Below are 57671 nucleotides of genomic sequence, written 5' to 3' on the forward strand. Positions count from 1 at the left end.
TATTATAAGCTCCTTGTAACTCTACAGGTACTTCGAAACGATACATACCTACGCTAGGTGCTGTATCTACAGATTGATCCCGTTCCATAACAAGAGCTGCAAAAGATGTGTTTACACCTAATATTGCTATAGCAGATGTTACTAGAATGCGTTTTAATAGTTTTCTATTCATACATGCTCCGATTCTACTAAATTACAATGTAATATATTCTACTATTGTACCATGCTCTTCAATTAATTTAACTAAATCTTTTCCCTGAAGCCATACAGTTGCATTATTTTCATTCGGATGAATGCCTATGAGATTATCCTTATAATCCGCATCAATATAGTAATGAACTTTCCGCTCTTCATCGTGAAGTAAGCAGAATGGAGATACATGACCTGGTTTAATCTTCAATATATTCCATAGCTCTTCTTCGGAACCAAAAGAAATCTTTTTTAGCTTGTGATCCTTACGGAATTGTTTTAAATCTACACGTTTAGAACCACGAACGGTAATTAAATAGTAATGCTCTCGTTTATGATCTCGTATAAATAAATTCTTCGCATCCCACTCAGGATAGGGCAACTGCACATTTGGCTTATCGTCCATACTAAATAATGGTGCGTGATCTGTAATTTCAAAATCGATATGATGGTCACGTAAATAATCATATACGCCTTGTTTATCTAACATGTAATACCTCTAATATATCGTTTCTACTTGGTGAAAGTTACTACATAATAAAATCGATTAACATAGTGAAAGTACCAGTTGTACCAGTTGTACCGGTTACATCGATTATATCTTGTTAAATATCCCAAGCTTATTCTGGAATCGTATAGGTACCATCAAATACAAATAATTCAGGATGTTCATGTACAAATGTATCTTCATAAATTCCATCATATTCATACACTACATCATCTTTTTTATCGAGAAAATCGAACAATTCCTCTTCATTTTCCCAGTCTTGTAAAATTGTCCATCGTTCAGCTCTATCAAATGGAACTGAACCACCAAAGTAATCGATAACTGATTGTAAATTATCTGCTAGCTCATCCATCTTGAAGAGGCGTAAGCCAGCAAGAGCATCTTCCCATACAATGCCTGTTGAGTTATATAAAAACTGATGATGACCACCATTATTGACCTCGGCAAAATACCAACATATTGCATTAAGGTATCGTTGCTCTAAAGTGAAAGGTTTTGCAGATTCCAAATAGTCATCGTATGAACCATAAATATTGATTGACCAATAAGCCGGTTCATTTATAGTCCACATATCATCTGTAGCTTGGATTTCTTCAATAGTAATGGTCCGATGACGAGGTACACCTTCTCGTTTCTTCTTTTTCTCTGCTACATAATTGCTATAAGCTTTACATAACTCAGGATACTCTGCTTCACACTGTTCAAAGTCCATCTGCATATAGCACATATCAATGACTTCAAAACAGTACGATTTTATATCATCCAGATTCTTTTCCTGAGCTAAACGTACGCCCTGATCTACTAATCTTAGCATCTGTTTCATAGTATCTGATGTATACGATTCATTATTATCTAAAGCAACAGCTCCATACGCATAGGCACAGCGATAATACCACACCGCATCACGATACTCTTCATCAATAGACTCTAATACCTTAATTGCCTCTTTTTCATTGCCATTATTGTTATAAGCTCTACCGAGCTCACCTAACAGAGATATAGATAAGTTTTCTATGCCTACACTAGTTAACACATCAATAATAGTTTTTACATTTCCAGTATCATTAAGCTCTTTAACAGTTTGTAATTGCTCACTTTCAGAAAAAGATAAAAACTGTTCAATAGTTATAGACATACAATACACTTCCCCTCATATTATCAATATGTATATGAACTCATCTTAGCATAATAATAACAAACAACACAAAACAATAAATTACAGATTTTAAAATAATAGTTTATAACAAAAAAGACTATTTAACTAGCTACCAAGCCATACAACAAATACAGGAATACCTTCATCATTATCGTCAATATCTTCAATTTCATCAGCTTCAAATTCGTGATCATCATAGACTAGATTTTCAAAGAATACATGATCACCGAGCTCTTTATTGGCCATTAAGTTATGTATCTTGAAAAGAAGCTCTTCAGTAGTAAAGTACTGCCCATTATCTGCTTTAAGGCGAGCATAGATTTCAACTTGCCACATATCATCTTCTTTATCGTCTTCTAGTAATTCGTCTACCTCGTATAAATGTTCATTAGGGTGGAGCTGACTTTTGCTTTCAATCCAAGCTTCATAGCTTACAAAAATTTCAGGCTCTACTAATGGTGGTAAATTATCAGGATTAACTTTATGCTCTTCTAAGCATGTATAAAACTCCTTAACAAACTCTTCTCTAGTATAGGTAGTTTTATTGAAACCCCAAGGAATTCCCTTAAACTCATGATAGTAACCTTCATATATTTTATTACCATCTTTATCAACACCAAGATATTCAATCTTTTCCGTGTTCTCATTTTTGTTAAAAAGGTTTTTGATCATTTCAAAAATCATAGAATAATCCTCCTTGTAATCTTTTAAACAATGCTTTGATTTCATTATTCCTAATGTATTCCTCGACAGTTTACACGAATCCCCTATAAAATATCGTAGCCCAAAGCACAAAAGTATATAATTTCTATGTGTATAGTAAAAGCCCCTCGCATAAGCAAAGGGCTAATCTATTATCGTCTTATAATGTTCTATACTAACTAGCTACCACAAACAATAAAGAATACAGGTATACCATCTTCATTATCTATAAGTCCGTACCCTTCACATTCATGACCTTCGTATTCAATACCTTCAAAGAATACGTGATCACCTAATTCTTTATTGGCCATCAAATTGTGCAATTTAAAGAGCAATTCTTCTCTAGTAAAATAGGTACCATTATCCGCTACAAGATGAGCCATAATTTCTACCTGCCACATGCCATCTTCTTTATCTTCTTCCAGCAATTCTTCGTCGGTAACACGTTCATTATCAAAAAGTTGGTCTTCACTTTCAATCCAAGCTTCATAGGTTACTAGAATTTCCGGTTCTTCTAATCTATCGTTGTCATCTGTTTGATCATCATCTACATATTTCTCTACTTCTTTATTGTATTCTTTGGAAAACTCTTCTCTACTATATGTATGTTTGTTAAATACCCAATGCACTACATCATATGTAGGATAGTTATCTTCATCGCAATCAGTAACGTCTTCAGTATCTGTACCTTCTTTAGTATCTTTAGTATCTTTACTATTTTTCTTATCAAAGACATTCTTAATGGTTTCAAATATCAAAGGATAATCCTCCTTGTACTCTTTTGGCTTGATTTTAAATAGTTGATATTTTACTACTTCACAGCACCAACCAAGTTGTTTATCTAAATGGGCTTCTTTCGTCATTTTCATGGCTGTTTCTATTAAGTGTAATGCCTTCTGTACATGTTCAGATTCATAGCTTTTACCATACCCTAGCATGCCATGAGCATAGCCACAACGATAGTACCAAGACCAATCGCAATGTGTTTCATCAATACGATTAAATAAATCGATAGCCTCTGCTGCGCGGCCAGTATTATTATACATACGTCCTAAGGCGCTTAACAATATAGGCGACAAATTATCAATGCCTATGTTAGTTAATAACTCCATCGCACGCTTGAAATCGATGCCCTCTTGTTCATTAAGGAGCTTAACCTTTTCCGCATCACTTAACGATTGAAACTCTTCATCCGTAATTTCTTCTATATTGAAATATAAGCTCTTAATAAAGTCACCAAAGTTATCTGCTAAGGGAGTCATGGAGTAATCACATTCTTGATCTACCCGTACAACCTTAGGTTCACCGCTTGGACCACACTCACGATAATCGAGGAAAATCATGTCGTGACCACCGGAAATCGTATCGGCTACAACGACACCGATAGGGGGATATTTTACTTTCGAAATCCAAAATTCATTCCCCATCTCACCTAAAAGAGAGTATTTCTTATCTCTATCGATGCCATATATACCTGTTACGTATACACAATCGTCATCATCATTAATGAAACAATTTTTCTTTACTACACCACCATTATGGTTTTTAAGTAGCTCAATATATGCTGCAGGCAATGTATACCCTAGATTTGCTTCAGCTACTTTAATATCCTCATCAGTAACAGGTTTCCCTATATAGGATTCAAATGCATAGTCAACATCGTTCCAAAATCCGGTCCAATTAAAATCTTTCAGATTACTCATAATACCCTCTCCTAGTTTAAACCGATATAATCTAAATTTTTAATTACTCATTCATAGAATAAGTTTTGATTAAAGCTTTTACCTCACGTCGTATCAATATGGTATCTACAATATAGGAAAAAATGATATAAGGAGATGCATTTATAATCGCTATAGGCGCTAATATAATTGCTACCCATAATAGATCTAGAGAATATGCATACCACTTAAAATCAATAGTATTTAAAATGGGTATCACATAGTCTATCACTCTTAATTCCCATTGCATTAATGGATTTAACTCCTCACTTGTTCCTACTAGCCAAGCGAAAATAACCCCAAAAAGCAAAAAATATAATATACCAACTGGAATTAATATCTTCGCTCTCTTTTTTAATAGATTACGACAAATCTCATCTTCTTCCTCTGGTTCTATTTCATATAACATATTGCACTGAATCTGAATCCGTCTAAATCGATAGCGAATATACTTATACAAAATGTTATTGGTTGTATATAACATAATAGACTCCACATATAAGTCATACTAGCAAAATCATGGAAAATATATCATCCATCTATGGCAAAATAATGTAAATCTTTGAATTCATCATCCCAGCAAAACTGTATTCCTTCGTAGGATATGGTATATTGCCCTAATTGTTCATCATATATTACCGGATTAGTCATCGTTTGTACCCTTTACATAGCTTTCCATCTTCGGTCTTAAATCTAGTACGACTTCCCAATCATCTAATGATGGTACCTTATGATGTGCAATAAATTCTTCTATGATATGGAATGTCTCTTGAGGGCCTAGCTCATTTTTACCGTATATTATCGCACCCTGCTCACCATCATTAGTTACACTAAGCTCTATATGTAATAAATCAGTATCTTGATCACTACAAACTTGTACAAAGTTATACATTTTATTATCTATCGGAATTGCATTTGATGGTGAGATAACTACAAAATCCTGCTCTTGATCCTCAATAGCGTAGAGATTTTGCTCAACTTCATTCAATGTAATTCCTTCATACTTATAGTCACCTACATCAATTGACCAGTCTGTATAGGCTTTCTCAACTGCATCTACCATATGTATCTCCTCAACTTTACAATATACATTAGAATAAGGTTTCTAATTGACCTGACATATCTGCCATAAACTCATCAAACTTGCAAAGTTCTCGTAACTCTTGATGCTCTATATCATAACAACCAATCTTTTTAGACCTAGGATCCCATACAATTTGCCAATCATTATACTCGCCTAGCTCTTTAGATAAACGCAATAGGTTACGGCGGCCTACTTTAAATGGAATTGTATCAATTAGAGGGAAAAATTCTATGGATATAAAATCAGAATATGGCAATTCAAAATAAAGATTATCCGACTCTAAAAATGCAACTAATGCTTTTGGTAGTTTAAACGATTTCAATTGATCCATTTTATTCTGTAAATCATGATACCCTGCTGGTTCTAGATTTTTAAAATACTCAGCCATTTCCATATCGTCCTTTTCAACAGCAATACTATAGGGACGCATGCCATCCTTTTCCGTGATGATCACATCGGCACCATGTTCTACTAGATATTTGCACATCTGTAAATCAACATACCGAGCCGCTACACATAGTGGTGTTGGTTTAAAAGGATATACCGAATCTGGTTCATTGTAATTAATATCTACACCATGATTGATAAAGAAATCTAGGACCTCATAATTTCTATCTGTAATAGCATTTCTAAAAGCTGGACTACCATATTTCTGAACTGTATGGCCTAAGTCATGAATTATCTGTAAGTGCTTATATTGCTTACCATATAAGGCAGCCTGAAAAGCATCTACTTTCACACAATTTAAAGCATGTATATTGGCCCCATGTGCCACAACGTATTCGATAATCTCTTTTGTTCCATATCGCACGACTAATAAGAAACTTGGATTTTCTTCTTCATTTAGATCTGCACCATGTTCAACTAACCATTGAACACTTGGTAAACAATTCATTACTAACGCCAATTCTAGAGGGGAATACTCACTACAATTATCCAATTGTATAGGTTTATGAATATGCCAACCATCTACTAATGCGTTTTCTAAAGCTATAATATTTCCTTTTACGATATCTATTACTATTTCAGGCACAGCTTCAAATGTACCTAAATCTTTTATCTGTATCATAGCTCTCTCCGTAAAATAATATTTTTAAAATGATTATTACTAATTACATTATATTACATTTATAAGTATGAGTGTATAGTAAAAGCCCTTCGCATAAGCGAAGGGCTTAACTATTATTTCTCTTGTAGATAACTTATAAACTAAGTTCGTATAGCTCATAATCTGTTAAGCCTGTATCCTCATAATACATGGGTAATGTACAAAGATACTTGAACCCCATACTAGAATATAGCTTCTCAGCAGGAACATTGCCTTTAAGGACATCAAGGCGTATTGCTTTTTGGTTATTTTCTTTAGCATATTTAATGGCAAATCCAACTAATTCTTTAGCATAACCATATCCAGAGTATTGAGGATGAACTCCAAGAGCATGAATGCCCATAACTTCATCTACATTGGCTTTTGTGGGCCAGTCAATATTCTGATATCCTTCATTTGATTCATGGTTAATAATCATAGCTGCCATAATATTATTATCAGTTAAGCCTATAAATAATTCGCCTTTAATAATTGAAGACATTAAATATTCAGGCTCAGGATAAATATCCTTTTTCCAACCTATATCGTAAATAGAGTCTTGTAATCCATCTATAAGGAAATGATAAAACGATCTAACATCTTCATATTGTTCTATTGTTGCTTTTTCTATAATCATAAATGTATATTACTTTCTATTTCTTATCTTTAGTTACTGTATTAACAAGATACATAAAAGTACCACTATTAGTATCATCAACTTTAGAGTATTCTTTCCAATTTATAGGATACATACCCGTTAATACTATAGGTGCTTCCATTCCACGCATTGTTCCTTTTCCTGTATTGGTAGACCAATTCATACATCCAGTTTTAATAGAACCATCGTCAATAGAAAATTCAGCGTATGTACAATTTACTTTTATTGGAGGTCTTAAATAAGACATCTCACCAGTTATCTTAATAGTATAACCTTCAATAAATTTATCAGCTTTATCCCTAAACTCTTCTATACGCATTATATCTTTTAAATAGTTATAACACCCTTGATCCTTAGCACCTTGCTCCTTCAATACATATACCTCATCATTTATAGTTTTAATACATTTTTTTGTCGTATATTTAAGCTCAATAGGAATCCATTTACCCTCAAATATAACAAGAATATCGAGATGTAAATGTGGATTAAACTCAGGTACAAACTCTAGTCTGATATCACAATTTGGATATTGTTCTTTAATTAGCAATGCTAAGCTAAATTGAAAGTCTGCTTCTGAATGAAATATTGGTCTCCACCTACTCAACTGGTACATTATTTTATCAACATCTAAGATTAATCCCATAACACATGCCTCATTAAACACAATAAATTATTTATACTAATTATATTACATTTATATGTATCGTTGTATAGTAAAGGCCCCTCGCATAAGCGAAGGGCCTTCACTATATATGACAATAGTGTCATTATTATATTATTCTAGTATCCACGATATTTATGTAATAAATCCAATAATATATCATTTAACTTAATAAATTCCACCAAATATTCCTCGCCTATATCAAACTGTTTATTAGTAAGTCTATCTTTTGTAGCTAAAATTTGTTCATTTTTAGACGAAGTACATCTGAAACTATGAATAATACGATTACGCTTATAGAGAATTTCAGAAAATAAATCGGATATTTCCGAACCAACTTTTTCAGTGATTGTTTTAGCAATAAATGGCCGAAGTTTTCCTGATTCTTTATCAATCAAGTCCTGCCAAGAATAAGATTTATCTGTATTAATAATATTCTCTATAATAAAACTATTATTAGAGATAAATACTGAAATAACCATCCCCAACAAATAAACGTATTCATCCTTAGGTAATGAAATTCTAGTTAGTGAACGAAGCTCCATTTTCTTACTCCTATAAAGGATACGCTTTATATTATTTATCCATAAGAAGAAATAATCTCATAATAGTTTATAATGTATCAATTTAAAATAGATATTTGTTTATCACTATATATTATTGTTTCAAAATAATAATAACCTAAATTTGATGACTTCCAATCTCCAGCAACTATTATTAGTTTATCATTATTTTCAAATACCATATTCCTTATTTTTCTATAAAGATTTATATCAGGAATAGATAATATAAAATTATAATTGGGATTTGCTATCGGAGCTACTAAATAAATCTTATTTTTATCATTATCATAAAGCCGCCCTTTTACACAAGCCTCAATTATTTTAAAGCCATAAACACCTTTAGAATACCAGTAAGCAGTTCTATCATCTAGAATCATTCTTCCAATTTTCTCATTACCGTACGTGTAATCTGGAGGAAATTGTTTACATATAGAATATATCTGCTTTATTGTACTTATTGTATGATTAGCCTGTTCACCGTGAATAGAACTTTTATAGTCACTTGGTGCAGATTTAGAATTATTCTTAACGAATAGATCTTGCATTGCATTTACAAAAGAAAAATTTAACTGATTAAATTTATTGCTATCATAAATGACTGAACTATTTGCATAAGGACAATTAGCAATATGTTTATACGCGGATTTAGTTGCTCTAAAGTATGCTTTCCGAGAGCCATCTACAGCACATAAAAATAATTTACTATTACATAGTGGATATGGACAATAAAAAGATTTGTCTCGATCTTCTTCAAGAGCCTCACTTGCTAGTACTATATGTCGTCTTTCTTTATCTCTATATGCATAATTAGCCAAAGAATCATCTCCATTTATAATTAACAAACTTACTAACTACCATTATTATATTCCCTATATAATATAAGTTTAATTTACTTAGTTACAATATTAAGTAGTGATTTATAACTATCAACTACATCATAAACAACATCCCCTTTACTGATGGCTTTAAAGTGATCTCGTGCACAATATGGTTTGAATTCTTCAATCAATCGAATTTGCATTGAATTCATAGATCCCTTTGTTTCACCAACAAAATAAATATTTTTTACAGTACCTTCATAAAAAGCTATTGCCTAATACAGATTATATCTACCAACAGGTGTTGATATATAGAATCCATCAGACAATTTAACATAGACATTTTCGCTAAATCTACATTATCTGTAAGAATACAACCATTATATCGTTATAAATTGTTTATAATGGCAAGTACTGCATCTCGTTGAAAGTCATATAAATTTAAAAGATGCAACCGTTGCAATTAACAGTCGCACCTTTTAGATTCATATATAACAAATTTTTTAAGTATATATGTATATATCTTTTAAAACATTGCGTGAGCAATAAAGTAACCCACCACACAGCTTGTGAATACACCAATACAACCAGGTAGTATAAAGCTGTGGTTGATTACGAACTTACCAATGCGCGTTGTACCAGAACGGTCAAATCCGATACATGCAAGGTCTGATGGATAAGTTGGTAAAATAAAGTAAGCATAACAAGCTGGCACAAAGGATAAAATAATGAGAGGATCTACTCCAACACTAAGGCCCATTGGCACTACAATAGCAAGTGCTGCCGCTTGCGAGTTTACCAGTTTAGAAATCAAGAATAGCACAAAAGCATATGTCCATGGATACGCTACAACAATGCCAGACAATGTAGTTTTAAATTGTGGAATGTAAGCACCGAAATATGTTTCTGCCATCCAAGCTACACCATAAACAGAGATAACTGCAATCATACCAGATTTAAATACAGAACCATTCGTTACATCACTAACTTTTACCTTGCACACAAGAAGAATAATCGCAGCAATTACAAGCATAGAAATTTGAATAGTTGGTGTCATGGATAATGGTTTCCATACGCCTTTAGCATTTGGAACAAGTGGTAACAATTGTTCAGGGAAACTACCAAAGAGAGCAATAATAAGAATACCTAGTAGAAAAATTGTTGTTGCCCAATATGCAGTACGTGGAAGTTCAGTTTTAACACTTGCTTCTTTATTTTCTTCATAAATGTACGCACGTTGCTCAGGATTTTTAATACGTTCTTGAAAGTCTGGATCATTTGCAAGATCTTTGCCACGACGCATGCTCCAAATACCAGCAACAATAACACCACAGAAAGTAGCTGGAATTGTAATTGCCAAGATTGTTACTACACTAGCTGGGAAGTTAGCCGCTACTAACATAGCAACAACGGATACGACTGCAACGGATGCCGGTGAAGCACATACCCCCATTTGAGAAGCAATAGATGATACAGCCATAGGTCGTTCTGGACGAATACCTTCTTTGATTGCAATATCATATATAATTGGGAACATTGTATATACAACGTGACCCGTACCGCAAAGAACAGTCAAAAACCAAGTTGTTATAGGTGCCAAAATTGTAATCTGCTTCGGATTTTTACGTAGAAGTTTTTCAGCATAAACTAGCATTACATCTAAACCTTTAGAAGCTTGTAAAAAACCAGAGCATGTAACAACCGCCATAATAGTCAACATTACGTCAATAGGTGGTTTTCCTGGAACCAAACCAATTACAAATACAAAAAAGGCAAGACCTAAACCTGATATAGCAGCAAGTCCTAGGCCACCATATCTAACACCTACAATTAAGCAGGCTAATAAAACAATAAAACCTAATAAAATAATCATGAAACTTATCAATCCTTTCAAAACCATACATAATAATACAAATCAACTATATTATATGTTACTATTAAGAAAAATAATAGATACAGTAGTCCAAATTAATAAGTTATAATAATGATATTTTTTTATTTTTACTAAAAATAATATTATTTCTAGTATATATGGTTATATTTATTTAGTGCGCTCTAAATAAAACTAGCTTTTTTTACAATTTAGTTTCACTTTTAAATCCTTAAAATATATTCTTTGTTGTCGTTTCAAATATAAACTTATAAATGGTTTAAATATTATTTTTTTAGAGACAACATTTTCAGTAAAATCCAGAATCGTTTTATCACCCTTTGAGTAGAATTTTCCAATCCAAGTCCCCTTAATATTTTTATTGTCTATCTCAAATATCCATGACTGGTATTTAATACATTCTGTAATCCTAAAATAAGTTTCGATTCCATTCTTGGCAATCTCTATAAAGTTATGCTCATCTATAATTTTTACAGCCTTTAAATCGCTTCTCCAGGAAAAATCGTTTAGATTCGTCACTGTATCCCACACAATTTCTATAGGGCATAAAATAGTAACCTTCATATTAGAAGTTGCCATAGTGATTACCTCATATATAATACTTATGCGTACTACGTCTCTTCGATCCTAGTGAGCAAAGCCACTGCTTCGACATGCGCTGTCATTGGGAACATATCTACTGGTTGTACTTCTTGTAGTTCATACCCATAGTGTGTGAGGATTTCAATGTCTCGTGCCATGGTTGCAGGATTACAGGATACATAAACAATGCGTTTAGGTTCCATACCAGCCGCAGAAGTTAATACTTCTTCTTTACAGCCCGCCCGGATTGGATCGAATACGATAACATCTGGTCGTACACCTGCTTTATAGAGTTTTGGCATTTCCACGGCCGCATCGGCGACGATAAACTCTGTATTATCATAGCCATTACGACGTGCATTTTCACGAGCGTTGATAATGGCTGGCTCTACGATTTCTATGCCGATAACATGTTTTGCTTCATGAGCTAAGAACAGTGAAATAGTACCAGTACCACAGTACGCATCGATAACGGTTTCGTTTCCTTTTAGGTCTGCATACTCTAATGCTTGATCATAAAGCACCGTAGTTTGTTCAGGATTAACTTGGAAAAAGGAGTGTGGAGATAAGGTAAATTGTAAGTCCTTAATATGGTCTATAATCGTACCTTCCCCATAGAGGATATGATTCTTAGGTCCTAATATAACATTAGTACGCTTCCCATTTACATTATGAACAATGGTCTCCACTTGGGGAGCTCGTTCAGTTAATTTTTCAACCCACTTCTCTTGATGTGGCAAGTGTTCTGTCGCGGTTACAAGGATAATCATCCATCCAGATTGTCCAATGCGACCAATTACATGACGTAGCACACCTTTACCAGTATGTTCATCATAAGGCTCAATATCAAATTCTTTAGCAATTTGGTAGCAAGCTTGAGCAATGATATTATTACCTTCATCTTGAATGGGACAATTCGTACCTTGTACGATATCATGTGATCCCATCGCATAGAATCCCATTTGAATATTCCCTTTAATCCCACCCACAGGCATTTGCATCTTATTACGATACGCCCATGGCTCTTTAGGTCCCAATGCTGGTTTTACAAGTTCTGGATTTTGATGACCAATGCGTTCGATAACGTCCTTCACCTTTTGTGTTTTTAGTGAAAGCTGGCCTTCATAGGTAATGTGTTGCAACTGACATCCACCACAAAAGCCATAGAGATCACAGCGCGGATCGATACGATTAGGAGCAATGGAAACAATTTCTAATAGTCGTCCTGTAGCATAAGTCTTTTTCACCATACTGATGGATACTTTCACGATCTCTCCAGGCAAGGCAAAGGGAACAAAGACTGTAAAATCCTCTACACGACCTACACCTTCACCACTGCTACCGATACCATGAATAGTAACTAATACTTCATCACCTAACTTAACTGGAGCATTGAGTATGGCCTGTTGCTTCTTAGATAATGTACTAATAACTGATTGACCTCTATTCACACAATTACCGTTTCTACTTTGTTGTTTAGATTTTTTCTTACGAGATGTACGACTTGTACCGTTCATTACGCGTCTCTTTTCTTCCAAATTTTAATCATGCCAGTTACGATAAGTACGAAGAATACAGTACCAAATTTCACGAGCAATTCTTCACCTTGTATATATGGCATAAGAAGTGGATCTTCCACAATCATTTCACCAGCAACCCAACCTAATAAAGCTCCACCAGCCCAAAGGATGACAGGGAACTTATTGATGATACGAGCAAATAGTGTAGAGCAGAACACAATGATGGGAACAGTAATCAACATACCAACAATAACGAGCTCTAAATGTCCTTTAGCGGCACCAACTACGCCAATTACATTATCGATACTCATCATCGCATCAGCCACAATGATTGTCCAAATGGCTCCCATTAAGGAATTCTTAGCTTCGATATGTGCATCTTCATCTCCACCTTTTAAGAGTTGAATGGCAATCCATACAAGTACAAGGCCACCACCTAAATGAATAAGAGGAATTAAAGTAAGTGCTTCTACTAAAAGAGTGGCAAATACAAGGCGCATTCCAATAGCCCCTACTGTACCCCAGATAACGGCTTTCTTTTGTAATTCTGGCGCCAATTTACCCGCTGCCATACCAATAACAACGGCATTATCTCCTGCCAATAAAATATCGATCAAAATAATTTTACTAATCGTTATCCACGTTGCAGCTTCTAAAAATTCCATTCTATACTTACCTCAATTCACTCTACTAATTCTATAACTATCCCTTAACTATACCACAAATTCTCTATTTTCTCATCTAAAAGAAAGCACTTAAACTACCACAGTTATTCTTAAGATTAGCCTATAAGGTTCTTTATAATGACTATACTTTTACAAAAAAATATCTCTCCGCCTATGACTAGAAGAAGAGATATATTACATTATTTTTTAAGTTTCTTTACTAACAAAGATGCCCCTACTACGAGAATAACAGCACCAATTTTAATGAGTAATGCATACGGTTCTACGGTATGTGAAATTAATTTATCTTCCACACTCATCGCTGCACCCACCCAGGCAAGAATACCGCCACCAACGTAAAGGATGATTGGAAAGCGTTCGATAACTTTTACAAATAAAGTACTACCATAAATGATAATAGGTACTGTAATAAGCATACCGATAGCAACTAATGTCATATCACCACCAGCGGCACCAACTACACCAATAACATTGTCAATACCCATAATTCCATCAGCAATGACAATGGTCATGATAGCAGCGCGCAAGTTATCTTTAGCCTCAATATTGTGCTCGTTATCATCATCAACAACAAGCTTGTAACCGATCCATAAAAGAAGGATACCACCTACTAAACGTAAAGCAGGGATATTGTTCAATGCCTCTACAAATAGGAATGCCATAACAAGACGTAAAATAATGGCGCCAGCTGTGCCCCAGAAAATCGCCTTCTTCTGTAAATGTGCGGGTAAGTTGCGAGCCGCCATACCAATAACAATGGCATTATCACCAGCTAATAAAATATCAATAACGATGATTTGCAGCATCGCTAATAAGCCTTGTACAGTTAAGATGTCCAATGTATCCTCCTTAGAATAAAACAATAGTATATATATTATAATCGATATAGTAAAGTAGTGTAAAATTCAATTATCAACATATATATACGTTTTTATCATAATTCTTTCTTATTAAATAAAATAGTTTATATAAGCTCATTTCTCCCCTTACATAATCATAATATGGGCTCTATTTTTTTATATATTTAATTCCTTTTTTTCTTAGGTTTTGGCTATTAAATTAAGCTACTTTATGGTATGGTATAATATATCGTTACTAGGGAGGTTAGTATGTATCAAACATATTCTATACTGCAAAAATTATGGTTGTTCATAAAACTATTTACTCCAATGTGCATCACTCAATTTTCCCTGATTGGGGCTACCTTCATCGCCATCTTTTTAACGGGACAATATAGTACGACTGATTTAGCTGGAGTCGCTACGGGATATAATTTATGGCTCCTTTTCTATATTTTTGCACAAGGAACGTTGATGGGTATCACGCCAATCATTTCTCAGCTATTAGGAGCTAAGAAAACAGATGATATTCCAATAATCTTTCATCAAGGCCTTTTCATCGGTACAGGACTAGCATTTTTAATTTTATTAATTGGTATATTCGGCTTACGCCCTTTATTGACATATTTAAATCTTGAACCGGCTGCCGCCGAGGTATGTATTAGTTATCTGAAAGCCTTTGCACTTGGTTTATTCCCATTACTCTGGGTAAATACCTTGCGTAATACTGTCGATTCTCACGGATTAACGCATTACTCCATGGCCATCGTCTTTACAAGCTTTGTGATTAACGTATTCTTAAATTATGCACTCATCTTTGGTCATTACGGTTTTCCTGAAATTGGTGGTGTTGGTGCTGGCTACGGTATTGCTGGTGCCTGTTGGACAAACTTCGTTCTATTTAGCTTAGTCATTCTATTGCATCCTAAGTTAAAAGGCTATCGCATCTATAAAGATTTCCATAGCCCGAATTTTCACTATATCCGTGAACAATTACAAGTTGGTATTCCCATAGGTTTTTCTATCTTTTTTGAAGCTAGTATCTTTAGCATTGCTGGGCTCTTAATGGTTCACTTTGGATCTGCTGTAGTAGCAGCTCATCAATCTGTCATTTCTTTTACTAATGTATTCTACTGCTTACCATTAAGTATCGCCATGTCCTCTACCATTGCCGTTGCTTATGAACTCGGTGCAGGACGAAAAAAGGAAGCCATCCAGTACTCTTATATTTCTCGTGTATTAGCCATCATCATAGCCGTTCTCATTTGTGCCTTTACGTTCACTCATATGGATAATATTGCGGATTTATTTACAAACGATGATGAAGTATATGAACTTATTTATCACTTTCTTGGGTATGGCATATTTTTTGCTGCCATCGATGCCATAGGTACTCCATTACAAGGTATTCTAAGAGCCTACAAGGATGTTAAAGTAGTTCTTTACATCTCACTCATTTCTTATTGGGGTGTATGTTTCCCAACGGCTTATACCCTTGCTAAAAATCCTAATTATGGACCATTTGGCGTATGGATTGGTTTGTTGGCTAGCGTAGTAGTTGCGGGTATATTATTTACACTTCGCACATACTACATACAACATTACAAACCTAGAACTATTGCAAAATTACAAACCTAAAACTATTGCAAAATAATAAAAGCACCTATTGATTACGCTTAAGTGTAAGTAATCAATAGGTGCATTTTTATTGTAAAAGATTCCAAATACATAATCTATTAGTATATGGGCCCTTTAAAATAGACTAATATTTTAATTAGGTATATGACTATGAAAGTCTTATTTTAAAGCTTCTTGTTTCTCTACTTTGGACATACGGAAAAAATTATATAGCGTTTCTGCCGTCTTATAATTCATAGATTCTACATTTGCAAGTTCATCAATAGATGCCTCTTTCATGGCCTCTAAACTATTAAAGTGAGCCCATAAGGCCTTACGGCGTTTAGGCCCGATTCCTTCAATATGGTCAAGAATAGATTCAAGATTTCGCTTACCGCGCAACTTACGGTGATAGGTAATGGCAAAGCGATGCGCTTCATCACGAATTTGTTGAAGTAATTGAAGCTCCGGCGTATGATGACTCAAAATGATACTTTCAGATTGTCCCTCTACAAAGACCTCTTCAATACGCTTAGCCAAGGAGATAACTGGCACATCTGTAACACCAACAGCACGGATTAACGGCAAAGCCGCATTGAGCTGACCTTTACCACCATCGATGATAATAAGATCTGGCATAGGCCAGTCTGTTTCATTACCGTAACGACGTTCCATAATTTCAGCCATCGATTTAAAGTCATCAGGTTTACCTTGTGTGGTTTTCAGTTTAAAGCGGCGATATTCCTTTTTTGCTGGCTTACCACCTTCAAAAACAACCATGGAAGCTACCGTTTCAGCCCCTTGTGTATGAGATATGTCAAAGCACTCCATACGTTCAGGTAAACGTGGCAAGTCGAGGATCTCGGCTAGCTTCTTAACCGCCCCGCCAGTCTTATCGATTTGGTGCTGCCACTGACGACGACGTTCTTCAAGGAAAGTTTCTGCATTTTCATGAGCCATCTTAATCATATCCATCTTATAGCCACGTTGTGGCACAGATACATCTACATGTTGGCCTTTGAGCTGTGTAAACCATTCTGTTAATAAGTCTCTATCTGTACTCTCCATAGGTAGTAACAACTCTTTAGGAATAAAGTTTGTATCTCCATAGTATTGCTTGATAAAGTCTGTCATAATGGTTTCTGAACTATCTCCATCATGTTGCACAAAGTAATTCTCACGGCCTAACAGACGACCACCGCGGATGAATAGCAACTGTACACAGGCCATCGATGTATCTACAGCCAATCCTAAGACGTCTAAGTCGCCACGTTGAGTAACCATGCGTTGCTTTTCTTGTATCTTTTCAATGCTAGACAATTGATCACGATAACGTGCAGCATCTTCAAAGCGCAAATCTTCTGCAGCAGCCTCCATCTTTGATTTAATTTCCTTTAGCAATGGTATAGGTTTACCTTCAAAAAGTTCTATGATTTCGTCAATATACTTTCGATAATCCGGTACAGATATTTTGTTAAAACACGGTGCCTCGCAGTAATGCATATGATACTGCAAGCATGGGCGTTCTACCTTCATAGACTTACAGGTACGCAATGGATAGTACTGTCGTATTAATTTCAGTACCACATGAACAGATGTGACATCTGTAAAAGGGCCAAAGTACTTGGCTCCATCACGCTCTAGGCGACGCGTCATATATACGCGTGGGTAATCCTCTTGCACTGATATTTTAACATAGGGATACGTCTTATCATCACGAAGCCTAATATTATATTTCGGTTCATGCTCCTTGATAAGTGTATTCTCCAAGATGAGCGCTTCCATCTCCGTTTTTGTTTGAATAACTTCCACATCGACGGCTCGTTTCATCATGGCCGTAACCTTTGGTGCGCGATTTGCATCGTTACGCACATAGGAACGCACACGATTTCGCAAGTTAATAGCCTTACCTACATAAATAATTCGGTTATATTGATCACGCCACAAATATACGCCTGGTGTAGTTGGCAAATGACTAACCTTTTCCAGTAATTCTTCAGACGGCATATTTCCTCCTTTCCTTGTAGATTACAAGAGAATAGATTACACACTTCTTTAAGTATTGACCTTTATAAGTTGAAGGATGTAGTCTATTCTCTTTATGATTTTTCTTTTATAGAAACTTAAATATATGTACTATTTTATTTCTTATGCTTCGCTGCTTTCATAAATTTCTTAGTCTGTTCCAATACAGGGCCTAAGAATTTCCCGGTATAGCTTTCTTTCACCTTAACAATTTCCTCAGGCGTACCAATTGCCACGATAGTGCCTCCGCGATTACCACCTTCAGGACCAAGATCAATAATGTGATCAGCCATCTTAATAACATCTAAATTATGTTCGATAACGACAACTGTATCGCCACCCTCTACGAGTTGTTGCAATACGTGTAATAACTTGCGAATATCCTCGGCGTGAAGACCTGTAGTAGGTTCATCTAGGATGTATAGCGTTTTACCTGTGCTGCGACGAGCTAATTCAGTAGCTAATTTAACGCGTTGTGCTTCACCACCAGATAATGTTGTAGCCGCCTGACCTAAACGAATATAGCCAAGACCTACCTCTTGCAAGGTAACCATTTTACGATTGATCTTCGGAATAGCGCTGAAGAACTCAACCGCATCATCTACCGTCATATCTAGTACATCTGCAATAGATTTACCTTTGTATTTAACCTCTAAGGTTTCTCGGTTATAACGGGCTCCCTTACAAACCTCACAAGGTACATACACATCTGGTAAGAAGTGCATTTCAATTTTAATGATACCGTCACCACGACAAGCTTCACAACGGCCACCTTTTACGTTAAAGCTAAAGCGCCCTTGTTTGTAACCGCGCATCTTTGCTTCCGGTGTTTGACTATATAGTTCGCGTATGGCATCAAATACACCTGTATATGTAGCTGGATTGGAACGAGGTGTACGTCCGATAGGGCTTTGATCAATATTGATGATTTTATCGATATGTTCAAGACCACGGATTTCTTTATGAGCCCCTACTTTGTGGTTAGAGCGATATAATTGATTAGCTAAACCTTTGTAGAGAATTTCATTAATCAAGGTAGACTTACCAGAACCGCTGACACCAGTAACAACATTAAACAAGCCAATAGGGAATTTTACATTTACATTTTGTAAATTGTTTTCCTTAGCACCGCGAATTTCAATGCAGTTCTTACCTGGTTTACGGCGTTCTTCCGGAAGAGCGATAAATTTACGACCACTCAAATACTGACCCGTAATAGAGTCTTTTACCTTCATAACTTCGTCAACAGAACCAGCGGCAATAATTTGACCGCCATGCTCACCTGCACCTGGACCAATGTCCACGAGATAGTCAGCCGCACGCATCGTATCTTCGTCGTGTTCTACAACGAGCAAGGTATTACCTAAGTCCCGCAATCCTTTTAAGGTATCGATGAGTCGATCATTATCTCGTTGATGTAGACCTATGGACGGTTCGTCTAGGATGTACAATACACCTACCAAACCAGAGCCGATTTGCGTAGCTAGACGAATACGCTGTGCTTCACCACCAGATAATGTGCCTGCACTACGGTTCATTGTTAGGTAATCGAGACCTACATTATTAAGGAAACCTAGACGAGCATTGATTTCCTTTAAAATTTGAGCACCAATCACTTGTTCACGTTCAGTTAACTGTAGATTACCAAAGAAATCGAGTGCTTCTTTAATAGTTAACTGCGTTACTTCGTTGATATTCTTATCCCCTACAGTAATAGCTAATACTTCAGGTTTAAGACGAGCCCCATGACATGTAGTACACGGCTTAATAGACATAAACTTTTCAAATTCTTCACGCATAGAGTCTGTAGAGGCTTCACTATGACGGCGCTTAACCATCGGTAAAATACCTTCGTACTCAGTAAAGAATTCCTTTATCTCACCTCTCATATTTTCATAGGTGAAATTTACCTTATCCGTCGTACCGTACATCACCTTTTTCTGTAATGCTTTCGGCAATTCATCATAGGTGGAGTCTAAGGAATATCCATTAGCTTTTAATAGACCTTCTACTTGACGCATAAACCAAGCATTAGGATTAGAGCTCAAGGCTTGCACGCAACCATCGGCAAAGCTAATAGATCCATCTGGAATAACGCGCTCCTCATCAACCTCCATAGTAGAACCAATACCTAAACAAGATGGGCACGCACCAAACGGACTATTAAAAGAGAACATACGCGGTTCAATTTTAGGTAATGAAATATGACAATCTGGGCACGCAAAATGTTGGCTATACATGTGTTCAGGTCCGTCTACCTCTTGAATCACAACGATGCCTTCTGCCCATTTTGAAGCGGTCTCCATAGAGTCAGCCAACCGAGATTCAATGCCTTTTTTTACAACGAGGCGGTCCACAACGATATCGATGGAGTGTTTCTTGTTCTTCTCTAATACGATTTCTTCGTCCAAAGTGCGCACTACACCGTCTACTCGAGCACGAACAAAGCCTTCTTTGCGAAGTTGTTCAAATACCGATTTATGTTCCCCCTTTTTACCTTGAATCATAGGGGCTAGCACTAAAACCTTAGTACCTTCGGGAAAGCTCATTACATCATCGGTCATTTGTTGTATTGTTTGCTGGGTAATAGGCTTACCACACTCTGGGCAGTGTGCATGACCTACGCGTGCAAATAAGAGACGTAAATAGTCGTAAATCTCCGTAACAGTGCCCACTGTAGAACGAGGATTACGGCTGGTAGTCTTTTGGTCGATAGAAATAGCTGGAGATAAACCTTCAATATAATCGACATCGGGTTTATCCATTTGTCCCAAAAATTGACGTGCATACGCAGACAGGGACTCAACATAACGTCGTTGCCCTTCTGCGTAAATCGTATCAAATGCTAGGGATGATTTACCCGAACCACTGAGGCCAGTTAAGACGATAAACTGATCACGTGGTAAGGATATATCAATATTTTTTAGGTTATGCTGACGCGCACCTTTTACAATCAATTGATCTTTCATTATCTTTCCTATTTAAAGAGATGATACCAAACGGCATCATCTCTCTGATTACTAACATGAAATAATATATGTATATTATCGCACATATAGTCTATATAATCTATGTGTTTTCTTACAATCTTTTAAAATTGCTCCTAAGATTTACTTTTTGGACTTGTCCGCTTTCTAGATTTGGTAGAAACTGGCTTCTTCAACTTGCTATCTCCTGCACTATGCATATCGGACCATTGTTGACGTAATACGCCCAATTGATCACGTAACTTAGCTGCGGTTTCAAATTCAAGTTGCTTGGCGGCGGCCTTCATTTGACGATCTAGCTCTTCAATCTTATTGTACAATTCTTCCGGTGTTATATCTGCCACCTTAGGTGTTGATGTATCTTGAACATATGGTTCGTGTCCATGGTCCATGCCCTCTGAGGATTTTTTTTGCTTTCCTTTTTTCGGTGAAAGTCCCTTTCCATCGGTAACCATATCTTCTTCGATTTTCGTTAATTCGATAAGCTCTTTTACATCTTTAGATACAGATTTAGGCGTAATATTATGTTCAATATTATAAGTCTCTTGCACGGCACGACGACGATCAGTTTCATCGATAGCTCGTTGCATAGAACCTGTTACACGATCTGCGTACATGATAACATGACCATTCACATTACGGGCCGCACGACCTATAGTTTGAATCATAGCCGTATCGGAGCGCAAGAAACCTTCCTTATCCGCATCTAAGATAGCAATTAAGGAAACCTCAGGCATATCGAGACCTTCACGAAGTAAGTTAATACCAACGAGTACATCGAATACGCCAGCCCGCAAATCACGAATAATTTCAGCGCGCTCGATGGTAACGATATCTGAATGAAGGTATCGAACGCGAACGCCCATTTCCTTCAAGAACTCTGTTAAATCCTCTGCCATTTTCTTTGTTAAGGTCGTAACAAGGACACGCTCATTCTTGGCAGCACGCTTATGAATTTCACCGAGCAAGTCATCCATTTGCCCCTTAATAGGACGAATTTCTATAGATGGATCTAATAGGCCCGTAGGACGTATGATTTGCTCTGCAATATTCGTTTCTACTTCCATTTCGTATGGGCCAGGCGTTGCCGATACGTATACAATTTGATTGATACGCTCTACAAATTCATCGAATTGAAGAGGTCTATTATCGAGTGCAGAAGGAAGACGGAAGCCGTATTCTATAAGAGATTCTTTACGGGCGCGGTCACCATTATACATAGCACGAATTTGAGGCATCGTCACATGCGATTCGTCCACCATGATGAGGAAATCATCTGGGAAATAATCAATCAATGTAAACGGTGCTTCCCCAGCCTTGCGTTCAGACATATGACGTGAATAGTTTTCGATGCCCGAGCAATAGCCCATCTCCTGCATCATTTCTATATCGTACCGCGTACGCTGTTCTAAGCGCTGCGCCTCCAATAGGCGGTCAGCAGCTTTTAACTTCGCCAACTGCTCATCTAATTCGGCTTCAATACGCTCTACAGCAATATTCATCTTCTCTTTCGTCGTTACATAGTGAGATGCTGGATAGACAGCAACGTGTTTTCGTTCCGCAATAACTTCACCGGTCAAGGAATCTACCTCTACGAGGCGGTCGATTTCATCACCAAAGAGCTCCACCCGAATGGCTCTTTCACTATAAGCGGCAGGGAAAATATCAATCGTATCCCCTTGCACACGGAATGTGCCGCGGATAAAGTTCATATCATTTCTCGTATATTGAATATCTACGAGTTTAGATAAGATTTCATCGCGCGATTTCGTTTGACCCAAGCGCAAGGACAATACAAGATCAGAATAGTCCTCAGGGTCACCTAAGCCATAAATACAGCTAACCGAAGCAACGATAATGACATCGCGACGCTCAAAAAGGCTCATCGTAGCACTATGTCGCAGTTTATCAATTTCATCATTAATAGACGCATCCTTCTCGATATATGTATCACTAGAAGGAATATAGGCCTCCGGTTGATAAAAATCGTAGTAAGATACAAAGTATTCTACCGCATTATTTGGAAAGAAACTTTTAAATTCACTACATAATTGAGCCGCCAAGGTTTTATTATGAGCAATGATCAAGGTCGGCTTTTGAACTGCTTCAATAACCTTAGCCATTGTAAAGGTCTTACCAGTACCAGTGGCACCGAGCAAAACTTGAGCCCATTCACCGCGTTCAATACCTTCTGTTAAAGATTGAATCGCGGTAGGTTGGTCACCTGTAGGCGTAAAGGGCGCCTCCACTTTAAATGGTTGGCCCCCCTCGTAATTATATGTACTATGCTTCATTACTGTTCATCCTGATGTTTACGGATGGCTTTCATTTCTTCATCCGTCAAACGACGACCTGCATTTTCCGCTTGATTCAACGTATCCTCACCTTCTAAGACTTCGATGAGCATAGCAATAGAAAAACGATCTAGTGTAGGTGTGGTCTTCTGAATTTCATCAGCCATCATCCAATCTGATTCAGTATAGTTATTAATACGATCTGTAATCTCTTCCCAGTTTGAAAGTAGCAATCTCGTAATGGGGCGATATAGTTCAATTCCGAAGTACTCGATTAAGCTAACTATCTTATTCATATTTTCTAGGCTAACATTACATTCATTTTTTTTATTTTCAGATTCTACATATTCAAGTAAGAATTCCCGGTTATATTTATTTGTCACCTTGAATCATTCCTTTATTAAATAGTGCATTAGCAAATTCTTTTGCATTAAATGGACGCAAGTCATCCATACCTTCGCCAACGCCAATCCAGCGTACGGGTACACCTAGTTCCTCTTTAATAGAGATAACTACGCCGCCTTTTGCCGTACCATCTAGCTTAGTTACTACAATACCATTTACTGGTACAGCTTGACCAAATAATTTAGCTTGGCTTACTGCATTTTGACCCGTAGTACCATCTAAAACGAGCAATGTTTGATGCGGCGCACCTTCTACGTGGTTATTCGCAACACGACCCATCTTTTTAAGCTCTTCCATAAGGTTAACCTTAGTATGTAGCCGACCAGCTGTATCTACGATAACAAGGTCTGCATTACGAGCTTTCGCAGCTTCCATTGCATCATATACAACAGCAGCAGGATCTGCACCTTCTTTATGTTTAACAATTGGTACACCAACGCGATCAGCCCAAATGGATAATTGGTCAGCTGCAGCGGCACGGAATGTATCACCTGCAGCAATGATAACCTTTTTACCTTCTTTAGTATAATAGTTAGCCAATTTAGCGATTGTCGTTGTTTTACCAACACCATTTACACCAACTACAAGGATGACCTCAGGATGGTGCAAAGTAATTTCATCTTCTTGATCGATGAGCATTTCCGTGATGCGGTCTTCCATAAACGGCATTACATCGCCTGTATGATTGATGATACCTTCTGTTACACCACGACGAATTTCTTTCATCAAGTATTCTGTCGTCTTAGGGCCTAGATCACTAGTAAGCATAACCGCTTCTAAATCATCTAAGAAATCATCATCGATTTGCGCATAACCAATAACGATGCTTTCTACATTTTTTACAAAAGACTTACGAGTTTTCTCTAAACCGTCTTTAATTCTATCAAAGAATCCAAATGCCATTATGCTAGATCCTCCTTCACATCTTCAAATGCTACTGTTAATAATCGCGATACACCGCGTTCCACCATGGTTACCCCTTGAAGTACTTCGGCGGCTTCCATCGTCTTTTTACGGTGAGATACAACGATAAATTGTGTTTCTTTATTTATTCGATTTAAGTAAGAGCTAAATCGTTCAACATTAGCTTCATCAAGCGCCGCGTCAACTTCGTCAAGCACACAGAACGGAGCTGGACGATAATCAAGGAATGAGAACAATAAAGCGATAACCGTAAGAGCACGCTCGCCACCCGATAAGAGTGTCAATTGTTGACGCTTTTTCCCTGGTGGTTGAATATAGAAGTCGATACCACCCGTCAAAATATTATCTGGATCAGTAAGTACAATTTGCGCAGTACCGCCACCAAACAATTGGCTGAATACTTCTTGGAATCTACGGCCTACCACATCCAATACATCGTATAGCTGTGTACTCATCGCCTTATCCATTTCGGCAATAACCGCCTGTAATTGCGCCTTTGCCGTATCTAAATCAGCTAATTGTGTGCTTAAGAAATCATAGCGTTCTTTAGTCTCTTCGTATTCCTCAACGGCATTTGGATTGACTGGACCCAATTCGGCAATTTCAGCCATCAAACGAGCTTGCTCATCCTTCCAATCGTTAACGGAGCCTTCAATGCGAAGGGCTTGAGCATCTTCCAAAGTAAAGCCTAGTTCTTGTAATTCTTCTACAAAGCGCTCACAGTCCATGTGATGACGTGTAATTTTACCTTCCATATCAACAAGGCGACCTTGCACCACTTTATAGCGTTGATTCAATCGGTCTTGCTCACTTAGAATAGATTCCATTTCTTCGCGACCTGTAGATGTTTTATCATAGGCTTCATCACGAAGAACACGTAATCGTTCAACCTCAGCCGTAGCAGAGGTCAACTCTTGTTCTGCCACTTCCTGAGCCTTAGGTATTTCCTTTTCATAGCGTTGTGTAGTACTAACTAACAAATTACGAAGTGGTATTAAGCGCTCAATAATACTAGAAATAGACTGATTACGCTGTTCACGTTGTGTTTCCCGTTCCTGAATGGTATGTCGTAAGGTATCACAAGTAAGGCGATCTTCCGTGAAAGCTTCATACGCCTCTTGTTGCACCTTTTGCAACATAGTTAATCGATTCATCAACGCCCCTTGATTACCATCCACACCATGATCCTCTTGCAAGGAAGCCAATGCTGTTTCTTGTTCTTTCAAGTTAGCCGTTGTAGTAGCCAAATCAATATCGATTTGTACTAAACGTTGCTCTTCTTCATGGAGAACACGTTTTTTACGATCCAATTGATTTTGTATATTTTGTACCTTTGTTTCGCTAGCCACATAGAGTAAGTTCGTATGTTGATAGCTTTCATCAAGGGTAGCTCGTTCCTTTTCTGCCTCTTCAACCCGTTTTTCAAGGCGTTCTAAGTTAGCTGTTAAGGAGCGAATCTGTTCTTCAATTTGTACCAGTTCTTGTTCAAGACTAGTAGCCTCTTCCTTGCGGCTCAATACAGAAGCACGCTTGCGCTTTGTGGCACCACCGGTTAAAGAGCCGCCAGGTTGAAATTGTTCCCCCGTAAGAGTTACGATACGCAATTGCTGATTGTATTTTTTCTGTAATCCAATGGCATCATCCATGGAAGATACTACCAAGGTGCGACCCAATAAGTATTGGAAAATATGGGCATACTTATTATCAAAGGAAATACAATCAACAGCAGTGCCTAATACACAGCTTTCATGTAAGGCCGGTGTATCATATGGTTTACCTTTAACAGAATCCATCGGCAAGAAGGTTACACGACCACCTTGGATAGACTTCAAATAATTGACACCCTCCGCAGCAGCGCGAGCTGTAGTAGTCACAACATGGTTAACACTTCCGCCTAAGGCCGTTTCGATAGCCGTAGTATATTTGTCCTCTACCGTAAAGAGATCGCCAACAGCACCAGTGATCTGTTCACGCCAAGAACCTTTACCATTGAGGATATTCTTTGTGCCTTCTAAGTAACCTTCGTGCTGTTCCTCCCACTGTGCTAAAAGTTCTAATCGACCTTTTGCACGTTGTTCTTGAGTGCGTAGCTTTTGTAATTTCTTACGCTCTTCACGCGCTTTCATAGCTGCATCCTTAGCATCATCAACGAGGGCTTGTCGTTGAGCAGATAAGGCATTAAACTTTTGACCTAGCGCTTCAAATTCAGAACGAGCGGCTTGTAGTTCACTATCTACCTGTGCTATTTCAGATTCTAGAATAGCACATTGATTTCTACTTTCCACCTTTCGAGCTTCTAAGCTCCGAATACTAGCCTTAGCCGTTTCAATAGCACTCACAACTTCTAATTGACGTTGCTCAAAAGCCTCTCGATTGGATTGCAAGGATTGGAACTTAGCTTGTTCTGACCTTACATCTTCAACAGCCTTTTTGTAACTCGCTTCTAATTCTTCTAGATTAGACTCTTTTTCTACTAATTGAGCACTTTCATCTTGAATCAATTGATTTAAGATTCGCAATTGTTGCTCCTCACCCTTTTGCGTAGCCTCTAGCTCGCTAATACGCATAGATGTTTCATCTAATTCACGGCGAGCTGTTTTTAGTTGCTCTTCTAAAAGACGTAAATGGCCAGCTAAGCGTTCTTCATCACGTTGCTTTTCAGTATATTGAGCCTCCCACAACTTAAGTTGTTCCTGCTCTTTTGACGAGGACGATTGCAATTCGTGACGACGAGCCTCTAATTTAGACAATTCAGTTTGAAGCTCAATTTCTTCATCTTTAAAGGCAATATTATCGTTTTCAAAACGTGTTAAAAGGCGATCAGAGGTCTTATAATTGTGAAAGCCTAATGCCCCATCATAATCGCGCTTTGCGCGGCTTAAGGTCATATATTTTTTAGTCTTTTCCGCTTTTTCAGACAAAGGTCCTAGTTGCTCTTCAATGGTAGCCATTACGTCCCGTACGCGCTCCATATTACGATCTGTACTAGCAATACGACGTAAAGCATCTTCTTTATTAATTTTAAAGCGAGAAATCCCAGCTACATCTTCAAAGATAAGACGACGTTCTTCAGGTTTAGAATTTAAAATAGCATCAATTCGGTTCTGTCCAATAATGGCCATGGAATCTTTACCAAGACCGGTATCTGCCAGTAAAAGATGTATGTCCTTTAAACGACAAGAGCGCTTATTGATGAGAAACTCACTTTCACCAGTACGATAGATACGGCGTGTTATAGCCACCTCTGCCATATCTAAATCTAATTGTTGATCACTATTGTCAAATACAAGAGTAACCTCAGCAGCGCTCATAGGTTTGCGCTTTTCCGTACCAGAGAAAATAATATCCTCTGCTTTTTGCCCGCGCAAATTACGCACATTGGATTCCCCTAAAACCCATTTCATTGCATCCGTAATATTACTTTTACCACTTCCGTTAGGACCAATAACGGCAGTCATTCCTGGTGAGAATTTTACAATCGTTTTATCCGCAAACGATTTAAAGCCCTTTAATTCCAACCGAAGTAATTGCATGACTGCCTCCTTTCTACCAACAACCCTAAATAATCATATCTTTTATTATAACACATATTGCAGGCCATCAATACAGCAACGAACGGTATTTCTCGTGCGTTCTTCACACCATTCAAATGCATACTGCGGATACTGAATCTGAAAGTATTTAACGTTTCGATTATTAAGGCCTCGCACCTTAGATGTTAAGCATCTCGGATAAGAAATAACAATATTATGCTTTACAGGAATACCATTAGTCCTAATATAATTTGTTCTGTCATTATTAGTGTTATCTATACATCCACTATTATCAGCATTATAAGCACTAACTCCACTAAATCCTAGATTTTCATAAGTAGCGTATTCAATTAGATTAAAACAATCATTACTTATTAGGTACTTATACTGAGATACATGCTCATCAATACAACGTTCAATTCGCTGCTTATACTGTTCGTTCACAACCAGCTCTCCCATAGCGGGCTCATATGGACCTGCCACTAAGCTATTGCCGGAATCTAATTCTTCTGTACTTTGTAAACCCGTGCGAATGACTTCAATACCATGCTGTTCAAACCAATCTTTTAAAAATGAACAATACTGTATAGCTAGCTCAGTACTTAGTGGTTCATATTCTCCAGCTCTATACTGGTCGGCTAGCTCTGTATTTTCTATAACTAGTACGGGATAGATACGTACAAAATCAGGTCGTAATGCGGCTACTGCAATGGCCGTTTCTATTATGGTTTGCCATGTCTCTCCTTTTAGTCCTGGTAAAAGTTGAACCCCAACGGTCATATCACGATGTTTTAATCGTGTAACAGCCTCTACTACCTCTTGTGCCGTGTGCCCCCTCTTAGCATCGACTAAAATACCATCATTCATAGACTGCACACCAAGTTCTACAGTTTTTACTCCATAAGACTGTAATAATGTAATCGCTTCATCACCTACAGCATCGGGTCTTGTAGAGCAACGTATGCCATCAATGAGGCCCTGTTGAAGCATTTCATAGGCAGGCATTAATAATTTATGTTGTAAATCTTTAGTAATAGCCGTAAATGATCCACCATAAAAGGCAACCTCCCAAAACTTTTCATTCCGCTTTGTTCCTACATAGTCTTTGATTGTTTGTTGTATATATTCTGGAGTTAGGTGACTAATACCAGATTGGCCCGTAATACGAGATTGATTACAAAATGTACACACATAGGGACAACCTACGTGAGGTATAAAAAAGGGAATCATACCAAATGGTTTCATAAACACCTCCTCTTCTTATGTAAAAATTATTATTCATCTACTATTATATAGATTATTGTTCATCTATCATTATATAGATCATTATTCATCTACCATTATATAGATTATTACTCACATACTATATATTACTCACATACTATTATACAAAAAAAGCGCCATTCGGCGCTTTTCTATTTATCAGCCATCAACTTTTCTAAAGTCAATTGAGCCGCATGTTGTTCTGCAATTTTTTTACTTTTACCAGAGCCGGCCTCGTAAGTAACACCATTAATTTCAACCTCCATAAGGAAGGTTTTAGCATGATCGGGACCACTTTCACTGAGCAAATGATAGACAATATGTTTATCCCCATCACGTTGCACATATTCTTGTAATAATGTCTTATAATCTTTGCCCCGCTTACCTTCTAAGGCTTGTATGATATAGGTAGTTAAATGCTTTAAAACGAAGGCCATGGCCGTTTGATAATCTGTAGAAATATAAATGGCACCGATGAGAGACTCAAAGGTATCCGCTAATATAGAGTTTCGATCATTACCACCGGAAGCGCTTTCTCCATGACCGAGCAATAAATATTGTCCTAGTTGCAAAGAACGGCTCACAGATGCTAAAGAATCCTCACACACTGTAGCGGCCTTAATTTTCGTTAAATTACCTTCAGCCATATCTGGATATGTCTTAAATAGGTATTCCCCAATAATAAGATCCAAAACAGCATCGCCTAAAAACTCTAATCGCTGATTGTGATGAATATGCTTTGATTTATGTTCATTCGCATAAGAAGTATGTGTAAAAGCACAATCTATAATGGATATATCTGACACAGGTATGTCTAAACGAGCAACAAGCTCATGAAGAGATTCTTCACGAGCTTGTGTTATCTTACTCTTATGCGTTTCGATAGTAACCATTAAGCTTCATAACGGCGAATGCAAAGTGTACCGTTATGACCACCAAAACCGAAAGAGTTAGAAAGTGCACATTTTACTTGAAGTTCACGTGCGCCTTCACGAACATAGTCCAGATCCAAACCTTCATCAGGATTGTCACAGTTAATTGTAGGGTGAACTTTACCAGTTTCAATCGCCATTGCCATTACGATAGTTTCAATAGCACCAGCAGCCCCCAATAAGTGACCTGTCATGGATTTAGTAGAGTTAACAGCGATATTTTTAGCGTGATCGCCGAACAATTCTTTAATAGCCAATGTTTCATTTTGGTCATTAAGGCCAGTAGATGTACCATGAGCATTGATGTAGTTAACGTCTTTAGGATCAATACCTGCATCTTTAATTGCTAATTCCATACATTTCCGAGCTTGAACACCACCTGGAGCTGGTGCAGTGATATGGTAAGCATCACCATTGCTACCATAGCCCACAACTTCAGCGTAGATATGCGCACCGCGTGCTTTTGCGTGTTCTAATTCTTCAAGAACTACGATACCAGCACCTTCACCCATTACGAAACCATCACGGTCACGGTCAAATGGACGGGACGCCTTTGTTGGCTCATCATTGCGTGTAGACATAGCTTTCATAGCCGCAAAACCAGCTACAGCAGCCGGAGATACCGCAGCCTCAGTACCACCAGCAAACATCACATCAGCATCACCACGTTGGATAATACGGAATGCATCGCCAATCGCATTTGTACCAGAAGTACAAGCAGTTACGTCTGTAATAACTGGACCTTTAAGACCAAGGCGAATAGATACGCGTGCAGATGTCATATTTGCAATCATCATAGGTACTGCAAATGGACTTACGCGGCCAGGACCTTTTTCGAATAATGTTTCATACACCTCATGGATAGAGTCAATGCCGCCTATACCTGTACCAACTACAGTACCACAGCGATCTAAATCTGCTTTATCTAAATCAAGATCAGCATCTTCACAAGCAAGAACAGCTGCACCGATAGCAAATTCTACAGAACGGTCCATACGACGAGCTTCTTTCTTGTCTACCCCATAGTTTGTAATATCAAAATCTTTTACTTCACCCGCAATGCGTGTTGCATAGTCAGATGCGTCAAAGCGTGTAATCGGCCCAATACCAGATTGACCTGCCAATAACGCATTGTAGAAGTTCTCTTTACCGATACCTACAGGAGTCACTGCCCCTAAGCCAGTAATTACTACACGTTTTTCCAATTATTCCACCTCTTATAGCTATACAGCCCTTTAAATTAATCAATCTCTGCAACTTGCTGTTTTAATTGAGCAAAGATATCTTTAACTGGCATAATCTTGTCGACTTTTCTCATATTATTGCCAGAGAACACCAACCCCGTTTCCACATCACCTTGTTGTGCGCGAGAAAGAGCACGGATAATGCAGAATTTATGGGAACAATGTTTTAAACAGTTATCACACACCGTTGGAGGCGCTACAGTACCATCTAAAACAGATTCAGCAAATTTGTTTTTTATTGCTTGACCAGGCAACCCAACAGGACTTTGAATCAATACTATATCCTCAGGGTTTGTAGCTCGTACATACATTTTTTTCAATTCATCAGATGCATTACATTCATCAGAAGCAGCAAAACGGCTACCCATTTGAACACCACTAGCGCCGATTTTTAACATTTCAACGATATCATGGCCATCTAGAACACCACCAGCAGCAATTACTGGAATGTTTTTTACCGCTGCTACAACTTCGGGAACGATTTCTCGAGCGGAACGATCCGTCCCCAAGTGTCCACCAGCTTCACAGCCTTCTACGATTACAGCTGCAGCACCTAAACCTTCAGAAATGCGAGCTAATTTTGCGGACGAAACAATTGGTACAATAGGAGTACCAGACTCTTTGCCCATTGCGAACATATCTCTTGAAAAACCAGCACCTGCTACTACAAGATCAATGCCTTCTTCGATGGCAGTCTTTACTAAGCCAGCAAATTGAGTTGCTGCTACCATCGCATTTATACCAATAATACCCGTAGGTGATAATTTTCTAGCTAATTGTATTTCGTATCGTAATTCATCGAAAGGCAAGCCCGATGCCGCAATAAGGCCGATACCACCTTCATTTGCAACGGCTGCTGCCAAGCGAGCTGTAGACAATCTAATCGCCATACCACCTTGAATAATAGGTACTTTGGCCACTAGATTCCCAATGCGAAGTTCAGGGAGCTTCACTATCAAATCCTCCTGTAAATAAAACCGGTTGGGAGGCCACTCGGCCTCCCGTTCGGTTGAATTGTTAGCTTTACAGCTTATTTAGCAGAATCAATATATTCTACTGTATCCTTAACGGTTTTAATTTTTTCTGCAACGTCGTCAGGGATTTCAACATTGAATTCTTCTTCAAATGCCATGATCAATTCAACGATATCTAAGGAGTCAGCGCCTAAGTCGTCGATGAATGTAGAATCAATGGTAACTTCAGCTTCATCAACGCCTAATTGTTCCACAACGATTGCTTTAACTTTATCGAAAGTGTTCATTAGTGGTTCACCTCCTTTCAAAGTGTATTTATATATAGTCTAATTTTACAACTACATTACCATGCCACCATCAACATTGATGACTTGACCCGTAATATAATTAGCAAAATCGCTAGCAAGGAATGTTACTACTGTTGCTACTTCTTCAGCATCAGCCATACGGCCCAATGGAATTTCAGTAACCATAGCTTCTTTAACTTTTTCTGGTAATACATCGGTCATATCTGTGTTGATAAAGCCTGGTGCAATAGCATTAACTGTAATACCACGGCTAGCCAATTCTTTAGCACAGGATTTAGTAAAACCAATTACGCCCGCTTTAGAAGCAGCATAGTTAGTTTGACCAGCATTACCTATAACACCAACAACAGATGTCATGTTAATAATATGACCAGAACGTTGTTTCATCATGATTTTAGATACTGCTTTAGTTACCAAGTAAACACCTTTTAAGTTGATATCGATAACAGCATCAAAATCTTCGTCTTTCATTCGCATTAACAAACCGTCACGTGTAATACCCGCATTATTCACGAGAATATCAATGTGACCAAATTCTTTATGAGCTTCTTCCACCATGGAAGCAACTTCATCAGCATTTGCTACATTAGCTTTAAATTTAATGGCTTTTCGGCCTAACGCTTGTACAGCTTCAACAGTTTCTTGTGCTGCACCTTCGCTACCGCTATAGTTTACTACAATATCAGCACCAGATTGTGCTAGATTGATAGCTACAGCGCGACCAATGCCACGGGATGCGCCAGTTACAATGGCTACTTTACCCTCTAAATGCATTTTATCGAACCCCCTTTAAAAATTCAAGCGTTTTCTCTAAGGATGCAATGTCTTCAACATTAGCTAATTCCATATCTTTGTTGATCTTTTTAGTAAAACCTGTGAGTACTTTCCCAGGCCCCACTTCAACAAAGCGAGTAACACCAAAGTTTACCATTTCAGCTACACAATCTTCCCACAAGACAGGGTTAGCGGCTTGAGTAACTAAGGACTCTTTAATGTCATTTGCATTAGTCAAAATCTTGCCAGTAACATTTGCAACTACAGGAATTTGTGCATCACACACTTGGATCTTATCCAACTCTTCCTTTAACCGAAGAGCTGCGGGTTCCATCAAACGGCTGTGGAATGGAGCACTTACCGGAAGCATTACTGCGCGTTTTGCTCCTGCTTCTTTCAATTTTTCAGCTGCTGTTTCCACCGCTGCAGTTTCACCGGCAATAACGATTTGTCCAGGGCAATTGAAGTTAACTGCTTGTACAGAACCTACAGAAGCATTTACTTCTTCACAAATTTCTACAACTTGCTCACGAGGTAATGCCAAAATTGCTGCCATAGCACCTTTACCCAATGGCACAGCTTCTTGCATATATTCACCGCGTTTATGAACTACATATACTGCGTCTTTAAAGTTCAATACACCGGCTGCTACTAGAGCACTATACTCACCAAGACTATGCCCGCCTACGATGTCAGGCGTAAAGCCTTGTTCTTTTAGAATTTCATAACAAGCTACAGATGCAGTCAAAATAGCTGGTTGTGTATTTGCTGTTTTAACGAGCTCTGTATCAGGACCTTCGAAGCATAATTTACTGATAGAATAACCAAGTGCCTCGTCAGCTTCTTCAAAACGTTGTTTCACAATAGGATACGCATTATACAAATCTTGTAACATGCCTACTTTTTGAGAACCTTGACCAGGAAAAACAAATGCCGTTTTCATTAGGGGCCTCCTTATTTACTAAGACCTTGAAGATTCTTAATTACTGTTTCAGCTTCAGTCATAATATCTTTAATGATAGTTTCACATGGTTTAACATCTGTTAACATACCAGAAATTTGACCGATCATTACGGAACCTTCTTTTACATTACCCTCAATAGCAGCTAAACGAAGTGTACCAGCACCTAATGCTTCCAATTCATCTTTAGAACCACCACTGAATTCAAGGGATTTATATTTATGAGCTAACGCATTATCTATAATACGTACAGGATGACCTGTTGTTAAACCAGTCATAACTGTAGCACGATCTTTTGCTTTCAATACAGCATTTTTATAATTTTCATGGGCAATACATTCTTCGGATAATACGAATCGTGTCCCCATTTGTACCGCTTTAGCACCTAATGCAAATGCCGCAGCCATACCACGACCATCTGCAATACCTCCGGCAGCAATAACTGGTACATCTACAGCATCAACTACTTGAGGAATTAATGCCATAGTTGTAATATCACCTACGTGACCACCAGACTCTGTACCTTCAGCAATAATTGCATCAATACCACCACGTAATAAGCGCTTTGCTAGTAATACTGATGCAACTACAGGAATAACTTTTGTACCAATTTCTTTCAAAGCGGGAACATAAACACCAGGATTACCTGCACCTGTAGTGATAACAGGAACACGTTCTTCCACGACTACTTCCATAACCTCTTTTACAAATGGAGACATGAGCATGATATTACAGCCAAAAGGCTTACTAGTGCGCTCTTTTAATTTATGGATTTCATTACGGAAAATATCAGGAGGCATATGACCAGCACCAATAATTCCAAGTCCACCAGCTTCAGAAACGGCTGCCGCTAATTCTGCAGTACCGAGCCAAGCCATGCCACCTTGAAAGATTGGATACTCAATCTGCAATAAATCACAAATGTCAGTCTTAATCATCTTGATGTGTCCTCCTTAATACCATTTCAAGACCAGGCTTGCCCATGTTAGGCCTGCACCAAATCCTGCAAACGCAACATTATCACCGCGTTTGAAACGTCCCTCGCGATTAGCTTCATCAAGTGCAATCGCTACAGACGCGGCAGATGTATTACCATACTTATGTAAATTAACAAAAACTTTTTCCATCGGCAGATGTAAACGTTTGGCTGCCGAATCAATAATACGAATATTCGCTTGATGAGGAATGAAGTAATCTAATTCATTTAACTCCATATCAGCACGTTCTAAGGATTTTAAAACCGTACGTCCCATCGTTTTAACGGCAAATTTATATACTTCAGGGCCATCCATATGAATAAATGTTAAGCCCTCTTCTACGCGTTGATCATTTGCTACTACAGCAGTGCCACCTGCAGGAATGCAAAGCGCTGATCCTCCAGTGCCATCGGCGCCCATGTCAATACCTTTAATGCCATAGCCTTCAGGTACTTCAGATACTACTGCAGCCCCAGCACCATCACCAAAGAGGATACATGTACCACGATCATTCCAGTTTACTCGACGAGAAAGAATTTCTGCCCCCACAACGAGTACTTTTTTATAAATACCAGAGCTAATATAACTAGCGGCAGTAATCAATCCATATACAAACCCAGAGCATGCCGCTTGTAAATCATAGGCTGCAGCGTTTTTAGCTCCTAAGTTTGCTTGCAATACACAAGCTGCCGAAGGAATAATCATATCTGGTGTTAGAGTAGCAAAGATAATCATGTCGATATCCTCTGCAGAGACATTAGCCATTTGCATAGCTTTTTTTGCTGCCTCGGTCGCCATATAGGATGTATTCATACCTTCCGGTGCAATGCGTCGTTCTTCTATACCCGTACGCTCTCTAATCCATTGATCATTGGTATCAACCATTTTTTCAAGATCAAAGTTTGTTACTACATTGTCAGGAAGGAAGCTCCCAGTACCAATGATTCCTACAGGTTTATTCATCATAGTCATACTTTAAGGCTCCTTCAATATCCATCGTTTCTCTTATGTGTTGAATAATTTTACGCTCTACTAAATCACTAGCAATTTCAATAGCAGTTTTTATTTCTTTTGCTTTAGAACTACCATGAGCAATCATGAATACCCCATTAACTCCTAAAAGTGGAGCACCACCATTTTCTGTGTGATCCAAACGTTTTGCCATCTTTTTCAAGGCTGGCTTTACAAGCACAGCTCCTATCTTGGCAAAAATACTTCCTGCCATGATGCTATCCTTTACTAATTGCGTAAGACCTGTTACTAACCCTTCCGCAAATTTAAGTACCACATTGCCTACGAATCCATCACATACGACAACATCAACGGCACCTTTAGGAATATCACGACCTTCAATATTACCTTTAAAATTGATAGTCTTCATACCCTCCAAAATCGGATACGTCGCCAATACGACATCGTTCCCCTTTGTGGCCTCTTCACCAATATTTAACAATCCCACAGTAGGATTTTCTTTTCCTAATAAAAGCTTAGCGTATTCAGAGCCCATTAAAGCTCCTTGTACAAGATGTTTAGGTTTACAATTAGAATTTGCACCAGAGTCTAACATAACTGTTATACCACTTACCGTTGGCATTGGAGTTGCAATGACAGGGCGATCAATACCTTTAATGCGACCAAGCCCAAATAAAGCCGCTGCAACAGCAGCTCCCGTACTACCTGGAGCAATTACAGCATCACAACGATTATCCCGAACCAACGAAGTAGCGACCACAACAGATGCATCTTTTTTCTTGCGCAATGCTTGACCTGGATGTTCATCCATACCGATTACCTGGCTAGCATGATGTACAGAAATACGTGGATTCTTAGCTTCATTATTAGCTTCTAATATATCAAAAATTTGCTGCTCATCGCCGACGAGCACCACTTCAATGTGTTGATTTGCTCGTACGGCTTCAATGGATCCAAGTACAGTCTCCATTGGAGCAAAGTCGCCACCCATGGCGTCTATTGCAATTTTCATAATTTACACCCTATTCTCTACGGATTCCATAATAAATTTTGCGCGAAACACTTCTTTTATTTTATCTCTTATTATAACCCAAATAAAGAACTTATTACCTCGGCGACGAATAATTTCTGCTTTCGCTACCAAATTAGTACCAGATCCTACTGGGTTCTTATATTTTATATTTCCAACTTCCGCAGAGCAAACAGTCGTCCCCATAACCGCTTTTGCAAGGGAATTTGCTTGAGCATATAAATACTGCGGTTCTACATATCCGAATTGATCTTCCATATCAGCCGTAGTACGTAACATAGATAATGCTTGGTGCCCCTCGGTGACATCAATCAATTCACCAACCACTTCATATGATACATGTTCTACCATTTCATGTGATTGACCTGTAGCCATAACACGAATGCGTTCACGCAATTCAGGAATACCCAATTCTAGTCGATCGAGACGAATTGTTGGCACACTTACACCAAAGTGTGTTGCCAATTCTTCATCAGTAAGAAATGGCGTAATATTCAGTTTTTCTTGTAACTGCTTCTGGCGCTCTTGCTTCTTTAACCGACTCATGGGACCACCTTTTATGACCTAGTATTAATATTACATCCTAAGTATATACAATAATTCCCTTATTGGCAAGACTTTTCATACATATAGTAAGAAATTTTCATAGCATATACAAAATATAGTTGTTTTTTATATTTTAGTATTTTTGTTTATAAAAAATAAAAATGTGTCACTATCTTATAGAATAATCTTACTATAAAATAATGACACTCGCTATTGATAATAAAACATATAAAACTATATAAAAAAGACGCCTACAAAGTAGGCGTCTCTCTCCGCTCACATATTAAGCATTAGCTACTACTTGTTCACCTTTATAGTGACCACATGTAGGGCAAACACGATGAGGCATCTTAGGTTCGTGGCATTGTGGACATGCTACATAACCAGGAGCTTCTAATTTCCAATTAGCACGACGACGATCGCGACGACATTTAGACAATCTACGTTTAGGTACTGCCATTATCTGCACCTCCTTAGTACAATCATTAGGATAATCTATCATCTTTCTCATCAAGCAAAGCACGTAACTCTGCAAATCGAGGATCCACCACAAAGGATTCACAAGAACAAGGTGAAACATTTAAATTTGCTCCGCAATGAACGCACAATCCTTTGCAATCATCCTGACATAACACTTGAGAGGGCTCATTGATGATTAATGTATCCCTAATTAGTTCAGTTAAGTCAATTTCTTCTCCATCAAAAGAATTCACATCATCCGTAGCATCTCGACAATCACTAAAGATTTCCTGAAAGAAATCTTTTCGATAATGTTCTGTTGTATTTAAACAACGGGAACAATCATAATTGCCTTTAGACTGAATCGAACCTTGAACGATGTAATTTTGACCATCAAACCAAAACTCACCACTAATGGTTATATCATGACGGCTCCAAGGAAAAGCAGTTACGTCACCAAGCTCAGAGGCTGATATCGTATAGCTATAAGGAAATTTCTTTCCTATATGTTCTTTTGCTTGCTCTACTTGCAGTTTCATAATCTTACCTCGACTCATAATATTATAAACATGACATGGTGCTTTGTCAAATAAAAAAGACTATCTCAAGTGGACTCAAGATAGCCTTTTGGTAAGTCAATTACATTTTTTCGAATTGGTCTTTACCAACACCGCAAATTGGGCAAACATAATCAGCTGGTTGATCTTCGAATTTTACGCCTTCAACAGCTTCGTCATAAACCCAACCACATACTACGCATACATATTTTTCCATGTGTATTTCCTCCTTCACTTGAAAATTATTGTTTAATGTTTATCTTTAATTAATTCAGATACTCTATCTGTAATGTAGTATATCAAAGACATCGAAACTTTTCAATACTCATTTTCTTATTTTCTCATTTTTTATAATATTTAATAATCATAGATACTATGCGGTTTTCTACTACTTAATCCACTTGAAATATATTATCATTTAGTTTTTTATCTTTAGACTACTGCTAAACATTTTATTCTAATCCGATAATTGGAAATTAATTTTCAAAACATATTGTTTAAATAAATAACTATAATAACCTTATCTAAGGTGTACATAATTACTATATTATACTATTATATAGAGAAGAGATTATATGATTACATATAATCTCCAAATAATATGCTTAATCTCTTTAGTATATAAGTATATACTGATATATTCTTGACTTTATTAATGCTCTATTTCTTATATAAGAAAATAAAATTATTCTTATATAAAATTCTCGTATAAAAGTTTAATAAAGTTTCAGTAAATTTAATTGTTATCATAGGAGGCTTTATGAGAACAGCGTTAACACAACTTTTACAAATCGAATACCCTATCATCCAAGGTGCTATGGCTTGGGTATCTGAACACAAACTAGTTGCTGCTGTAGCTAATGCAGGTGCTACAGGTGTAATTGCTCTTGGTGGTCGTGATGCAGAATGGACGCGCAATGAAATTCGTGCCTGTAAAGACTTAACGGATAAGCCTTTCGGAGTCAATCTCATGTTAATGGCTCCCAATAAAGACGAATTAGTAGATATTATCATTGAAGAAAAGCCTGCATTTGTAACACTTGGAGCAGGCAATCCTGTACCATATATTAAACCATTGCAAGATGCAGGCATTAAAGTTATCCCTGTTGTCCCATCTCTAAAACTTGCTAAACGTATTGAAGAAGCTGGTGCTGATGCAATTATTATTGAGGGTATGGAAGCTGGTGGACATATTGGTAGCCAAACAACCATGTCCTTGATGGAAAATATTTTACCTGAGATTTCCATTCCTGTTGTTGTAGCAGGCGCTATCGTAGATGGTCGTGGTATTGCAGCAGCATTGTTGATGGGTGCTGAAGGTGTACAAATGGGTTCCCGTTTTTTGTTAGCTGAAGAATGCCAAGCCCACATAAATATGAAAGAAGCAATTATCAAAGCCACAGATACAGACTCTGTTGTAACGGGTCTCCTCTCCGGTCACGGTGGAGTACGTAGCTTGAAAAACGAATTCACTACACGTTACTTAGCTGCCGAAACAGATGGTGTTACTACCCCTGAAGAACGTACCAAAATGTCCCAAGGCACTAACAAACGTGCTGCTATCGATGGTGATGTTGTAAATGGTGCGGTACAAGTTGGACAGGGTTTAAACCGACTTACTACTATTGAACCTGCTCACACTATAGTACAAACAGTAATGAATGAAGCTATCATGTCTATTCGTAAAGCACAACGTCTTATTGAAATCGTATAGTTAATAAATTAGGAGTTCCTTATGTTACCATTTCACGAAAAATACCCCAAATTAGATCCCAAAAGTTGTGTTATGCCTGGTGCAGAACTTGCAGGTGATGTTGAACTAAAAGAATATGCTTCCATTTGGCAAAACTGTGCACTTCGCGGTGATGTAAATAAAATTGTAGTAGGTCGCTATTCCAATGTACAGGATAACTCTGTATTACACGTTGATGACGACAAGGCTTGCATTCTTGGAGATTATGTAACAATTGGCCATGGTGCAATAGTACACGCTAGTACCATCGAAGATAATGTATTAGTTGGAATGGGCGCTATTGTATTGAGCGGTTGTCATATTGGCTCTGGCTCTATTATTGCTGCTGGTGCAGTCATAAAGGAGAACACTGTAATCCCACCTAATTCTTTAGTTGTTGGAATCCCAGCTCGCATAGCCCGTACAGATGCAACACAAATCGAACGTATTCACAATCAAGCACTAAAATATAAACACTTGTGGACTGTAGAATATGGCATGCTTCCTGATGCGGGTGGCGAGGAATACGATAAGAACGCCAAAATCGTATAATTACATATACATTAAAAGCGGATAGCTGATTAACTCAACTATCCGCTTCTTTTCTATATATTATATTTAACTTTTATTAACTGTTATTTATTGCTACTTAGCGCTATTTAATTTTGATTGAATAATTTGCTCTACCATAAGGGCTGTCCCCATTGTTAAAGCTATAGGAAACAACATCTCTACAGAGAAACGAGATAATTCAAGCATAAATACACAAGATGTCATAGGCATTTTTTGTGCAAGGCCTAAGAATACTACGGCCCCCACAAAAGCAGACATTCCCAAAGATACTGGCGCTATAGCAATAGCCCATACGGTACCAAATACGATCCCCAAAGTACTACCTAACATCATAGATGGTGTAATACGACCACCATATGCACCAGCGGCCAAAGCAAGTAAAACAGCTACCCATTTGGATCCAAATAAACCCAATGCATATGTCCATGTGATATCGTTCGTAAAAGTCAACTCATTGCCTGCTTTACCATTTCCAAGAATTTCAGGAAAATACATAGCTAAAACACCAATTAGTGTAAATGCTACGATAGAAATGGGAATCATTACAGGACTACTACGATGAATGGCGGGTAGCTTACTTTGTGTAATATTAAATAAAACAACACCAATTGCAATAATAGCGCCTAAAACGATAGAAAACTCTACATAATGACTTCCCAAACTGGGTTGTGCCATTGTATATTGTATAACATCTCCTACACCAGCTTGTCGCGTCACAAATGTAGCCAAACCACAACATAAGAGGGCTGCACTCATAGCCCGTATATTCCAAGTAAGAAGCAAAGTTTCTAATGTGAAAATTGCCGCAGATAATGGTGAATTATAAACTGCAGCTAAACCAGCGCCTGCAGCACATGCAATTAATAATTGACGGTCTTCTTGTTTTATATCAAAATGTTTAACTAAAAAGGTAGTAATACCAGCGCTAGCCTCACGTGGTGCAACTTCTCGACCTAATGGAGAACCAATACCTACCGTAATTATTTGCAGTGTTGCATGTAAAACAGTAGTAATTGGATTCATATCCATTTTACCAGAAACTGCCGTTTTTATATCTACAACGCCTTTACCATATCTGTGAATCAAAACCCAACCTACGCCACCTATCACGCCACAGACGATTAAGGGTATTAATCGTTCTATCGGTGATACTCGGGCCACAGCTGCACCAAAGCTCAGATGATCAGCAGAGGAGTAATTATATACGAAATGTTGGATTCCATGTAATAAATACGTATAGGAAGCCCCTACTAGCCCTGCTATAAAGCCAACTATAATAATGAGTCCTATAAATCGTTTATCATATATCATATTTACTCCATCGCTAATACAATTTCCCCAGCCGCTAATGTCTTTTTAACATCAATGATACGCTGATTTGAAGAACCTCTGAAGCGCAAAGCAGGATCCTTAAGTTCATCTACAAAGCGGCCATCTACGAGAATGTCGATTTCTTGTAATAAAGCACTTCGCAACTCATCTTCTAAGATATCATCTATTTCATAGCCGGAATAGGCCCAAATCTTCTTTTTTGGCGCCGCTGCTCGAACAGCTCTCACCACCGGTAATAAGCCTTGTACATTTTGAAATGGCTCCCCACCTAATAATGTTAAACCTGAACATGTAGGATTCTTCACATAGGAAACCACTAAATCTGTCTCAGCTTGCGTCCATACCTTACCAGCATTAAAATCTTGGTATTCTTCATTAAAACAATTATAACAACAATGTGTACAACCTGTTACAAATATAGATGTACGAATCCCTTCTCCATTGGCAATATCATATTGTCTTATTTGCCCATATCTCATCATAACCTCCATAGTAGTGCCTATCAACTTTAATCAACACTATATAGATATATTTCAATTTCTCATATATACAGTAAAAGCTGTGCCTTAGGCACAGCTTTTACCATTTAAAACTATCGTATTTAGAACTCTAAAATCGTATCTATTAACATACCCACATCATTAGATGTCTATGATAATTATATTAATCTATATAACAGTTTATCTTAATATGCTTAATATACAGGATAATTATTAAAACTATACCTCTAATAATCTTAAATGTGCATTACACGATCTTTAATTTCCTTTGTGCGCCCTTCATTCCAGAAGTTTTCGCCAAGGTATCCACAAGTACGACGGATAACAGTTAATTTATCGCGATTTGTATTGTGGCAACGAGGGCATTCCCACTCGTTATGTTCATTTACCTTAATTTCTCCATCAAAGCCACATTCGTGACAATAGTCAGACTTGGTATTAAATTCAGCATAAGAAATATGATCATAAATATATTGAATCATAGTCAAAACAGCTGGAATATTATTAGTCATATTAGGAATTTCTGCATAGGAAATACAGCCACCTGTAGATTTCTTTTGGAACTCAGATTCAAAGGAGAACTTATCAAATACATTAATCTCTTCTCGTACGCTTACATGATAACTATTAGTATAATAACCCTTATCCGTAATGTCCTCAATAATACCAAAACGAGCGCGATCCAAAGAAGAGAATCGATGGGTTAAACTTTCAGCAGGTGTACCATATAATGCAAAGCCCATGTTATGTTTAACTCGCCATTCATCAACAGCTGCATTTAAGCGATCCATAATCTTCATCGCAAAAACGCGACCTTTCTCGCCTGTATTCGATTCACCGGTAATTAAGCGAGTTGCTTCATAAATACCAATATATCCCAAGGAAATAGTCGCATAACCGCCAGTCAAGAATTTGGCAATTTTCTCGCCTTTTTTAAGTCTTGCAATAGCACCGTGTTGCCAATGGATTGGTGACACATCACTCACTACGTCCTTAAGTAATTCATAACGAAGCATTAGTGCTTTTTCTGCCAACTCAAGTCGTTTATCTAAAATTTCAAAATATCGTTCTTCACTACCGCGAGCTAGAATGCCAATTTGAGGTAAGTTTAAACTTACTACACCAATGTTAAAACGTCCATCAAACTTGTATTCACCATTTTCATCCTTCCAAGGAGATAAGAAGGATCGACAGCCCATAGGACTAAAGACATTACCTGAGTAGTTTTCCTTCATTTTCTTTGCAGAAATATAGTCAGGGTACATGCGCTTAGCCGTACATTGTGCTGCCAATTCAGTTAAGTAATAGTATGAACTATCTGGTGTTACATTATGCTCATCAAGAACATAAATCAACTTAGGAAAGGCTGGTGTAATATATACATCGGCTTCGTTTTTTACACCTTTAATACGTTGGCGCAAAATTTCTTCTGTAATAAGAGCCGCTTCCTTCGCGTATTCATAGTCTGGTTGGAAATACATAAATAATGTAACAAATGGAGATTGACCATTTGTGGTCATCAATGTATTGATTTGGTATTGAATAGTTTGGATACCATCTTTAACCTCTTTACGCGTACGTTTCCACGCTATTTCACGAGCCTTTTCCATATTAGGCTCCATGCCATAAATCTCAACTTGCTCTTCAATAACATTATTGAGGATTTTTTCATAAGATTTACGTACAAATGGTGCCAAAATACGGTCAATACCATTAATACTTTGACCACCATATTGACCAGATGCTACTTGTGCAATGATTTGTGTTGTTACAGTACAAGCAACTTGGAAAGACTTAGGTGTATCGATTTTTTTACCATTGATTACTGTGCCATTTGTAAGCATATCTTCCAAATTAATCAAGCAACAGTTAAACATAGGTTGAATAATATAATCCATATCATGGAAGTGGATAGCTCCACTATCATGGGCTTCCAAAATATCGGTAGGAATCAATTTACGACGAGCAATATCCTTAGATACTTCACCAGCAATTAAATCCCGTTGGGTAGATACAATAGCAGCATCCTTATTAGAATTTTCATCAAGAACACTGATATTACTACGATCTAATAAACCAATTACATCATCATCAGTTGTATTTTGACGGCGTTTAAAAGCTTGAACAGCTTTGTAACCTTCATAGGCACGTGCCGTTGCAGGATTATGATACTCAATCAACTTATAATACACTTGATCTTCAATAGCATAAATTGTCATGTCTTTTTGAAGCTTAGTAGCATATTCCTCAATTTCATTTGCAATACGCTGTGCCAAGCCCTCTTCGTACAACCCAGTACTACTATGTTCAGCTTTTTCAATAGCCAAAGCAATCTTGTTTTTGTCGAATGGTACCTTCGTGCCATCACGCTTAATGACCTGCAACATATTGGCAACCTCCCCATCTTGTTACTGCCAAAATATATGTTAAGAAGTATAAAAAGTATGTCTAATCACACTTTTTATAAATTTATATGTAAAAATGTAAAGAATTATTAGAAAACCCCTCTATTTTTACCGCCCTCTCAGTATACTATATATGGTGGTTGTTTTCAACCCTAAATACAATATAAAGTAAAAATAGGTCCCTCTATCTATGCCAATATGACATGGATAAAAGAACCTATATAAATTATAATGCAAAGCCAAATAGACGAGTTAAGAAATTACCCTTTTTCCCCACCCAACTAGATGGGACAGAAGGATAAAATGTGCGATTAGCTAAGAGGTCGCGTTCATTAAGATGGATATTTGGCAACAAATCTTTTTTATACGTATTGTCTAATTCAGAAATTGCTTCCACATAACCTTGGTACGCCTCAACATCACAGCCATCGCTGTAACCAGTACCAAAGAAATGAATTAAACCATTTCGATATAATTCAATAGCCCTATCATAGTTAGCGTTACCATGATCAAAAGATGCCATATTACATTGAATCAAAATACCTCTATCAACCCATGCTAGTAATTGTTCAGGTTTAGTAAATAATTGTCCATAAGTTTCTACTTCACTAATAATAGGTACAAGCCCCATATCTAGTAGACTTAATAACCACGCATTAATATGATGCACTTTGCTATTTTGTGGAAGAGCAACTAATATAAAATGGCTATCTCCCAACGTATATTGATTGCGATGAGAAGCTATATATGCAACCATTTCATCACAAAGCATTACGCGAGCTCCACTGTGAATAGTTATATCTACTTGTTGCTCCTTAACCATAACTTTTACTTCATTAACTAAAGAGTTTATAGCATTCCATGTGTTCAGATCCATAGATACTGTTACATCAGGCGTACTAAAAATATCTGTAATACCTTGTTCAGACAAGGACTTAATCATTTTTACTGATTCTGCCATTGTTTGAGGCCCTTGTGGGCCTAACACAGCTGGCAAAATGCAACCATGTAAATCAACCACGCGACTCATAATCTTTCCCTTCTACTTTCGATTTTCTTTTCAAAATCGACCTCTTTTATAAAGTTCATGTTCTTCTCATTTAAGTTTATAATTCATTTTACATTCACGATTATAACAAGGGACCAGTCGCTTGTATAGTGGTTTTTCTATAAAAATAAATAAATTATTATATGTTCATTTAATACAATTTTTATATATTCATTTATCCTTCATAAAATATGACCCATAATTTCTACAATTATGAGTCATATTTTACACATTATTATATTAATAATTATTTAATTTTTAAATGTACTTTTATCTTTTATCATGACTAATATAATAAGTTAATTTCACTACCGATATACCGATGATTATACCAACTGTATCAATCAGTACATCAGACAGTTGAGAGCTGCGTCCTAGAGAAAATAATTGTATAAATTCATCTAGACTAGCTATTACTATACCCACTACTATTGTTTTTACTACTGTGCCATATTCAATATAGCGGCGTAGAACTACATATAAAACACCACCAAGGATTGTGAACTCTGTAAGGTGGGCTAATTTTCGAATAATCCTATTTAAGGCCCATATATTTCCGTAAAAGCCTAATTTATTAGCTATAGGGGCAATCCACTTTGCAAAAATAAGACTAAACCCATCAGAGGTTCCTCCATTTTGCAAGGAATTATCCCATATAAAAAACACAATTAGACATAACACAATATATAGTATCCAACGTTTCATACTACTCTCCTAAACGCCACAATACATATAGCTGTATTAATCTCTATCAAAAATATCTCGTGTATAAACTTTATCTTTTACACCTTCTAAGCTACTATCCCAGCGATTAGCTACAATGACATCACTAACACGCTTAAAATCTTCAAAATTACGTATAACTGGCGAATTAAAGAAATCTTCTGCATCTAGTGTAGGTTCATATACTACCACAGCAATCCCTTTCGCCTTAATACGTTTCATAACACCTTGAATGGCTGATGCTCTAAAATTATCAGAGTTCATCTTCATGGTCAAGCGATAGATACCAACAATTTTCGGATTTTTAGCAATAATAGTATCTGCCACATGATCTTTACGTGTTCTATTCGCATCAACAATGGCAGAAATTAAGTTTTGTGGTACATCATTATAGTTAGCTAATAATTGCTTTGTATCTTTTGGCAAGCAATAACCACCATAACCAAAGGAAGGATTATTATAAAAATCTCCAATACGAGGATCTAAACAAACCCCTTTGATGATTTGACTTGTGCTAAGGCCACGTACTTCAGCATAGGAGTCTAACTCATTGAAATACGCTACACGTAATGCTAAATACGTATTAGCAAACAATTTAATTGCTTCCGCTTCCGTAGAATCAGTATATAATTGTGGAATATTTTCTTTAATAGCACCTTCCGCTAATAATTGTCCAAAACGACGTGCTCTGTCAGAATCCTCGCCCACAACAATACGGGATGGATATAAATTATCGTATAAGGCTTTACCTTCCCGCAAGAATTCTGGCGAAAAAATTAAATTCTCCGTATTAAATTCTTTACGCATTTGTACCGTATAGCCTACCGGTACAGTTGATTTAATAATCATTACTGCATCAGGATTAATCTCTAGCACAGTTTTAATGACTTGTTCAACAGAAGATGTATCGAAAAAGTTTTTTTGAGGATCATAATTTGTAGGTGTCGAAATGATAACATAATCTGCACTGTTAAAAGCTTCTACTGGGTCAAGTGTAGCTTTGAAGTTTAACTCCTTAGTAGCTAAATACTCTTGCAATTCAGCATCTACAATAGGTGTCTCTTTGCGATTTAACATATCTACTTTTTCTGGGATGATATCGAGGGCCACCACTTCATTGTGTTGAGCTAACAACACACCATTGGAAAGGCCTACATAGCCTGTACCAGCAATTGCAATTTTCATTTATTTGCCCTCCATCATATAGAAATCTTTATACCATATGGCAAAACGCTTTAACCCTTCTCGTAAGGTTGTATTAGGTTTAAAGCCAAAATCTGCTTCTAACGCACTTGTATCAGCATATGTAACAGGCACATCCCCTGGTTGCATGGGTACTAATTCTTTATGCTCCTCAAAATTATAATCTTCTGACAATACGCCAGCAGAAACCAATTCCTCTGAAAGAATGCGCACAAAATCAAGTAAATTTTCTGGGTTGCTATTGCCGATATTATAAATAGCGTACGGTGGAACCGGCAAGCCATCCGCACCATTGCGACGCTCTGGTGCAGTAGATATAACCTTAGAAACGCCTTCTACGATATCATCGATATAGGTGAAATCACGCTTACAATTGCCGTAGTTAAAAATTTTAATTGTCCCACCATTACGTAATGTATTTGTAAAACCAAAGTATGCCATATCTGGACGACCTGCAGGGCCGTATACAGTGAAGAAACGAAGCCCTGTGCTAGGGATGTTATATAATTTAGCATACGAATAAGCCAATAACTCATTTGACTTTTTTGTAGCTGCATAAAGAGATACAGGATTATCTACTTTATCATCTGTAGAGTATGGGATTTGTTTATTTGCACCATATACAGAAGAAGATGATGCATACACTAAATGCTCTACACCTCTTTCACCATCGTCATAAGAATGACGACAAGCTTCTAGAATATTATAAAATCCAATAATATTAGACTCGATATAGGCGTCGGGGTTAGTAATAGAGTAACGAACCCCTGCTTGAGCTGCTAGATTCACTACAACTCGCGGTTTATAGATAGCAAAAATTTCATCAACAAAGGACTTATCTGCAATATTCCCTTTTTTAAAAATCCATATATTCTTATTATCTTTGCTAAGTTCATCAATCTGTTGCAATCGATACTCTTTCAATGCTACATCATAGTAATCATTAACAGAATCTATGCCAATAATTTGAGTCCCTTCTGCTTCAGATAGTAAGGACATAACTAGATTAGCCCCCACAAATCCAGCGGCACCCGTTACAAGGATTACCGTGTTGTTTAAATCTACATTTTTTGAAAGCATATGTACTCCTTTCATAGTTCTGTTAATTATGTCGTTTTACTTTACTTAAGACTTTTTTATAGCCAGAAGCAATAATTATGCGCTCAGATGGAATGACGTATAAAATAGCCACATATAATACAACACATAAAAGCATACAGACGACGGTCCACCATACTGCATCATAGAGATGTAAAATACTATAGGCAATTAACCCAACTATAGATGCTGTAATGAGATATACACTGATATTAGATATTATGCGAAATGCACTCATATTGACAAATAAAGCCAGTAGCAACATAGAAGCTGCTAGCATTTCCATTCTTACTAACGATCGAGCATATACAAAGGTACTGAAATCATATTGAATACAAATATAAATAACTGGTATTAAAACTACTAGATGTAATATTTGAGTCCAAAATGATAGATTAGGCATCCCTTTTGCACGAAATATTTCGGAAATCAAATTAGCTGTTACAGTCATAATAGCCGAACTCAATGCCCAGGAACCTAATACAATGCCCGCTAACGTCCATTGTGGCCCTAGTAAAAGCTGAACAACAACGTCTTGAAATACAAATAAGCCTACACCTAGAGGTACCAAAAATAGAGCCATATAGCGTTGGAATGTAAAGAATGTATTCGAAAAGGCCTGTTGATTATTTTGCACACGACTTAAAGCCGCGAATAATACAGGAGCCAAAGATGCTGTAGCCATAGCCATTACAGTCGTAACAATAGCCATTGGCATCTTATATATACCCAAATAATAGGCATCTAAAAAACGGCTAATAATGAATGTATCCACCCAAGCAGTGAGCCATATAGAAAATGCTTCAGCTAAAGACCATGCACTATAGTTAAACATGTTCATAAAGACGCGACTACTAAAAAACAGATGAATTTGATTCTTCCGACTCTTTAATAATGCCAACGCCGTAAATAGCTGAGACCCTAGCATACCAGCAATTAAAGACCAATAATCGTACCCCATAAGCGCCATTGGTATAGATATCAATATAGGTGTAAGAATTGTTATGAGCCTAATATTTAAAAGAAACTTGAAATTAAAATCTCTTCGATACAATGCCATTTGGACACTACTAAAAGCAGATAAAGGAATCATAGCGCCCATCACGGCTAAAGGTATACCTAAGCCATCATTACCTACTAATACGGCCAATTCATCACGACCGATTATGATAGCGCCCCATAAAACTAGAGAAAACACTAGGTTGGCAATAAAGGCCACATCTGTGGCCTCTTGCTTATCTTGGGTACTTTCAAACTCATGCTGAACAAGAAATTTTTGAAAACCCGCATCAGCAAGCATTTCTGCAAAAGATATAACCATCATAATCGTCGCCAATATGCCGAATGCGGTCGGTGCTAACATATGGGCCAATATTATATTTGTCAGTGGTGTGATAAGCTTTGCCAAAACCTCTGTAATAACAGACCATTTAGCAGCAGCTACGATTTTAGTATCCATTATTTCTTATTGATATTCTTAACGCCTCTCAAGAATAGTTCATGATGAGCTTCACATTCCAAATAGTTTTGTATTGCTAAATAACTCGTTTTGCCCAAAATAAGTTCTACTAATTTTCGTCCAACTAAAGCATTAATAGCGCGTACAATAAATGATCTACCTAAAAATTCACGCAAATAACGTTTTACATGAGTATCAGCAAAATTCTTATAAGCTTGAATCACAAAGTGAGGATCTTTAATTTCTTCACTACGTTTTCTATAAGCCTTTAATGTTTCTGCAGCTTCAACTTCTGTGGCTAGTCGTGTACCATTATCGGTTCTACGAATAGGCAATTCAGACACCACAAAATCATCCTTAGTAACCTCTACCGTAACTAACATCGCATCTTTTACAAATTCTTGATGGTTTACAAAAAAATCGGAATTAAAGATAAAGTTGCCTTGTCCATAAATGATAGTGCCCCCCTGGTAATCTTCGCGAGACCCTACACAATGATTATGTTGACAGATAACGAGATTCGCTCCACTATCGACAAATTTATGGCAATATTTCTGTAGCATAGGAGATGGATAGCGATAGAATTCCTTGCCGCCGTGATATAGAACGATGACGTAGTCGCATTGTGCCTTTAAAACTTTCACTTCGTCAAAGCTTTCTAGCACATCAAAAGGATTAGCCCCCATTGTATGACAAGTAGCCATAGTAAACTCGTTCTCTGTACAAAGATAGAATCCAATACGTATATCATCTTTTTCAAAGATAAATGGCTTCTTAGCCTCTTTCAAATTAGCTCCAGCTCCAGCATGAGCAATCTTATGCTGCTTCAACAAATTTAATGTTGTCGTCAACCCTTCCACCCCTTGATCTAAGGAGTGGTTATTAGCCAGTGTTAAAAATAACGGCTCTAATGCCTTATATCCATTAATTGTTTTTGTAGGCGCAATTAAATTATTACCAAATTTTACGATGGGTGTCTCTATATCAGTAAGAGGAACCTCTAAATTGAAAACATTTAAATCCGATTGCTTCAAAATTTCATAAAGCTCTTTTCCTACAAAAGCTTCTCCATTACCGTTTTCAAATAATGTTTTATTAATATCCGTAGGAACTAAATCAGCCCCGATGTACATTCTCAAGATGTAACCACTCTCCTAATTCATAATCCTTTGACATAGGACGAAATCTTTCAAATCCAGCACCAGGGAAAAATGTTAATTCTCCAATAAATAGATGCCCTTTAATTTCATAAAAATCAACACGCAAAAATGGACACCCTTTGCTAAGCTCCATCGCAACCTGTTGCATTTCACCATATGTATCTGGCTTTGGAAACTCTGTAGGTAACGGTGGATAATGTCCAAAATGAATTCCCATAGGATTCCAATCGATATCATAGAAGTTCATACTCGTTCCTGTTTTAGAAAAACGATTAGAACATACTACTGTTAACTTTGGTTCACCATGAAAGCAATACATCTTATAATCTAATATGTCATTGCTACCTAACTCCGACAAATATTCCTCTCCGATAATACGTCGAGGAACATTCTTATAAGGCCACTCTCTAGCAATACGTGAATAATCCCGTTTTAAGAATGTTCTTAATTTAGCTTTTGCTGCTTCCCAATCAAGTGTTGATTTATCTTTACAAATAACGATGCCTCCACTATCATGTGTACATTTCAAAACGAATTGATTAGGCAATCTATCAAGGTCAATATCATCTACAGAGTTCCATACGGAAATCGTAGGTATTATATACTGATTACCTACACGTTGAGCAATAAAATGTTTAGCTTCATGCTTATCAACCATCACCGTTTGTATTGGGTCTCTAAAATTAACCTTAAGCCATTGTAACTTTTCGCTGAAAGTTTTTGGATTTTCTAGATCTAAAGGGTATCCCATATACTTAGGAAATACCTTCTTCAAAAAGTCTTCATCAGACAAAGAGTCATAATAACCCGATTTAATTAATACCCTCGTACGATAGTAAGGTTTTGTTAGAAAGGACATGCCAACATTACACAATTTTCTGAACTTCATGTTTTCGTCCTTTCCGAAGCAGTTGCACCTCTAAATAAAACAACATCATATAAAAATAAGTGCTTTTACTTTCATAAGAAACCATACCCATATCCATAACAATCTGTGAAAGGAATAGAATGAGTACCATTATATATTCATTACTATGTATATCACGATAGCGAATTAAATTATAAGCCACATAGAGATACATTGAATAATAGGCTAGTAAACCAATGACACCCGTGCCAGCTAATAATTCAATATAATTGTTATGCAAGTAGTAATTATCTTTGCCATATACGAAAAAAGTATATACAGATGGATTATTGATACCTACACCAGTTATGGGAGATTGATAAAATAAGTCCCATCCAATATCTACCAAAGCTAATCGAATAATAGTGGATGAGTCCCCCCCTGTGCCTGTAAAGGCTTCTACCATGTTAGACATTCGGTCTAATACTTCAGAGAACATCGGCAATTGCAAGACCGCAATACCTATAATGGTAAGACCTAATAAGGAACCAATAACTTTTACAATAGAATTGACCGCATTAGCACTACGAAAACTTTTAAAGATAAAGAGTAATACTGTACCAACACCGACAAAAACTAAGGCCTTACGACTACCTGTAGCCGCTAAAATACCAAGTGTTGGTAATGCAATAATATGCCACCAACGAGGACGATCATATAGCATATAATACAAGGTCATAACAATAGCATTGGCCCCCAATAGCCCTACTGTATTCGCATTTAATGCATCATTAGCAATACGCGCTGAGGATGATAAAACAGTAATAAAATAATCTAAACCGTAGAAATAAACAGTATAGAAACAAACTATATAGCCTGTCCACATACCAATCTTTAATAATGTATCCACCGATTTCTTATCTTGATAACACATGTATAAAATGATGAACATAAAGAATATCTTGACCATATCAAAACTTCGGCTCATAGCTACGGAAACATCTGTGGCATTAATCGCACTTAGATAACAAGCACCAATAAAAATCAACATATAAGCATGCATCCAATTAAACCGCAGTTTTATAACACCCTGTTCTCGTATAAGATAAAAAATGATGAGACCAAATAAGCATACAAATAATACATACGCACCATAGTTCGCTTCGCCAAGGGCAAAGGAAATGGTCAATGACAACACTAAAAAGATTAGAGTTATGAACCATATCATGCGATCAGCAAGAGCCGTAATATTTAACTTCAATGGTTCTCCTCCTTACAACTCATAAAACTTCTAACCAACGTTTTGCGATTTTCCATAATGGAAATTCATCGCGTACTTTGATGGCATTCTGTGAAAGTTTAGCCGCTAGTGCAGGATCCTTTAATACACTGCGCATGGCTTCATACATAGCCTGCGTATCACCTACAGGTACGAGAATGCCATTCTCTCCACTTTTAATTACCATGCGAGCACCGCCTACAGGACAATCTGTGACTACTACAGGTAAGCCCATACCCAATGCTTCTAGCATGGAATTTGAAATACCTTCAAAATCAGAGGATGATACAAACATAGAACAAGGGGCTACCTTTTCTAAAATATTACTAGCAAAGCCAGGCAATAAAATGCGATTTTCTAAATTAAGAGACTTAATTTGAGCTCGTAATTCATCCTCTAATACACCTTGACCATAAATGACGAGTTTATATTCTGGAAACTCATCTGCCAACATACTGAAGGCATTAATCATCATAGGCAAGTTCTTTTGCGGATGCAAACGACAAGCTGTAACGATTGTCTTTTCTCGTTCCCCTTCTATTGGTGGTGGCAATTTACCATTAATAGGATTTGGTATGATGACACCACAATTTTGCACAGATTTTGGGAAATAAGAACGAGCATCTTCCGTTTGAAATACTAATGCATCTGCAAATCTAAAGGCAAAGTTGCGCAGTGCTTGTTGATGCCAACCAATAGGAACTTTACGTGGATTATTGCGCTCAGAAAACACAATGCGATTTTTTATAAACCAAGAGCTAATCGCTAAGATAAAACTAGATGCAGACAAGAAAGATAAGCATGTCGCATTCGGTCTAGTCTTTAAGATTTTGATTAGTTCTTTTATTTCTTGCATAAAACGAATGACTTTATTAGAGCTTGTAGTATGAATTTCAATTTGTTCAATACTTTCCTCTAACGCATATTCATTACCATATCGATTAGGGCTTGTTTGGATAACCGTAATATGATGACCATCATGTACCCACTGACGAGCCAACTCTGTTAAGATTCGTTCAGCCCCATCGTTACCAAGGGAGATGGTGACAATTATTATTTCCTTTTTCATAAGCCTTCCTCTTGGATATATTCTGCCAGTCTTACATAGGCTTGTGCCATTGATACCTTAGGTTTCCAACCTAAAGACTTTAACTTCTTAGAACTTAAGAACATGTGTACTGTCGGTGCATAGCCGAACCCTTGTACATCTTCTGGAATATCAAAAACAACTTTACTCTTATTATTGCTCACATGAGTGGCCACTAATTGAGCAATGCTTGCAATAGAACGAGTCTCTTCATCATGACATACATTATAGGCTTCGCCAGCTTCGCCCGCCTTCATAAGGGCTAAAATACCAGTTAATACATCGGTAATGTAGCAATAGTTCGACATAGAATCGCCTTTTGTGTGAAGAACAATATTTTCATGTTTAAGAGCACTCTTGGTAAACTGCATGAATACACGGTTATCTGATACCGGAACACCAGGTCCAAAGGTTTGAGCTAGTCTAGCTATTACAGCAGGCACGCCATATTCCACAGTATAGGACTTGCAATAACATTCACATAGTCTCTTACTTTCAGAATATGAACTACGAATATTTAGATGATCAAGATACCCTAATCGGTCTTCAGTCATAACTTGACCAGACTCATAAGGTACACCATATTGTTCCATACTAGATAAATAAACTACTTTTTTTACCTTTTTTCGACGGCCTAACTCGAGCATGGCCTCCGTACCATAAATAGAGGTACGGATAGTTTCTACTGGATGTTCTACAAAAAACTTAGATTGTGTTGGTGCGGCTCCATGCAAAATATAATCACATGGCACATCAATAGATTCTAATGAGCCATCTACTAGGGTTAACGACTTATTGTCTAAATACTCACCGAGAATGGTTTTTGCCTTTTCATGGCTTCGCACATGACCAATCACTTTTAAATCCAGGTCATGAGTCTCATTGGCAAGTATAAGTAATTTTATAAACATCGATCCAATAAGCCCCGTTGCACCTGTTATAAGAATGCGTTGATGACGGAGGAAATGAAAGTAATTTTTTTCATGTACTAAAGCCGTTAACTCACGTTGAATAACGGAATTACTCATCTTTTAATCCTCCTAGCTCACGATTTTTAATAATCCCTGTGAACATATAATAATCAGATGGAGTTGTAATCTTTATATTTTCAGTTTCCCCTAATACAGGATATAGAGTATATCCATAGTGCATCATCATCGATGCGGAATCAATAAAGTCATGAATGCCCTCATCTTTTGCACGATTATGAACTGATATAATATCATCTAATCTAAAACTCTGAGGAGCTTTAGCCATGAGACATTCATTACGATTTAAAATATGCTTAATAGAACCATTTTGGGTAACCATAACCGTTTCTATAGCTGGAGTAACAGTAATGGCAGACCCCTTTGATTCAACAGATTCTATGTTTCTCTCTATAGTAGAATTATCTACAAGTGGACGAACCCCATCATGAATCAATACAGTCACCGCATCATCAGGAAATAAACGCTTAGCCTCTACGAGTCCATTATATTGGGATTCTAGAGCGCTTTCACCACCAGGCACAATGGATAATACCTTTTGTAGCCCCACCTTTTTGATGAGCTGTTTTGTATGATCAATCCATTCTGCTTTGCAGGCAAGAACAATCCCATCAATTGTCTCCGTTTGTTCAAACACATCTAAGGTTTGAATCAAAATTGGTCTACCGTTCCATTCTAAAAATTGTTTTGGCGTCTTGCTATTTTTCATACGAGCACCTACGCCACCCGCAAAGATTACTGCTATTCGTTTCATAGGCCCTCCTTATGGTTGAGCTTCTTTTTTGGCAT

At 37.3% G+C, this 57671-nt stretch carries 56 protein-coding genes (2 of these 56 cut by a window edge); 3 read left to right on the plus strand and 53 right to left on the minus strand.

The features are described from left to right. From DWV85_RS03280 to DWV85_RS03365, 18 genes are all read right to left on the minus strand, one after another. Positions 1–172 carry the start of an antibiotic biosynthesis monooxygenase gene (locus DWV85_RS03280; RefSeq protein ID WP_123138005.1) on the minus strand. Its footprint begins 596 nt before the window's first position, so only the first 172 of its 768 coding nucleotides appear in the window; it begins with the start codon at positions 170–172; the stop codon falls past the left edge of the window. A 21-nt stretch (positions 173–193) separates the two neighbouring features. After that, positions 194–679, minus strand: coding sequence for a YbaK/EbsC family protein (locus tag DWV85_RS03285; protein WP_123138006.1), 486 nt, complete (start codon positions 677–679; stop codon positions 194–196). 130 nt (positions 680–809) lie between these two features. Then, positions 810–1832, minus strand: a complete 1023-nt coding sequence (locus DWV85_RS03290) for a DMP19 family protein (RefSeq protein ID WP_123138007.1) — start codon at positions 1830–1832, stop codon at positions 810–812. Positions 1833–1958: 126 nt separating this feature from the next. Further along, the gene (locus DWV85_RS03295) at positions 1959–2537 is read right to left on the minus strand and encodes a hypothetical protein (RefSeq protein ID WP_123138008.1); all 579 of its coding nucleotides are present in this window, start codon (positions 2535–2537) and stop codon (positions 1959–1961) included. 197 nt (positions 2538–2734) lie between these two features. Beyond that, a complete protein-coding gene (locus tag DWV85_RS03300) occupies positions 2735–4258 on the minus strand; it encodes an SMI1/KNR4 family protein (RefSeq protein WP_123138009.1) in 1524 nt (507 codons plus the stop codon). A 43-nt stretch (positions 4259–4301) separates the two neighbouring features. After that, positions 4302–4760 (minus strand): glycosyl transferase family 4, encoded by a 459-nt coding sequence (locus tag DWV85_RS03305; RefSeq protein ID WP_123138010.1) that lies wholly within the window; start codon positions 4758–4760, stop codon positions 4302–4304. A 159-nt stretch (positions 4761–4919) separates the two neighbouring features. After that, the gene (locus DWV85_RS03310) at positions 4920–5339 is read right to left on the minus strand and encodes a bacteriocin (protein ID WP_123138011.1); all 420 of its coding nucleotides are present in this window, start codon (positions 5337–5339) and stop codon (positions 4920–4922) included. Positions 5340–5367: 28 nt separating this feature from the next. Then, positions 5368–6429, minus strand: coding sequence for an ankyrin repeat domain-containing protein (locus DWV85_RS03315; protein ID WP_123138012.1), 1062 nt, complete (start codon positions 6427–6429; stop codon positions 5368–5370). Positions 6430–6562: 133 nt separating this feature from the next. Continuing rightward, positions 6563–7084 (minus strand): GNAT family N-acetyltransferase, encoded by a 522-nt coding sequence (locus tag DWV85_RS03320; protein ID WP_123138013.1) that lies wholly within the window; start codon positions 7082–7084, stop codon positions 6563–6565. Between the two features lie 16 nt (positions 7085–7100). Further along, a complete protein-coding gene (locus tag DWV85_RS03325; protein WP_123138014.1) occupies positions 7101–7748 on the minus strand; it encodes a hypothetical protein in 648 nt (215 codons plus the stop codon). A gap of 137 nt (positions 7749–7885) precedes the next feature. Next, positions 7886–8311, minus strand: coding sequence for a hypothetical protein (locus DWV85_RS03330; RefSeq protein WP_123138015.1), 426 nt, complete (start codon positions 8309–8311; stop codon positions 7886–7888). Positions 8312–8388: 77 nt separating this feature from the next. Next, entirely contained in the window at positions 8389–9144 is a 756-nt protein-coding gene (locus DWV85_RS03335) for a hypothetical protein (RefSeq protein WP_123138016.1), read from the minus strand. Positions 9145–9218: 74 nt separating this feature from the next. Then, a complete protein-coding gene (locus DWV85_RS09360; protein WP_243632516.1) occupies positions 9219–9359 on the minus strand; it encodes a hypothetical protein in 141 nt (46 codons plus the stop codon). A 314-nt stretch (positions 9360–9673) separates the two neighbouring features. After that, entirely contained in the window at positions 9674–11020 is a 1347-nt protein-coding gene (locus DWV85_RS03345; RefSeq protein WP_123138017.1) for an anaerobic C4-dicarboxylate transporter, read from the minus strand. Between the two features lie 192 nt (positions 11021–11212). Next, complete coding sequence (locus DWV85_RS03350; RefSeq protein WP_123138018.1) at positions 11213–11617, minus strand: polyketide cyclase; 405 nt, start codon at positions 11615–11617, stop codon at positions 11213–11215. Positions 11618–11649: 32 nt separating this feature from the next. Continuing rightward, complete coding sequence (gene rlmD, locus DWV85_RS03355) at positions 11650–13137, minus strand: 23S rRNA (uracil(1939)-C(5))-methyltransferase RlmD (protein ID WP_123138019.1); 1488 nt, start codon at positions 13135–13137, stop codon at positions 11650–11652. Beyond that, positions 13137–13805, minus strand: coding sequence for a TerC family protein (locus tag DWV85_RS03360; RefSeq protein ID WP_021148015.1), 669 nt, complete (start codon positions 13803–13805; stop codon positions 13137–13139). The genes rlmD and DWV85_RS03360 overlap by 1 nt, the downstream gene beginning before the upstream one ends. A gap of 200 nt (positions 13806–14005) precedes the next feature. Then, a complete protein-coding gene (locus DWV85_RS03365) occupies positions 14006–14665 on the minus strand; it encodes a TerC family protein (RefSeq protein ID WP_123138020.1) in 660 nt (219 codons plus the stop codon). Between the two features lie 270 nt (positions 14666–14935). Between DWV85_RS03365 and DWV85_RS03370 the strand changes: the two genes are divergently transcribed. Beyond that, complete coding sequence (locus tag DWV85_RS03370; RefSeq protein ID WP_123138021.1) at positions 14936–16303, plus strand: MATE family efflux transporter; 1368 nt, start codon at positions 14936–14938, stop codon at positions 16301–16303. A gap of 159 nt (positions 16304–16462) precedes the next feature. Here DWV85_RS03370 and uvrC read toward each other — a convergent pair whose 3' ends face one another. The 20 genes from uvrC to DWV85_RS03470 form a co-directional block, all read right to left on the minus strand. Then, complete coding sequence (gene uvrC, locus DWV85_RS03375; protein WP_004693462.1) at positions 16463–18289, minus strand: excinuclease ABC subunit UvrC; 1827 nt, start codon at positions 18287–18289, stop codon at positions 16463–16465. A 134-nt stretch (positions 18290–18423) separates the two neighbouring features. Next, a complete protein-coding gene (gene uvrA / locus DWV85_RS03380; protein ID WP_123138022.1) occupies positions 18424–21276 on the minus strand; it encodes an excinuclease ABC subunit UvrA in 2853 nt (950 codons plus the stop codon). A 134-nt stretch (positions 21277–21410) separates the two neighbouring features. Further along, on the minus strand, positions 21411–23588 hold the full coding sequence (gene uvrB, locus DWV85_RS03385) for an excinuclease ABC subunit UvrB (RefSeq protein WP_123138023.1): 2178 nt from the start codon (positions 23586–23588) through the stop codon (positions 21411–21413). Beyond that, a complete protein-coding gene (locus DWV85_RS03390; protein ID WP_004693457.1) occupies positions 23588–23971 on the minus strand; it encodes a hypothetical protein in 384 nt (127 codons plus the stop codon). Before DWV85_RS03390 ends, uvrB begins: the two co-directional genes overlap by 1 nt. Beyond that, entirely contained in the window at positions 23961–24896 is a 936-nt protein-coding gene (gene ftsY / locus DWV85_RS03395; protein ID WP_004693455.1) for a signal recognition particle-docking protein FtsY, read from the minus strand. The genes DWV85_RS03390 and ftsY overlap by 11 nt, the downstream gene beginning before the upstream one ends. Then, positions 24896–28450 carry a chromosome segregation protein SMC gene (smc, locus tag DWV85_RS03400; RefSeq protein WP_123138024.1) on the minus strand — a complete coding sequence of 1185 codons (3555 nt, stop codon included), beginning with the start codon at positions 28448–28450 and terminating at the stop codon, positions 24896–24898. Before smc ends, ftsY begins: the two co-directional genes overlap by 1 nt. Before the next feature lie 45 nt (positions 28451–28495). Next, positions 28496–29695, minus strand: a complete 1200-nt coding sequence (locus DWV85_RS03405) for a radical SAM protein (protein WP_123138025.1) — start codon at positions 29693–29695, stop codon at positions 28496–28498. 170 nt (positions 29696–29865) lie between these two features. Continuing rightward, complete coding sequence (rnc, locus tag DWV85_RS03410) at positions 29866–30606, minus strand: ribonuclease III (protein WP_123138026.1); 741 nt, start codon at positions 30604–30606, stop codon at positions 29866–29868. Continuing rightward, positions 30606–31850, minus strand: a complete 1245-nt coding sequence (fabF, locus tag DWV85_RS03415) for a beta-ketoacyl-ACP synthase II (RefSeq protein ID WP_004693446.1) — start codon at positions 31848–31850, stop codon at positions 30606–30608. Before fabF ends, rnc begins: the two co-directional genes overlap by 1 nt. A gap of 35 nt (positions 31851–31885) precedes the next feature. Then, a complete protein-coding gene (locus tag DWV85_RS03420; protein WP_123138027.1) occupies positions 31886–32842 on the minus strand; it encodes a nitronate monooxygenase in 957 nt (318 codons plus the stop codon). Positions 32843–32919: 77 nt separating this feature from the next. Beyond that, complete coding sequence (locus DWV85_RS03425; protein WP_004693441.1) at positions 32920–33150, minus strand: acyl carrier protein; 231 nt, start codon at positions 33148–33150, stop codon at positions 32920–32922. 51 nt (positions 33151–33201) lie between these two features. After that, entirely contained in the window at positions 33202–33945 is a 744-nt protein-coding gene (gene fabG / locus DWV85_RS03430) for a 3-oxoacyl-[acyl-carrier-protein] reductase (RefSeq protein ID WP_123138028.1), read from the minus strand. Position 33946: 1 nt separating this feature from the next. Beyond that, complete coding sequence (gene fabD, locus DWV85_RS03435; protein ID WP_123138029.1) at positions 33947–34888, minus strand: ACP S-malonyltransferase; 942 nt, start codon at positions 34886–34888, stop codon at positions 33947–33949. 11 nt (positions 34889–34899) lie between these two features. Beyond that, entirely contained in the window at positions 34900–35844 is a 945-nt protein-coding gene (gene fabK / locus DWV85_RS03440; protein WP_123138030.1) for an enoyl-[acyl-carrier-protein] reductase FabK, read from the minus strand. A 15-nt stretch (positions 35845–35859) separates the two neighbouring features. Continuing rightward, positions 35860–36855 carry a beta-ketoacyl-ACP synthase III gene (locus DWV85_RS03445; RefSeq protein WP_008713708.1) on the minus strand — a complete coding sequence of 332 codons (996 nt, stop codon included), beginning with the start codon at positions 36853–36855 and terminating at the stop codon, positions 35860–35862. Next, a complete protein-coding gene (gene plsX / locus DWV85_RS03450; RefSeq protein WP_123138031.1) occupies positions 36839–37867 on the minus strand; it encodes a phosphate acyltransferase PlsX in 1029 nt (342 codons plus the stop codon). The genes DWV85_RS03445 and plsX overlap by 17 nt, the downstream gene beginning before the upstream one ends. Before the next feature lie 3 nt (positions 37868–37870). Then, on the minus strand, positions 37871–38431 hold the full coding sequence (gene fapR, locus DWV85_RS03455) for a transcription factor FapR (protein WP_008713703.1): 561 nt from the start codon (positions 38429–38431) through the stop codon (positions 37871–37873). Between the two features lie 283 nt (positions 38432–38714). After that, a complete protein-coding gene (gene rpmF / locus DWV85_RS03460; protein ID WP_004693428.1) occupies positions 38715–38891 on the minus strand; it encodes a 50S ribosomal protein L32 in 177 nt (58 codons plus the stop codon). 25 nt (positions 38892–38916) lie between these two features. Continuing rightward, complete coding sequence (locus DWV85_RS03465) at positions 38917–39429, minus strand: DUF177 domain-containing protein (protein WP_123138032.1); 513 nt, start codon at positions 39427–39429, stop codon at positions 38917–38919. 100 nt (positions 39430–39529) lie between these two features. Continuing rightward, positions 39530–39664, minus strand: coding sequence for a rubredoxin (locus DWV85_RS03470; RefSeq protein WP_004693422.1), 135 nt, complete (start codon positions 39662–39664; stop codon positions 39530–39532). 543 nt (positions 39665–40207) lie between these two features. Between DWV85_RS03470 and DWV85_RS03475 the strand changes: the two genes are divergently transcribed. Then, complete coding sequence (locus DWV85_RS03475; protein ID WP_004697213.1) at positions 40208–41161, plus strand: nitronate monooxygenase; 954 nt, start codon at positions 40208–40210, stop codon at positions 41159–41161. 21 nt (positions 41162–41182) lie between these two features. Then, positions 41183–41731, plus strand: a complete 549-nt coding sequence (locus tag DWV85_RS03480; protein ID WP_123138033.1) for a gamma carbonic anhydrase family protein — start codon at positions 41183–41185, stop codon at positions 41729–41731. A gap of 93 nt (positions 41732–41824) precedes the next feature. Here DWV85_RS03480 and DWV85_RS03485 read toward each other — a convergent pair whose 3' ends face one another. From DWV85_RS03485 to DWV85_RS03555, 15 genes are all read right to left on the minus strand, one after another. Next, complete coding sequence (locus DWV85_RS03485) at positions 41825–43063, minus strand: chloride channel protein (protein WP_012864187.1); 1239 nt, start codon at positions 43061–43063, stop codon at positions 41825–41827. Positions 43064–43065: 2 nt separating this feature from the next. Then, entirely contained in the window at positions 43066–43563 is a 498-nt protein-coding gene (nrdG, locus tag DWV85_RS03490; RefSeq protein ID WP_012864186.1) for an anaerobic ribonucleoside-triphosphate reductase activating protein, read from the minus strand. Between the two features lie 257 nt (positions 43564–43820). Continuing rightward, the gene (nrdD, locus tag DWV85_RS03495) at positions 43821–45971 is read right to left on the minus strand and encodes an anaerobic ribonucleoside-triphosphate reductase (protein ID WP_012864185.1); all 2151 of its coding nucleotides are present in this window, start codon (positions 45969–45971) and stop codon (positions 43821–43823) included. 244 nt (positions 45972–46215) lie between these two features. Beyond that, positions 46216–47019 carry a CpsB/CapC family capsule biosynthesis tyrosine phosphatase gene (locus DWV85_RS03500; protein ID WP_012864184.1) on the minus strand — a complete coding sequence of 268 codons (804 nt, stop codon included), beginning with the start codon at positions 47017–47019 and terminating at the stop codon, positions 46216–46218. 288 nt (positions 47020–47307) lie between these two features. Further along, a complete protein-coding gene (locus tag DWV85_RS03505; RefSeq protein WP_008600642.1) occupies positions 47308–47742 on the minus strand; it encodes a VanZ family protein in 435 nt (144 codons plus the stop codon). A gap of 36 nt (positions 47743–47778) precedes the next feature. Next, complete coding sequence (locus DWV85_RS03510; RefSeq protein ID WP_012864183.1) at positions 47779–48945, minus strand: nucleotide sugar dehydrogenase; 1167 nt, start codon at positions 48943–48945, stop codon at positions 47779–47781. Then, positions 48946–50043, minus strand: coding sequence for an NAD-dependent epimerase/dehydratase family protein (locus tag DWV85_RS03515; RefSeq protein ID WP_012864182.1), 1098 nt, complete (start codon positions 50041–50043; stop codon positions 48946–48948). Between the two features lie 22 nt (positions 50044–50065). Next, positions 50066–51520, minus strand: a complete 1455-nt coding sequence (locus DWV85_RS03520; RefSeq protein WP_123138034.1) for a lipopolysaccharide biosynthesis protein — start codon at positions 51518–51520, stop codon at positions 50066–50068. Next, complete coding sequence (locus DWV85_RS03525; protein WP_243632522.1) at positions 51520–52653, minus strand: CapA family protein; 1134 nt, start codon at positions 52651–52653, stop codon at positions 51520–51522. Before DWV85_RS03525 ends, DWV85_RS03520 begins: the two co-directional genes overlap by 1 nt. After that, positions 52637–53569 (minus strand): ATP-grasp fold amidoligase family protein, encoded by a 933-nt coding sequence (locus DWV85_RS03530; RefSeq protein ID WP_038125308.1) that lies wholly within the window; start codon positions 53567–53569, stop codon positions 52637–52639. The genes DWV85_RS03525 and DWV85_RS03530 overlap by 17 nt, the downstream gene beginning before the upstream one ends. Further along, a complete protein-coding gene (locus DWV85_RS03535; protein WP_123138036.1) occupies positions 53547–54788 on the minus strand; it encodes an O-antigen ligase family protein in 1242 nt (413 codons plus the stop codon). The genes DWV85_RS03530 and DWV85_RS03535 overlap by 23 nt, the downstream gene beginning before the upstream one ends. Before the next feature lie 19 nt (positions 54789–54807). Next, positions 54808–55875 carry a glycosyltransferase gene (locus DWV85_RS03540; protein WP_008713679.1) on the minus strand — a complete coding sequence of 356 codons (1068 nt, stop codon included), beginning with the start codon at positions 55873–55875 and terminating at the stop codon, positions 54808–54810. Continuing rightward, complete coding sequence (locus DWV85_RS03545) at positions 55872–56921, minus strand: NAD-dependent epimerase/dehydratase family protein (protein WP_123138037.1); 1050 nt, start codon at positions 56919–56921, stop codon at positions 55872–55874. The genes DWV85_RS03540 and DWV85_RS03545 overlap by 4 nt, the downstream gene beginning before the upstream one ends. Beyond that, positions 56914–57636, minus strand: a complete 723-nt coding sequence (locus tag DWV85_RS03550) for an IspD/TarI family cytidylyltransferase (RefSeq protein ID WP_004693390.1) — start codon at positions 57634–57636, stop codon at positions 56914–56916. The genes DWV85_RS03545 and DWV85_RS03550 overlap by 8 nt, the downstream gene beginning before the upstream one ends. Before the next feature lie 9 nt (positions 57637–57645). Beyond that, positions 57646–57671, minus strand: partial view of a LicD family protein gene (locus tag DWV85_RS03555; RefSeq protein ID WP_077708315.1) — the 3' end only. It continues 841 nt past the right edge of the window; only the last 26 of its 867 coding nucleotides appear in the window; the start codon falls outside the window, past its right edge; its stop codon occupies positions 57646–57648.

Source organism: Veillonella sp. AF13-2, assembly GCF_003603295.1.
GTDB classification, from domain to species: Bacteria; Bacillota; Negativicutes; order Veillonellales; family Veillonellaceae; genus Veillonella; species Veillonella parvula_E.

Coding starts and splice junctions, on each gene's coding strand:
- DWV85_RS03475 (WP_004697213.1), top strand. CDS start 40,208: ATGAGAACAGCGTTAACACAACTTTTACAAATCGAATACCCTATCATC.
- DWV85_RS03405 (WP_123138025.1), bottom strand. CDS start 29,695: ATGAAACCATTTGGTATGATTCCCTTTTTTATACCTCACGTAGGTTGT.
- DWV85_RS09360 (WP_243632516.1), bottom strand. CDS start 9,359: ATGAATTCAATGCAAATTCGATTGATTGAAGAATTCAAACCATATTGT.
- DWV85_RS03480 (WP_123138033.1), top strand. CDS start 41,183: ATGTTACCATTTCACGAAAAATACCCCAAATTAGATCCCAAAAGTTGT.
- DWV85_RS03465 (WP_123138032.1), bottom strand. CDS start 39,429: ATGAAACTGCAAGTAGAGCAAGCAAAAGAACATATAGGAAAGAAATTT.
- fabG (WP_123138028.1), bottom strand. CDS start 33,945: ATGCATTTAGAGGGTAAAGTAGCCATTGTAACTGGCGCATCCCGTGGC.
- DWV85_RS03510 (WP_012864183.1), bottom strand. CDS start 48,945: ATGAAAATTGCAATTGCTGGTACAGGCTATGTAGGCCTTTCCAATGGT.
- smc (WP_123138024.1), bottom strand. CDS start 28,450: ATGCAATTACTTCGGTTGGAATTAAAGGGCTTTAAATCGTTTGCGGAT.
- ftsY (WP_004693455.1), bottom strand. CDS start 24,896: ATGGCATTTGGATTCTTTGATAGAATTAAAGACGGTTTAGAGAAAACT.
- DWV85_RS03285 (WP_123138006.1), bottom strand. CDS start 679: ATGTTAGATAAACAAGGCGTATATGATTATTTACGTGACCATCATATC.
- rpmF (WP_004693428.1), bottom strand. CDS start 38,891: ATGGCAGTACCTAAACGTAGATTGTCTAAATGTCGTCGCGATCGTCGT.
- DWV85_RS03325 (WP_123138014.1), bottom strand. CDS start 7,748: ATGGGATTAATCTTAGATGTTGATAAAATAATGTACCAGTTGAGTAGG.
- DWV85_RS03505 (WP_008600642.1), bottom strand. CDS start 47,742: ATGAAACGTTGGATACTATATATTGTGTTATGTCTAATTGTGTTTTTT.
- DWV85_RS03445 (WP_008713708.1), bottom strand. CDS start 36,855: ATGACTATGATGAATAAACCTGTAGGAATCATTGGTACTGGGAGCTTC.
- uvrA (WP_123138022.1), bottom strand. CDS start 21,276: ATGAAAGATCAATTGATTGTAAAAGGTGCGCGTCAGCATAACCTAAAA.
- DWV85_RS03550 (WP_004693390.1), bottom strand. CDS start 57,636: ATGAAACGAATAGCAGTAATCTTTGCGGGTGGCGTAGGTGCTCGTATG.
- DWV85_RS03305 (WP_123138010.1), bottom strand. CDS start 4,760: ATGTTATATACAACCAATAACATTTTGTATAAGTATATTCGCTATCGA.
- DWV85_RS03525 (WP_243632522.1), bottom strand. CDS start 52,653: ATGTACATCGGGGCTGATTTAGTTCCTACGGATATTAATAAAACATTA.
- DWV85_RS03310 (WP_123138011.1), bottom strand. CDS start 5,339: ATGGTAGATGCAGTTGAGAAAGCCTATACAGACTGGTCAATTGATGTA.
- DWV85_RS03425 (WP_004693441.1), bottom strand. CDS start 33,150: ATGAACACTTTCGATAAAGTTAAAGCAATCGTTGTGGAACAATTAGGC.
- DWV85_RS03295 (WP_123138008.1), bottom strand. CDS start 2,537: ATGATTTTTGAAATGATCAAAAACCTTTTTAACAAAAATGAGAACACG.
- uvrC (WP_004693462.1), bottom strand. CDS start 18,289: ATGCCGTCTGAAGAATTACTGGAAAAGGTTAGTCATTTGCCAACTACA.
- DWV85_RS03520 (WP_123138034.1), bottom strand. CDS start 51,520: ATGGATACTAAAATCGTAGCTGCTGCTAAATGGTCTGTTATTACAGAG.
- DWV85_RS03530 (WP_038125308.1), bottom strand. CDS start 53,569: ATGAAGTTCAGAAAATTGTGTAATGTTGGCATGTCCTTTCTAACAAAA.
- DWV85_RS03540 (WP_008713679.1), bottom strand. CDS start 55,875: ATGAAAAAGGAAATAATAATTGTCACCATCTCCCTTGGTAACGATGGG.
- nrdG (WP_012864186.1), bottom strand. CDS start 43,563: ATGAGATATGGGCAAATAAGACAATATGATATTGCCAATGGAGAAGGG.
- DWV85_RS03330 (WP_123138015.1), bottom strand. CDS start 8,311: ATGGAGCTTCGTTCACTAACTAGAATTTCATTACCTAAGGATGAATAC.
- fabD (WP_123138029.1), bottom strand. CDS start 34,888: ATGAAAACGGCATTTGTTTTTCCTGGTCAAGGTTCTCAAAAAGTAGGC.
- DWV85_RS03350 (WP_123138018.1), bottom strand. CDS start 11,617: ATGGCAACTTCTAATATGAAGGTTACTATTTTATGCCCTATAGAAATT.
- DWV85_RS03545 (WP_123138037.1), bottom strand. CDS start 56,921: ATGAGTAATTCCGTTATTCAACGTGAGTTAACGGCTTTAGTACATGAA.
- DWV85_RS03470 (WP_004693422.1), bottom strand. CDS start 39,664: ATGGAAAAATATGTATGCGTAGTATGTGGTTGGGTTTATGACGAAGCT.
- plsX (WP_123138031.1), bottom strand. CDS start 37,867: ATGAAAATTGCAATAGACGCCATGGGTGGCGACTTTGCTCCAATGGAG.
- fapR (WP_008713703.1), bottom strand. CDS start 38,431: ATGAGTCGGTTAAAGAAGCAAGAGCGCCAGAAGCAGTTACAAGAAAAA.
- DWV85_RS03290 (WP_123138007.1), bottom strand. CDS start 1,832: ATGTCTATAACTATTGAACAGTTTTTATCTTTTTCTGAAAGTGAGCAA.
- rlmD (WP_123138019.1), bottom strand. CDS start 13,137: ATGAACGGTACAAGTCGTACATCTCGTAAGAAAAAATCTAAACAACAA.
- DWV85_RS03485 (WP_012864187.1), bottom strand. CDS start 43,063: ATGATATATGATAAACGATTTATAGGACTCATTATTATAGTTGGCTTT.
- DWV85_RS03500 (WP_012864184.1), bottom strand. CDS start 47,019: ATGAGTCGCGTGGTTGATTTACATGGTTGCATTTTGCCAGCTGTGTTA.
- DWV85_RS03345 (WP_123138017.1), bottom strand. CDS start 11,020: ATGATTATTTTATTAGGTTTTATTGTTTTATTAGCCTGCTTAATTGTA.
- nrdD (WP_012864185.1), bottom strand. CDS start 45,971: ATGTTGCAGGTCATTAAGCGTGATGGCACGAAGGTACCATTCGACAAA.
- DWV85_RS03320 (WP_123138013.1), bottom strand. CDS start 7,084: ATGATTATAGAAAAAGCAACAATAGAACAATATGAAGATGTTAGATCG.
- DWV85_RS03370 (WP_123138021.1), top strand. CDS start 14,936: ATGTATCAAACATATTCTATACTGCAAAAATTATGGTTGTTCATAAAA.
- fabK (WP_123138030.1), bottom strand. CDS start 35,844: ATGATTAAGACTGACATTTGTGATTTATTGCAGATTGAGTATCCAATC.
- DWV85_RS03300 (WP_123138009.1), bottom strand. CDS start 4,258: ATGAGTAATCTGAAAGATTTTAATTGGACCGGATTTTGGAACGATGTT.
- DWV85_RS03515 (WP_012864182.1), bottom strand. CDS start 50,043: ATGCTTTCAAAAAATGTAGATTTAAACAACACGGTAATCCTTGTAACG.
- rnc (WP_123138026.1), bottom strand. CDS start 30,606: ATGGTTACTATCGAAACGCATAAGAGTAAGATAACACAAGCTCGTGAA.
- DWV85_RS03360 (WP_021148015.1), bottom strand. CDS start 13,805: ATGGAATTTTTAGAAGCTGCAACGTGGATAACGATTAGTAAAATTATT.
- uvrB (WP_123138023.1), bottom strand. CDS start 23,588: ATGAAGCATAGTACATATAATTACGAGGGGGGCCAACCATTTAAAGTG.
- DWV85_RS03315 (WP_123138012.1), bottom strand. CDS start 6,429: ATGATACAGATAAAAGATTTAGGTACATTTGAAGCTGTGCCTGAAATA.